This is a genomic window from Desulfurispora sp., from assembly GCF_052744395.1.
On the sequence record NZ_JBRAJI010000013.1, the window covers coordinates 1 to 57,671 of the forward strand.

Here is a 57,671-nt window from a genome sequence, read left to right on the forward strand (position 1 = left end):
AGTGCCATCTCTGGTTGTTAATGGGATATTCGGGGCTTAACCGAACACCAATGAATATGGATATGTCTTTTGCTTTATATCTTGTTGTGCATAATATGCCATGTAAGCAGCATTTTTTGCCATAATATCAGAAAACTCCTTGGTAACATCTTCTCTCCCTACCCCAGCTAGCAATTGCTGTTGCACCAACAAAGAAGTCAAAAAAGCAGTTAATGCAATCATTATAAATCTGATTTTACGGCAATTCACTTTAAAACCTCCAAATTCTTTTTGTATTCACAAATACTACTTATTAATTATATTTGATATATGCTCATTATAAGTCAATAGCCAAATATTGTAACATTATGTCGATAAATTTGCCGACCAGAGATAACTCAAATCCTTTCCCTCCCAAAATATAAAAACAGAGGGCACCTGTTTTAGCGTGTGCTTCCTCTGCTCCTGAAAAGTTACTGCATTTTTCTGGCCGGACGCGGCGCGCGGGGTCTTCTGCCATCCGCTGCTTTCCCCTCGGCCGGTTTGCTCCGGGGCGCTTCCTCGCCCGGTTCGGGCGGCACGGCCTCCTTGCGTGAGAGCTTGAGCCGGCCCTGGTTGTCGTAGCCGATGGCCTTGACCAGGATCTCGTCGCCTTCTTTCACCACATCCTCCACCTTGGCCACGCGGTGATGCGCCAGCTGGGAGATGTGTACCAGCCCCTCTTTGCCGGGCAGGCCCATTACCCCGGGGATGATCTCCACAAAACAGCCGAAGTCGGTCACCCGGGTCACTTTGCCGTTGTATATTTCACCGGTCACCACATCGCGGGTGATGCCCTCAATGATCCGGCGGGCCTTTTGACCGGCCTCGGGGTCCACAGCCGCAATGAAGATGCGCCCGTCATCCTCAATGTCGATTTCCACACCGGTTTCATCGATGATTTTCTTGATGGTCTTGCCGCCCGGGCCAATCACATCGCGGATTTTATCCGGATCAATGGTCATGTTGATCATGCGCGGGGCATACCGGGACAGGTCCTGGCGCGGCTCGGAAATGACCTCCAGCATCTTGCCCATGATATGCATTCGGGCATCGTGAGCCTGCTGCAGGGCTTTTTCCAGAATGGCCGGGGTGACACCCGCCACTTTGATGTCCATCTGCAGCGCCGTGATTCCCTGTTTGGTGCCGGCCACCTTGAAGTCCATGTCACCCAGGTGATCCTCAATGCCCTGGATGTCGGTCAATATGGCGAACTGGTCCCCTTCCTTGATCAGGCCCATGGCCGCCCCGGCCACCGGCGCCTTGATGGGCACTCCGGCATCCATCAGAGCCAGTGTGCTGCCGCAGACGCTGCCCATGGAGGTGGAACCGTTGGACTCCAGCGCTTCCGACACAATGCGGATGGTATAGGGGAATGATTCTTCCGGCGGAATTACCGGTTCCAGTGCCCTTTCAGCCAGCGCACCGTGCCCGATTTCCCGCCGGCCCGGCGAACGCATGGGACGGGTTTCGCCCGTACTGTAGGGAGGAAAGTTATAATGGTGCATGAAACGCTTGGATTCCTCAATGCCCAGCCCGTCCAGAATTTGCTCCTCGGAAACCGTGCCCAGTGTCACCACAGACAGGATCTGAGTCTGGCCGCGGGTGAAAAGGCCGCTGCCGTGCGTGCGGGGTAAAAAGCCCACCTCGATGCGAATGGGACGCACTTCGGTCAGACTGCGGCCGTCGATGCGGATGCCGTGTTTAAAGATAAACTCCCGCACAATTTTCTTCTCTGCTGTATCCACCGCGCTGCGGATATCGCCTTCCTGCTCGGGAAACTGCTCCAGAAACTGCTGCACCAGCTCCTCCTTGACACCGTCCAGATACAGTTCCCGGCTCTTTTTATCCAACCGCTGATCGATGCAATGCTGCACGGCTTCCCGCATTTTTTCCAGCGCCCCGGGCAGCACGGCTTCCTCGACCTCGGCCGAAGCCACCACCAGCACCGGCTCGATTTTGGGCCTGGCCAGGCCCTGTTCCAGCGCCTCCTGCCGGAACTGCTCAATGGCCTCGACAATCTCTCTGGCTTTGGCATGTCCAAAGGCAATGGCCCGCAGGACTTCCGCTTCGGGCACTTCCCTGGCCCCGGCCTCTACCATCATGACAGCATCGGCCGTACCCGCCACCACCAGGTGCAGGTCGCTTTTTTCGGCCTGGGCCACAGTGGGGTTATACACCAGCTCTCCATCCACCCGTCCCACAATCACGCCGCCAATGGGCCCCTGGAAAGGAATCTCGCTGATGTGCAGGGCGGCCGAGGCGCCGATCATAGCCGCAATTTCCGGTGCATTGTCCTGATCCACGGACAAAACCGTAGCAATCACCTGCACTTCGTTGCGCATCCCTTTGGGGAATAGCGGCCGGATGGGGCGGTCGATCAACCGGCCGGACAGCACGGCCTTTTCACTGGGTCGGCCTTCCCGCTTGATAAAGCCGCCGGGAATCTTGCCCACCGCATACAGCCTTTCTTCATAATCCACAGTCAAAGGGAAAAAGTCCAACCCTTCCCGGATTTTCGGGTTCATGGTGGCCGTCACCAGCACCACGGTATCGCCGTAGCGTACCAGCACACTGCCACCCGCCTGTCTGGCCACGCGACCGGTTTCCAGGGTCATGATCCGGCCGCCCACCTCGATATTTTTCTGCACTACGCGCATTTCGGTCATCAGCCCGCATATCCCTCCTGCTAACTACACATTTTTTCCAACCATTTTTTCTTCTACATATTTAAGAGTATTTCCTGCCATACAGACAAAAAATACTGGCGGCGTATCAGGTAATACCTGAAATATACCCTGTTGAACAAAAAAAGAGAAACGGCCCTGTGCTGCCGCCTCTCTTTTCGCCATCCGGCTTATTTGCGCAGACCCAAACGCTCCAGCAGGCTGCGGTAGCGGTCGAAGTCCCGGTCCCGCAGATAATTGAGCAGAGCCCTGCGCTGGCCGACCATCTTCAAAAGACCACGCCGCGAATGGTGATCTTTTCTGTGGATTTTCAGGTGTTCATTCAAGCTGTTAATACGGCTGGTCAAAATGGCAATTTGTACTTCGGGCGAGCCGGTATCGTTTTCGTGCAGCTTGAATTCGTCAATGATAACTTTTTTAGTTTCGCCAGTCAGTGCCACCTCGCGCTCACCTCCTCACCCCGGGTTAATCGCTGCCGGCCAAGCCAGAGCGCTGCTGAGCGTCTCCCCTAGCTGGCAGTTATTTTTATTTACCAATTATGGTAATTACCAAGCGACCGCCCGGTATGTCCTTGGCTACCAGATCAAACATGCGGCCCGAACGGGCAAAAAAGCCCCGGAACCTGGTGGCAGTGGGTATCTTGCCGGGAATGCCGCTGGCGGCGGTAATGATGTCCTGTACGGTGATTTTCTCCTGGCGCAAATCCTTCAGCCGTTTACGCGCATGCTCGGTAATAATCACCCGCATACACGCACCCGTACTCAGCCGGCACCCGACTGCCGCCTGCCTTCCTCGGCCTGGGCCAGAAATGCGTACAGGGCATCCTGAAAGGCAGCCACCCCGGCATCGGCCACACCGGCCTTCTGGTATATGGCCTCCAGTTCCCGGCGCAGGCTCTGGAAGTCCTCACTCAGGCAAATAACCGCAATCTGCCCCAGCCATTCCTTGATTTCCTCTTCCGAAGACGTCAGACGCGGCAAAGCCACTGCCGGCTCCCCCTCTCGCCCGGTGCCCGCCATGCAGTATTTTAACACAGGCCGCCCGGCAAGTAAACTTCAATATTCTTTATATTACCTCCCTTTGCGAATTATACCCGGAAAGCTCTCGGGTCATAGTGATGTCCCGGTGAATTTGTTCCACCAGCTGTTCCACCGAAGCAAACCGCTGTTCTCCGCGCAAACGGCGGCGGAAAAACACCCGTACCCGCTCACCGTAGATGTCACCGGTAAAGTCCAGTATATGCACTTCCAAAGTGCGCTCAAAACCCTGGGCGTGGAAAGTAGGCTTGATGCCGATATTGGCCACACCCGGGTAAATATCCTTACCCAGGCGAATCTTGACTGCATACACCCCGTTGGCCGGCACCAGCAAACCGGCGGGCAGCTCAATGTTGGCCGTGGGGAAACCCAGCAGTCTCCCGCGCTGCTCTCCGGTCACCACCCGCCCTTCCAGGAATGGACTGTAGCCCAGGTAGGCAGCGGCGGCCTCCACCTCACCATCGGCCAGCATCTGGCGAACCAGTGTGCTGCTGACAGGCACTTCATCGACCATCACGGGGGAAACAATGTGCACGCCAAAACCATACTGCCGGCCGGCCGCCTGCAGCAGCTGCGCGTCACCTCGCCCTCCCCGGCCAAAAGTATAATTGTAACCGGCAAAGACATGCGCCACGGCCAGTTCCTGCACCAGCACACCGGCCACAAACTCCTGCGGCCCAATTGCGGCAAACTGGCTGGTAAAGGGCACTTCCAGCAGAACCTGTACACCCAGTGCAGCCAGCATTTCCTGTTTGCTCTCCCTGGTCATCAACAGGGGAGGGGCCTGCTCGGGCTTCAAGACCACCAGAGGATGGGGAAAGAAGGTAAATACTGCTGCCGTCCCCCCTGTTTCCGCCGCCTTGTTTACCAGGCTGGCAATCAGCCGCCGGTGCCCCAGGTGCAGGCCGTCAAAATTACCCAGACCCACCACCAGGTTTTGATGCAATTGCCCCAGACCATGCCAGTCCTGATAAATTTTCACCTGCGTCACCACCCGCCGCGGGATTGTTAATTGATAATAACTGGCATTCGGTTTTGGTCAAGAAAAGACTCATGAACACAAAACATATTATAGCATATTTTATTCCACCGGCGCGAAAACTTTCTGCGCCACAAACATCAGGCCCCGCTCGTGCCCGGCGGCCCGGGCCACGGCCAGTAGCCACCCCCGCTCCACCAGCCTGACCAGGTCCCCTTCTTGCAGGCCCGGGGGCAGAACGCTGACTCCCGCCGGGTAGAGGGGGGCACCGGAAAGGACACTGTTGCGGGCAGCCGTTTTTACTTCCACGGCGGGTAAATGAGCCAGGGCTTCCCCCGGTCCCATCAACACGCGGGATAACTGCCCCGCTCCGGCCAGGCGGGCGATCTCCTCCAGGGTAAGGGCCCCGGACAGATGACAAAAACCAGCCGCCGTGCGCAGCAAAAAATTGAGCGCTGCACCACAGCCCAGATTTTCCCCCAGATCTTGACAGAGAGTGCGGATATATGTACCGGCCGAGCAGTGCACATCCAAAAGCGCCGCCGGATAACCGGCAACACTGTACCATTCGACCAGTTCCAGGCTGTAAATATGCACCAGCCGGGACGGTCGTTCCACTTCCAGCCCCCGGCGGGCCAGTTCGTACAGGCGTTGCCCCTGGTAGTGCACCGCCGAGGTCATGGGCGGCACCTGCTCCACCCGGCCGCAAAACCCGGGCAGCGCCTGTTCCACCTGCCGGCGGGTGATCCGGCAGTCCGTATCCCGGCGCACCGGACGGCCCAGCATGTCGCCGCTGTCGGTAGCAATACCGAAGACCACCTCCGCCCGGTATTTCTTATCTCCGGGCAGATACTCGATCAGGCGGGTGGCCTGTCCCAGACAAACCGGCAGAACACCGGCAGCCGCCGGATCCAGCGTGCCGGTGTGACCGGCTTTGGCCCCGGTCAACCGGCGCACCCGGGCCACCACATCATGGGAGGTCATACCCGGTGGCTTGAGCACATTGAGCAAACCATGCACGGTGCTAGTCACCCGCCCTCACTGCTTCTACTGCTGCTGCCACCACTTGCTCCATAATCTGCTGCATGTCGCCCGGCAGAGTGCAGCCGGCAGCCCGTACATGTCCCCCGCCCCCGAACCGTCCGGCCAGCCGGTTGACATCCACGCGGTTCTTGGAGCGCAGGCCTACCTTGGTGTGACCGCTGGCCAGCTGGTAGAAAAAGGCGGCCACTTCCACTCCTTTGATGGACCTCAGATGATTGATCAGACCCTCCATGCTCTCCTCGGTAACACCCTTTTCCTCCATGACCTCCCTGGTGATAAAGGCCCAGGCCACCCGGCCACCGGCCGTGAGCTGCAGGGTATTTAAAGCGGCCTGCAGTGCTACCAGACGCCCCAGCGGTAATTCAGCATATAACTGATTGCTGACTGCCGCCGCCTGAACGCCGTGTTCCAGCAGGCGGGCTGCCCGGCGCAGTGTACCCGGCGAAGTGCTGTCGTACTGAAAGGAGCCCGTATCGGTAACAATGGCCACATACAGACAGGTGGCCATATCCGGCGTAAGCCGTACCGGCAGCAAATCCAGCAAATCCAGGACAATTTCGCCGGTGGCCGCCGCCCGGGAATCGCAGTAGGCCTGGTGGGCGAAGTTGTTCCGGCCCACATGATGGTCCAGCACCAGCACCTTCAGGCCCGGTTGCTCCAAATACTGCCGGTAGATACCCAGCCGTTCGGGCACCGAACAATCCAGAGCGACCAGAGTATCAAAGGAACGGCCCAGACCCCGCTCCCCGCTCACCAACTGCTCCGCCCCGGGTAAAAAGCGATACAGCTCCGGTAAGGGATCGGGGCTGGCCATAACCACTTGCTTGCCCATTTGCTGGAGAGCCATGCCCAGAGCCAGCACACTGCCCAGGCTGTCCCCGTCGGGCATAACATGCCCGCACAAAAACAGTTTTTGCGCCTGCTGCAAACTGGCCGCCACCGCTTCAAGACTGGCCATCATCTTCGCTCCCATCCATCACCTTGTTCAGCAGTTGCAGCACCCGGCTGCCCTGAGCAATGGACTGGTCCAGCTTAAAAACGATCTCCGGTGTGTAGCGCAGTCTGATCCGCCGGCCCAGCTCGCTGCGGACAAAGCCGGCCGCCCGTTCCAGGGCTTTAATGGTAGAAACCTGCTCGGTCTCATCACCCAGCACACTGATAAATATTTTGGCGTGGCGCAGATCCGGGCTCACCTCCACCCGGGTGACCGTAGCAAAACCCAAACCCGGGTCCTTCAGTTCTTCCCGCAGCATCTGGGCCACTTCCTGCTTGATTGCTTCCGCCAACCTGCCCGGCCGGTGGGACATAAAAGCCACCTCCTATGCCAGTTCGCGTTTCACCGCTTCCATAGTATATGCTTCAATGATGTCGTTTTCCTGAATATCGTTCCAGTTATCCAGCATGATCCCGCATTCATAACCCTGCATGACTTCGCGCACATCATCCTTGAACCGCTTCAGCGAGGCCAGCTTGCCCTCGTAGATGACCACGCCGTCCCGGACCAGTCGCACGCTGGCATCCCGCACCACTTTGCCTTCCAGCACATAGCATCCGGCAATGGTACCGACCTTGGAAACCTTGTAGACCTTGCGCACCTCCACGCGGCCCAGCGCCACCTCGCGGTACTCGGGATCCAGCAGGCCGCTCATGGCCGCCTTGACATCCTCAATGGCATCATAGATGACCCGGTAGAGGCGAATGTCAATCTTTTCGGTTTCGGCCGCCCGGCGGGCATTAACATCGGGGCGCACATTGAAGCCCAGGATGATGGCGTTGGACGCCGAAGCCAGCATGATGTCGCTTTCATTGATGGCACCCACACCGCCGTGGATGATCTTGACCTTGACTTCTTCATTGGACAGGCGTTCCAGCGCCTGGCGCAGCGCCTCCACCGAGCCCTGCACATCGGCTTTGACAATCAGATTCAGCTCTTTGACCTGGCCTTCCTTGATGTGCTTGAATAGATCGTCCAGCGAAACGCGGGTGGTTTGTTTGAGCTCTTCCTGACGCCTGCGCAGCTGCCGTTTTTCGGCCACCTGGCGGGCCGTCTTTTCATCCGGAGTGACATAAAACGCGTCGCCGGCCTGGGGCACTTCATGGAAGCCCAGCACCTCTACCGGCATGGAGGGCGGCGCTTTTTTCACCCGGCGACCCTTGTCGTCCAGCATGGCCCGCACCTTACCGAAAGCCGAACCGGCGACAATATTATCCCCCACCTGCAGAGTTCCATTCTGCACCAGCACAGTGGCTACCGGACCGCGCCCCTTATCCAGCTTGGCCTCAATCACCGTACCGCGGGCCGGCCGGTCGGGGTTGGCTTTCAGCTCGCCCATTTCGGCCACCAACAGAATCATTTCCAGCAATTCATCAATGCCCTGCCGGGATTTGGCACTCACCGGCACGCAAATGGTATCGCCGCCCCACTCCTCGCTGACCAGGCCGTGCTCGGTAAGCTGCTGTTTGACCCGGTCGGGCTGGGCGTCAGGTTTATCCATTTTATTTATGGCTACAATAATGGGCACTTCCGCTGCCCGGGCGTGGTTGATCGCCTCCACGGTCTGGGGCATTACCCCGTCATCCGCCGCTACCACCAGGATGGCAATGTCGGTAACCCTGGCTCCCCGCGCCCGCATGGCGGTAAAGGCTTCATGGCCCGGTGTATCCAGAAAAGTGATTTTTTTGCCGTTGTGCTCCACCTGATAGGCCCCGATGTGCTGGGTAATGCCTCCGGCTTCGGTAGCGATCACGTTGGTCTCGCGGATGGCATCCAAAAGCGAGGTCTTGCCGTGATCCACGTGACCCATGACCGTCACCACGCAGGGGCGGGGCTTCAAGTCAGCGGGATCGTCCACCACTTCCTGCTCCAGCAGGGCCTCGGCATCCAGCTGCACTTTTACTTCCACTTCAAAGCCCATCTCATTGGCCAAAATGGTGGCGGTGTCGGCATCAATCTCCTGGTTGATGGTGGCCAGCACCCCCAGCATCATCAGGCGCTTGATCAGCTCGGCGGCGCTTTTCTTCATTTTCTCGGCCAGTTCCTGTACCGTAACCGTTTCACCGATCACCAGGGGCTTTTTCTCCACCACAGCCGGTCGGGCTTCATCCTGCCTTTGCTGTTTTTTCCGGCCGGCCGGCCTGGTGCGCAGTTTCTTTTCCAGTTCATTTTCTTCCGCATCCAGCAGGCGATCCCGCCCCTTGGCTGGCTGGGCCTTGGGCTGGTTCTGCTGGGCCCGGCCCCGGCTTTTCTCGGCTGCCTTGGCCTTATCCAGGGCTTTCACCTGCTCCGGCACTTTGGGCACTTTCAGCTCGGTACGGGCCGCCCGGTTGGCAGGCGCCGCTGCTGCCGCGGCCCCCTCTCCCGCCGCCTTCTCGGCCGGTCTTAGTCCCCTGTCCCGGTGCTGCTGGGGCGGCCGGCCGGACTTATCACCCTGGGGCGGACGCTGACCTTCCGGCCGGCGGGGCTTGCCCCCCGGACCCCGGTCGCGTCTCTGGCCCTGTCCGGCCGGTTGTCCCTGAGCGCCGCCCTGCCCCTGTATCGGCCGGCCGGGCTGGCCCTGACCACCGGCCTGACCCTGTGCTGACCGCCCGGGATGCCCCTGGGCCGGTCGGGCTGGCTGTCCCTGAACGGCCGGCCCAGCCGGTGCCGCTGGCCGGCCCATCTGAGCGGCCTGAGCCGGCTGACCGGACGCTTCCTTTTTCATTCCCGCCGGCTGCCTGTCGGCAGGCTGGGATGGCTTTCTGCTCTTTTCCCGCCCGTCAAAACGCCGGTCGGGCGGACGGGAAGGAACCTTATCCACCAGACCCGGTCCACGATCGTGCCGCCGGCCGCCCCCTCCGCCGCCGGCCGCTGGTCTTTCTACCGGTACAGCAGCGGGGGCCGCTTTTTTGACCGGTTCATTATGGTCCAGTGAGCGGGAGGCTTCTTTTTCCGCCGCCGTCTCGCTCTTTTCCAGCGTATTTTTCTGCCCGGCGCCGGCCGGGCGTGAACTGAACTCCTTCATCAAAAGTTCGACCTCGTTGTCTTCCAGAGTGCTCATATGCGACTTGACTTCCCGGCCCAGCTGCTTGAGTTTATTCATCACCGCTTTATTTTCCACATTCAATTCCCTGGCCAGTTCAAAAACCCTCTTTTTGACCATTCAATCACCTCCGAATATCAATCACCATCCGGCTGGTCGCTCTTTTCCGCCCTGTAGCATTCCAGTAACCGGCCAGCCAGGCTATCACTCTTGATGGCCACTACCGCCCGCGGCGTCATGCCCAGCAGTGCGCCCAGTTCCTCCCGCACGGCCAGTTCCAGCAGGGGAACCTGCGCCTTGCTCGCCAGCTGCCGGTATATTTTCTTGGTCCGGGGCGCCGCATCGGTTGCCAGAACCAGTAACCGGACCTGCTTTCTTTCCAGCGCCTGCCGCACACAGGCATCGCCGCTCACCAGCTGGCCCGCCCGCCGGGCCAGTCCCAAAAGACCATGCAGGTTACTGCTCATGGGCGCCAATCTCCTGTAACAGACGGGCTGTAATTTCAGGGTCGACCGCATGCCGGAGCGACTTTTCCAGACGACGGGCTTTAATCGCTTTCTGCAGGCAGGCGCTGTTGGGACAAACATAGGCCCCTCTGCCGGAACGCTTGCCGGTGGGATCTATTTCCACCCGGCCTTCCGGCGTGCGGACAACCCGGATGAGTTCTTTTTTGTTTTTCATTTCCTGACAGCCCACACACATCCGCTGCGGAACCTTCTTCACCCGGGGCATAGTTGCTTAAAGCCTCCTATTCGGCATAATCCTGCTCGTAATAGTCTCCGTATCCCTCTTCTTTGTATATTTGCTCCATCTGCGATTCGCTCTTGATGTCAATTTTCCAGCCAGTCAGTTTGGCTGCCAGACGGGCATTTTGCCCCTCTTTGCCGATGGCCAGGGAGAGCTGGTAATCGGGAACAATTACCCGGGCAATTTTTTCTTCCTCCCAGACCTCCACCGCCACCACTTTGGCCGGACTGAGGGCAGCGGCTATGAATCGGGATGAGTCGGGGTCCCACTTGATAATATCAATTTTTTCGCCGTTCAGTTCCTGCACTATATTTTGCACCCGCACGCCCCGGGGTCCCACACAGGCCCCCACCGGGTCAATATTGGGATCGCGGGAGTAGACGGCAATCTTGGAACGGTAACCGGCCTCCCGGGCTATGGATACCAGTTCCACTTCTCCGCTCTGCAATTCGGGCACTTCCATCTCCAGCAGGCGCTTGAGCAATCCGGGATGGGTGCGCGACACCAGAATCTGCGGCCCCTTGGTGGTTTTCTTAACCTCTACAATATAGGCCCTGATTTTGTTACCCGGTTTATAAACTTCTCCGGGCATTTGCTCGTTTTGAGACAGGATGGCCTCGGTCTTGCCCAGCTCGATAAAAACGTTCTTCTGCTCCACCCGCTGGATCATCCCGTAAATCAGCTCGCCTTCCCGGCTGGCATATTCCTCGTAGATGATGTTGCGCTCGGCTTCCCGAATGCGCTGCACCACCACCTGTTTGGCCGTCTGGGCGGCAATACGGCCGAAATCGCGCGGTGTAACCTCAAACTCCACCATATCACCCAGATCATAGCGCGGGTCAATGGCCCGGGCTTCCTCCAGGGAGATCTCCTGGCGGGGGTCGGTTACTTCTTCCACCACGGTGCGCACAGCATATACCTTGAACACACCCGTCAGGCGGTCAATGTGCACCCGGGCCTGCGCCGTACCGTAGTTGCGCTTGTAAGCTGAGAGCAGGGCCTGTTCTATGGCCTCCAGCAAGATATCCTTGGAAATACCTTTTTCTTTTTCCAGATCACTCAGGGCTTCCAAAAACTCACTATTCATTTGTTACTGTATCCTCCCCTGTCGGGTTAGAATTCCGGTACCAGCCGGGTGGAGGCAATCTGCTGCCAAGGTAGCCGGACTACCCCGCCTTCGGTTTCCAGCAGCACTTCCTGACCTTCCATCCCCAGCAGGCGGCCGGTGAATTTTTTGCTACCCGCCAGTTGTCCAAAGGTGCTGATTTTCACCAGCCGCCCGGCAAAGCGATGAAAATCGGCTTCTTTTTTCAAAGGCCGGTCCAGGCCGGGTGAGGAAACCTGCAGGTGGTAGGCATGGGGCACCGGATCGGCCTCATCCAGCATGGGGTCGATTAACCGGGAAAAAGCCTGGCAATCGTCCAGGGTCACCCCCCCCGGCTTGTCGATAAAAATGCGCAAAAACCAGTGCGCTCCTTCCTTGACATATTCGACATCCACCACCTCCAAACCCAGCTGCTCGGCCGGCCCCGCCACCAGTTCTCCGACCAGATCGGCGACCCTGTTCCTGGACATCCAACTTCCTCCTGACTGGCTGAAATTTTTATTTAGTATAAGACGAAAGAGTGGGGATTACCCACTCCTTTGCCGCAAGACCAAACTTCCGCCAGTTTGCACAAACCATGAGTAGTATAACATACCAGACCCCAAATAGCAAGGCCGGAGCTGGCCGGAGCCGTCTAATCATGCAGGTGTTCCACCCGGCACACACCTTCCAGAGCGGCCAGCCGGTTGAGCAATTCTATTCTATTGGCCGTGGCGGGCAGGCGCAGCGCCAGCACCAGCATCTGATGCTCCGAGCTGATCCGCTGGATTTCCAGGTGGCGCACGGTCACCCCCATGCTTTCCAGCAGCTCGCCCACTCTCTGTACCGCGGCCGGATCATTTTCCAGCATCACCCGCATCCTGCCCTGATGGCGTTTGCCCCGCACATAATCCTCAATAGTGCCCAGAATCACCAGAGCAAACAGCACCAGCAGCGTCCCCAAAGTGGCCGCCAGATAATAACCGCCTCCCACGGCCAGGCCGATGCTGGCGGCCACCCAGAGGCTGGCCGCTGTGGTCAGGCCGCGTACCACCAGGCCCTCCCGCAGGATGGCTCCCGCCCCCAGAAAACCGATCCCGCTGACCACCTGGGCGGCGATACGCGCCGCGTCACCGCGAAACTCATAGTGGATCTGCACCGATACCACCATGGCCAGAGCCGAACCCAGGCAAACCAGAATGTGGGTGCGAAAACCCGCCGAATAGGTGCGAAAACCCACATGCAGGCGCTCCCGCTCCAGGCCGATCATCCCGCCCAGGACAACCGCCAGCACCAGGCGGACTATGATATCCCACTGACTGAGCAAACGCCTTCCCTCCCGAGTAGCCGTAGCATCCGCACCCGCCCCTTTACCGGGCCACCGCCTGCCACGCGGCATATCCCTGCAGCAAACACTGCACGCTGTCATAGGCCGCCCGCGGTCGACCGTAACGCCTGGCGGCATCCGCCATGCGCGCAAGGCAGCCGGGCGACCGGAAAATATCCTGCAGCACGGGCAGGAGGTGGCTGAGCTTTTTTACATACACACCCGCACCTGCCGCCGCCAGAAACTGGGCATTGCGCTCCTCCTGCCCCGGCAGGGGGCTGACCACCACCATGGGCAGGCCGCTGGCCAGCGCCTCGGCACAGGTAAGACCTCCCGCCTTGCTGATCAGCAAATCGCTGGCGGCCATATAAAGAGGCACCTGTTCGGTATACCCAACCACATGCAAGGGCTGACGCAGTTCGGGCGCCATGCGCGAGAGCTTATCCTGCAGCACGGTATTGCGTCCCGCAATGCAGACAATCTGGCAGGACAAATCCGCATGGCCCAGCAGGGTGGCCACATCAAGCATGGCCCCCATCCCCAGTCCGCCTCCCATGAGCAGCAGCACTGGCAACTGCAGATCCAGCCCCAGCGCCGCTCGGGCTGCTGTTCGGTCCGGCTGAGAGGCAAAGGCCGGCAGCACGGGAATGCCCACCGGCCGCACCACCCGGCTGTCTATACCGAAGGCGGCAAATTCCCCCACCAGTTCGGGCGTCCCCACTATATATATGTCTACATGCTCAAACACCCAGTAAGCGTGCACCGTAAAATCGGTAATTACCCCGGCCAGCAGGCAGCCGGTCAGTAGCCCGGAAGAGCGCAGCGCATCCATCACCCCCAGGGGGAAAGGATGGGTGCAGAGAATAATTCCGGGTCGCAAACTCTCAATCAACCCGATCAATTTGCCGGCAGTGAACCTGTTCAGCAGGCGGTTGAATTCCTGCTTGGCTGTGCCGGCCAGCAACCGGCCGCGTTCGCTCTGCTGGTAAAGATAGCCGTAAAGCTGGGGACTTAATCGGAGCATTTCCATGTAGGTGCCCAGGATCAACTTCTCCAGCAGCGGAGTGGTGTATTTGAAGGTGTCCAGAGTTACCACCCGGGTGGCGGGCGACAGCTCCTGCATGGCCAGCTCAATCGCCCGCGCCGCCTGCATGTGACCGGTACCGGCGCTCACCGACAATATGACTGCCGTCTCCGGACCCCGGCTGGTTACAATCGCCTCAGCCACTCTATAACCCGCTCCGTTAAATCTGCCAGCGGCAGCAGGTGGTTTTCCCCGCTGCGCCGCACTTTCAGCTCGACCTGCCCGCTCTCCACTGCTCTGGCTCCTACCGTGATGCGCAGCGGGTATCCCACCAGATCGGCATCTTTAAACTTGACGCCGGGGCGCTCCGGACGGTCGTCCAACACCGCTTCCACCCCGGCCTGCAGGAGCTGCTGGTAGATAGCCTCGGCCAGGGACATCTGGGCAGTATCCTTGCTGTTCACCGGGATCACAATCACATGATAAGGGGCGATGGCCGCCGGCCAGATAATGCCATCGTGATCATGGTTCTGCTCTATCGCTGCAGCCATGGTGCGGGTGACTCCGATGCCATAACAACCCATGACAATTTCCCGGATTTGCCCATTTTCATCCAGATAGGTGGCACCCAGGGCCTTGCTGTACTTGGTACCCAGCTTAAAAATCTGGCCCACTTCAATCCCCCGGGCCTCCTCCAGCGGCCGGCCACAGCGGGGACAGGGATCGGCAGCCCGCACCAGACGCAGATCAGCAACCACTTGCGGTTTAAAGTCCCGCCCGGGGCAGACGTGCCAGTAATGCCTGTCCACCCGGTTGGCACCCGCCACGGCATCCCGTAGCTGCATAACCTCTTCATCGGCCACCAGCGTTACTCCGGACAGCTCCAGGGGTCCCACATAACCCGGCTGTACGCCGCAGGCGGCCTGCACTTCCTCCGCCCCGGCCAGTTCCAGATTGAGCACGTCCAGCACCTTTTGCAGCTTGATCTCATTGATGTCGCGGTCACCGCAGACCAGGGCGGCCACCAGACCGCGTTCGGTGCGGTAAAGCAGCGTTTTGATCACCCGCCAGGGCTCCACGCCCAGGAAGGCCGCCACATCGGCTGCACTCTTCCGGCCGGGCGTTTCCACCACTGCCAGTTCCCCGGCCTGTCCGGCAGCCAGCTTTCGGACAGGGCTCTCCGCCCTTTCCACATTGGCCGCATAACCGCAGCTGTCCTCCGGACAAAAAACAACGGTGGCCTCGCCCGCTTCGGCCAGCACCATAAATTCGTGCGTGTTGTTGCCACCTATGGCTCCCGCATCGGCCTCCACCGGCCGGAACTTGAGGCCACAGCGGGTAAAGGTATTGGTGTAGGCCTCGTACATCTTCTGGTAGCTCACGTCCAGCCCGGCTTCATCCCGGTCGAAAGAGTACAGATCCTTCATAATAAATTCCCGGCCGCGCAGCAGGCCGAAACGGGGCCGCCGCTCATCCCGGTACTTGTTCTGAATTTGGTAGAGAAGCAGCGGCAGCTGCTTGTAGGAACGCACCTCGCCGCGCACCAGGTCGGTGATAATTTCCTCGTGGGTGGGTCCCAGGCAAAAGTCCCGCCCGTGCCGGTCCTTCAGCCGAAAAAGTTCCGGGCCGTACACCTGCCAGCGCCCCGACTCCAGCCAGAGCTCGGCCGGTTGAATGATGGGCAGCATGATTTCCTGCCCGCCCTGGCGGTCCATTTCTTCCCGAATGATCTGCTCAATCTTTTTGATTACCCGCCAGGCCAGAGGTAAAAGGGTGTAAACACCCGAGGCCGACTTGCGGATAAAGCCGGCCCGCAGCATCAGTTTGTGGCTGACCACCTCGGCCTCGGCCGGCACTTCCCTTAATGTTGGTACAAGCATCTGGGAGACGCGCAATGTCCAAAACCTCCTGTTAACCATGTTCCTCTTCTTGCAAAATGGCTTCCACTTCTTGCAGCAGCTCGTCCAAAAGCCGTTCTTCCGGCACTTTGCGCAGCACCTGGCCGCGCCGAAAAATCAGCCCCTGGCCCCTGCCGCCGGCAATGCCCACGTCGGCCTGCCGGGCCTCGCCCGGCCCGTTGACCACGCATCCCATCACGGCCACTTTGATGGGCCGGGTGACATGCCGCAGCCTCTCCTCCACCTGCTCGGCCAGCCCAATGATGTCCACCTGGGTACGACCACAGGTTGGGCAACTGATTAATTCCACACCCCTGCGGCGCAGACCCAGTGCTCCCAGGATGTCATAGGCCGCTTTCACTTCATGCACCGGGTCACCGGTTAGCGAAACGCGCACAGTATCACCAATACCCTGGGCCAGCAGGGCACCGATGCCCACGGCGGATTTAACCAGACCGGATCTGACCGTTCCGGCCTCGGTCACCCCAACGTGCAGAGGGTAGTCCACCCTGGCCGCCAGCAAGCGGTAGGCCTCCAGCATCAGCGGCACGTCGGAAGCTTTCAGGGAAATCTTGATCTGGTCGTAACCCTGCTCCTCCAACACGGCCACGTGGCGCAGGGCGCTTTCCACCATGGCCTGCGGCACCGGCCCCCCGTAACGCTCCAATAATTCCTTTTCCAGAGAACCGGCGTTTACTCCAATGCGTACGGGCACCATTTTCTCCCGGGCCGCCGCCACCACCTCCCGTACCCGCAGGGCACCGCCAATATTGCCTGGATTGATGCGCAGGCCGTCCACACCGGCTTTAAGCGCCGCCACAGCCAGCCGGTAATCAAAATGAATATCGGCAATTACGGGCAGCGAACTGCCCTTAACGATTTGCCGGAGAGCCTCGGCCGCCTCACGGTCGGGTACTGCCACCCGGACAATCTCACAGCCCGCACCGGCCAGCCGGGCAATCTGGCCCAGAGTAGCCCGGATGTCCCGGGTATCGGTATTGGTCATGGACTGCACGGCCACAGGAGCACCGTCCCCGATGGGCACTTTCCCTACATATATGCGCCGCGTCTTTTTGCGGACGATCACTTAATGTTCCACTCCCCGCCGACAGGATAATCCGGCCCTACATCAGCTGCAGAATATCGTTATAAGTTATAACCACTATCAGAAGCAATAATAAACCGAAGCCAACCAGATGAATGAAATTCTCCTTGTGGGGATCCACCGGACGCCCCCGCAGCTTCTCCAGCAATAAAAACATAATGCGGCTGCCATCCAGGGCGGGAATGGGGAAGAGATTGAACAGGCCCAGGTTGATGGACAAAAAGGCCGCCAGCTGCACCAGGTGGCTTACACCCATGCGGGCCGCTTTACCAATCTCGGCCACCACGCGCACCGGCCCGCCCAGATCGGGAGGCGCCTGACCGGTGATCATATGGCCAATGAAGGTGATAATCAACCCGGTCACCTGCAGCGTATATTTAACGCCCATCCAGAGAGCGGCCGGCAGATGCATGCGCTGTTGTACCTGGCGGGGTGAGATGCCCACTTTACCATGACCCCGTTCATCGGCTTCGGGAGTAACCAGCAGGGTCAATTCCTTACCCTGACGTTCTACCAGCACCGCCAGCTGCTGGCCGGGCCGCTGGCTGATCAGCTCGGAAACCCCCTGCCAATCCCTGACCATCTGACCGTCCACCGCCACTATTCTGTCTCCGGCCAGAAAACCGGCCTTTTCCGCCGGCCGCCCGGGCCAGACTGTCTCCACCCGGGTGGTGGGCACAGGCACGCCCTGCACCATAAACAATACCGCTAAGAGCCCCACCGCCAGCAGGAAGTTCATCAGGGGACCGGCAAAAATAACCCCCGCGCGCTGTCCCACAGTCTTTTTGTTAAAGCCCCGCTCATCCTCGTCCTCTTCCGGATCCATGCCGGCCATGCGCACGAAACCGCCCAGCGGCAGCAGGCGCAGGTTATAAGCGGTTTCCCCCCACTTAAGGCCCAAAAGACGGGGGCCAAAACCCAGGCTGAATTCCTGTACCTTGATCCCCACCAGCTTGGCTATGGCGAAATGGCCCAGCTCATGGAAGAAAATCAGCAATCCGAAAACAATTACCGAGGCCCAGAAGGTTTGCATAGAATAACTCCTCTCAATGGATGATTGAGCTGATCAATTCTCCCGCTTTCGCTCTGGCCATCTTGTCGGCCAGCATGATATCCTCCAGCGAAGAAACCGGCCGGGACGGTACAAGTTCCATTACCTGGCTGCACAGGCGAAAGATATCCGCAAAACCGATCCGCCTGGTCAGGAAATATTCCACGCCTATTTCATTGGCCGCATTGAGCAAGGCGGGGGCGGTTCCCCCGCACCGCCCGGCCTGATAAGCCAGATCCAGCATGGGGAAGCGCTCCCGGTCCGGTGCTTCAAAGGTCAGACTGCCCAGGCGACAAAAATCGGGCGCCGGACTCACCCCCGGCAAACGGTCGGGATAACTCAAGGCGTAGGCGATGGGCACCTTCATATCGGGCAGGCCGAGCTGGGCCAGCACACTGCCGTCCACAAACCGCACCAGCGAATGGATAATGCTCTGGGGGTGGATGACCACCTCGATCTGCTGGTAATCCAGACCGAAAAGCCAGTGGGCCTCAATAACCTCCAGCCCCTTGTTGAAAAGGGTGGCCGAATCCACGGTCACTTTTTTGCCCATGCGCCAGTTGGGATGGCTTAAAGCCATTTCCGGAGTAACCCGGTGCAGGTCAATGCCGGCTTGCCTAAATGGCCCCCCTGACGCCGTAAGGATGATCCCGGCCACAGTAGCGGCCGGCTTCTGATCCAGACATTGCCAGATGGCTGAATGTTCGCTGTCCACCGGCAGGATGGCCACCTGCCGCCGCCGGGCCTGTTCCATCACCAGCTGACCGGCGGCCACCAGGGTCTCCTTGTTGGCCAGAGCAATATCCTTGCCCCGGTTGATGGCGGCCAACGTGGGGGAAAGCCCCAGAATACCCGGCACTGCGGTCAGGACGACCTGGGCCTCCGGACAGGTGGCACAGGCCAGCAAGCCCTCCTCACCCCAGTATATTTCGGTTTTGGTACCGGGCGGCAGGTTTTCGTCCAGCTGTCTGGCCGCCTCGGCCGTGGCCACCGCTACCAGCTGCGGGCGATGAACCACGATTTGCTCCAGCAATAGCCGCCAGTTCTGCCCGGCTGCCAGTGCCACCACCCGATACCGGTCCCGGTGGGCGGTCACTACTTCCAGAGCCTGCCGGCCAATGGAACCTGTGCTACCAATAATTGATACGTTTTTTATTGCCAGCCACTCCTTTTTGCAAAATCTAGATCTGGCGGTACTTAACCCAGGATCTGTATACCGCCTGCAGCGCAATAATGCTGATGGGTCCCAGAACCAGCCCAACCACGCCCAGCAGACGCAAACCGGCATACATGGCCAGCAAAACAGCCAGAGGGTGCAGACCCATGTTGCCGGCCACCACCCGGGCCTCCAGCAACTGGCGTACCAGCCAGAGCAGCAGATACAACCCAATCAGCTTGATGCCAAAGGCGATCTGTCCGGAAATAATGGACCATACTCCCCAGGGAATGAGCAGGGTAGCCGGCCCCAGCACCGGAATCAAATCCAGAAAGCCCAGCACCAGGCCAATGGTCAGGGCATATTTGGCTCCAATGATATACAGCCCTACAATGGCCTGCAGAGTGGTAAAAGAGATCAGCATCAGCTGTGCCCTGACGTAGGCCATGAATGCGCTGCTGACGTCCTGGACCACCTCCAGCACCCGCTTACCCCAGGGGGCCGGTACCGTGTTCAGCCAGAACAGCGTAATAACATGCCGGTCGCGCAGCAGGAAATACGTAGCAATCAGAGTTACAATAATGCCCAGTACCAGCGAAGGGAGAGTAGAAATCACCGACAACAGACCGTTGGCCGCGCCGGCAGCCAGCGCTGCCGCCTTGCCGGTAACAAACTGCATGCTGTCCTGCAGCGTATCGGTTACCGCAGCCGGTAGTTTGAAATAATAAAAACGCCCCTGCTCCAGTGTCTGCTGCAAAAATCGCTGCACCGGTTCCACATAGCGGGGCAGAGTAACCGAAAGATCAATCAGCTCCACCACCAGCCTGGTTACCAGCAAGGCCAATAATAACAGTGTAATACCCAGCACCAGGAGCATGGTCAAAATGGCCGCCCAGGCCCGCTTGAGGCGCAACCTTTCCACAAACAGCTTCACCAGTGGTTCCATAAAAACAGCCAGCACCAGAGCGGCAATGAAGGGCAGCAGCAGTCCGGTGAATATATGCGCCACCCGCAGCAGTTCGGGCAAAAAATATTTGCTGCTGAAGTAAAACAGGGCCAGGGCGGCCACCGCCGCCAGGGCAAACTTGACCAGGGACCGCAAAAGCTTCACCTCAGGTTATTATACTATGTGCTACCAGCAGGTATACCAGCGGTGCCGTATAGAGCAGACTGTCAAAGCGATCCAGCACACCACCGTGCCCCGGAATCAGGTCACCGGCATCTTTCTGGCCGGCCGCTCTCTTCAGACCGGACTCCACCAAATCGCCCAGCGGCGCCAGCAGGCCCGTGAGCAGTGCCACGCTCCACACCCCGGCGGCTGGCAGAGCGGGAACATAGTTTCCGTAAACAGCCGCCAGCACAGCACTGCCGGCCAGCCCGCCGATAAAACCGGCCCAGGTCTTGCCGGGACTCAAGTGTGGCGCCATTTTGCGCCGCCCCAGACTGCGGCCGGCAAAATAGGCCGCCGAATCCACCACCCAGATGGATAAAAAGAAAAGCAGCAACCAGTTCAGACCGCCGGGCAGCTGGCGCATCAGCCAGGCGAAAACAGGCATACCACAATAGTATACCGCCAGCAGATGCAAAGCCATATCCGCCGGTGCATAGCGGGGATAGCCCAGGACAAACACCGCCAGCATAATTACTGGCAGCAGGACATACCAGAGCGCCACCAGCTGCCACCCCCCGAAGTAAACCATCCCCAGCAGGGCCACCAGCGGGGACCAGATCAGTAAAAGGCTCAGGTTAGCGCCCCATCCCCGGCTCAGGGCGACAAACTCCCGGGCTGCCACCAGCATCAGCAGACCCAGCAGCAACAGCAGAACCATCCCTCCCTGCCAGACCGCCCACAGTAGAACCGGTATACCCGCCAGAGCACTCAAGACACGGTGTACCAGCAACTATTTACCTCCTTCTTTCAGGCCACCGAAACGTCGGTCACGCCGCTGATAGTCATAAATGGCCTGCAGGAGGTGGCGGCGCCGGAAATCCGGCCAGAAATCAGGGCAAAACCAGAATTCGCTGTAGGCCATCTGCCAGAGCAAAAAGTTGCTCACCCGGTAGTCTCCCGCCGGGCGAATCAATAAATCGGGATCGGGCTGCCCGGCGGTAAACAGGTTGTTTTCCACCAGGCACTCATCAATTTCCCCGGGCTGCACCCGGCCCCTGTGCACCTCCTCGGCAATCCGCCGCATCGCCCGCACCAGCTCGCTGCGCCCGCCGTAATTCAAGGCGATGTTCAAAACCATCCCCGTATTGGCCCGGCTGCGCTCAAAGGCATAGCTCAACGCTTTTTGGGCGGAGGCTGGCAGGCGGGAGATATCGCCTATGGCCCGCACCACCACATTGTTGGCGTACAATTCATCTATTTCTTTATGTATATACTCCACCAGCAGGCTCATCAGCATGTCCACTTCCTGCTGCGGCCTTTTCCAGTTCTCGGTAGAAAAGGCATACACGGTGAGCACCTGGATGCCCAGTTCCGCGCTGGTGCGCACCGCTTCCCGCAATGAGTCCATGCCGTGCCGGTGGCCGTATGTGCGGGGCATGCCGCGAGCCCTGGCCCACCGGCCGTTGCCATCCATAATTATTGCAATATGACGGGGTAGACCGGTCATATCAATGCGGGCCAAAAGCTCGCTTTCGGATAGTTCCCCGCTGCCTGCGTCCTTTTTGTTCTTTTCCCGGATTTTGAACACCCCGTTCACCTCAATAAAAGCAGAAAATGATCTCATCCCGGCCCTATTAAACAACCCCCTCTACTCAATATGACCGAGGGGGTTTGGCTCAGTTACTCTTCAATAATGGCGCCGGTGGGACAGGCATCTATGCAGGTACCGCAATTTTCGCATTTATCCGGGTCAATTTTGTAAATGTCACCTTCTATAATTGCCTCATTGGGACAGGACTCCATGCAGGTACCACAGGCCAAACATTCGTCGGTAATCCGGTAAGCCATTGTTACACCTCCTTTCCCGGCACCGCCGGGGCTGCCACCAGGGCCACCCGGCCGTTATTGAGCAAACGCACAGCCACCACTCTGGCCACACCCTGCGGTGGACGATGGGGTGGCGCTGTCAAGACAACTTCTACATCCCAGCCGTTTTGCCGGCACCTTTCCAGAGCCACCGGCAGCTCCAGGGCCAGCAAGAGTTTCTCCCGGTCCATGGATTATATGCTCATGATCTCCTGCTCTTTGTTCTGCAGCAGGCTGTCGATTTCCTTGATGTATTTGTCAGTGATCTTCTGCACTTCGTCCTGACTGCGCTTGAGGTCGTCCTCGGAAATTTCCCCCTTCTTTTCTCTGGCCTTCAGGGCATCATTGGCATCGCGCCGCACGTTACGAATGGCCACCCGGCCTTCTTCAGCCTTCTTTTTAATCACTTTGACCAGTTCAGCACGCCGCTCCTTGGTCAACTGCGGGATCTGCAAGCGTACCACGGTCCCGTCGCTGGAAGGCGTAATGCCCAGGTCGGACTTTAAAATAGCCTTTTCAATTTCAGGCAGCGCGCTTTTATCCCAGGGCTGAATGACCAGCAGGCGGGCTTCCGGAACCGAAATGTTGGCCAATTGATTGAGCGGGGTGGGTGTGCCGTAGTAATTCACGGTAATTTTGTCCAGCAGCGCCGGCGTGGCTCGCCCCGCCCGCAGTGACGCAAACTCCTTCTTGACCACTTCCACAGTCTTCTTCATATTGGCTTCCGCTTCGGCGATTAACTCCTTAGCCAATTGATTCACCCCCAACATATGTCCCCACGAACTCACCCATGATGGCGCGCTTGATATTACCTTCCTGGTTCAGGTTGAACACGATCAGCGGTATGCCGTTGTCCATACAAAGCGATGTCGCCGTGGCATCCATCACCGCCAGTCCCATATTCAACACTTCGATATAAGAAAGCCGGTCGAACTTCCGGGCAGCCGGGTTCTTGCGCGGGTCGGAATCGTACACCCCGTTCACCTGCTTGGCCATCAGAATCACCTCGGCCTCGATTTCGGCCGCCCGCAGCGCTGCCGTGGTGTCAGTGGAAAAATAGGGATTGCCCGTTCCCGCACCGAAAATCACCACCCGCCCCTTTTCCAGGTGCCGGATCGCCCGGCGTCTGATGTAGGGTTCGGCCACCTCCTTCATTTCAATGGCCGTCTGCACCCGGCTGTCCACACCCTGCTTGCTCAGTCCGTCTTGCAGGGCCAGAGCATTGATCACGGTGGCCAGCATGCCCATATAGTCGGCCGTGGCCCGATCCATGCCTTTGGCGCTGCCGGCCACACCGCGCCAGATGTTGCCGCCACCAACCACCACGGCCACCTGCACACCCAGCGCGACCACCTCATCAATCTGCCGGCAGATGGACATGACCACATCGGGATCAATGCCATATCCCTGCCCGCCGGCCAGCGCTTCCCCGCTCAGCTTCAAAATCACCCTCCGGTACACGGGTTCCTGCATCGGGGTACCTCCCCTGACACTTATTCTACACTGTGCAAAAAATTCCTCCGACCGGCTTTATTTTTTCACGGCTGCGGCCACTTCTTCCGCCAGATTGCCCTGTTTCTTCTCGATACCTTCACCCAACTCATAGCGGACGAAACGCCGCACGGAAATATTCTCGCCAATCTTGGCAATCTTCTCGGTAATCAACTGCTGCACCGTAATGTCGGGGTTCTTGATAAAGGGCTGCTCCAGCAGGCATACTTCCTTGTAAAACTTCTCCAGGCGTCCCTCCACCATGCGGGCGATGATGTTGGCCGGCTTGCCTTCATTGGCTGCCTGGGCCGCCAGGATTTCCTTCTCCCGGGCCACCACTTCTTCCGGCACTTCCTCCCGGCGCACATATTCGGGACGGGCCGCCGCAATCTGCATGGCGATATCGCGAGCCAGAGTCTTGAACTCATCGGTCTTGGCCACAAAGTCGGTCTCGCAGTTCACTTCCACCAGCACACCGATTTTGCCAGCGCCATGGATGTAGGACTCCACCAGGCCCTCGGCGGTGATCCGGCCGGCTTTTTTAGCCGCCGCAGCCAGACCTTTTTCCCGCAGGTAATCAATCGCCTTTTGCATATCCCCGCCGGTCTCGGCCAGGGCCTTTTTGCAGTCCATCATGCCTGCACCGGTTTTTTCCCGCAATTCTTTCACCATTGCCGCTGTTACTTCCGCCATCTGGTATCCTCCTCCAAAACATATCTTTAGTTATTATTTCCATAATACCGCTTGGACAAACCAGCACATATTAAAAAGGCAGGGATCTGCTCTGCACAGGCCCCCACCTTGACAGCGTATCAGTTATTCCGCTTCCACCGGACCTTCTTCCGGCACAACGTCAGCGGCTTGAGCGGAGCGGGCATCGCTGAGCTGCTCGCCCTGCTTGCCTTCCAGCACCGCATCGGCCATTTTGGAAGTCAGGAGGCGTACCGCCCGAATAGCATCATCGTTGCCCGGAATAACATAGTCAATCTCATCCGGGTCGCAGTTGGTATCCACAATGGCCACAATGGGAATACCCAGCTTGCGGGCTTCCGCCACAGCAATTTTCTCTTTGCGCGGATCAATCACAAACAGCGCATCGGGCAAACGGCGCATATCCTTGATACCGCCCAAAAACTTTTGCAGGCGCTCCTTCTCGTGCAGGAGCCGCGCCACTTCCTTTTTGGGCAGGAGAGCCATGCTGCCGTCCGCTTCCATGCGTTCCAGCTCATGCAGACGCTCAATACGCCGGCGGATGGTCTGGAAATTGGTCAGCATGCCACCCAGCCAGCGCTGATTGACATAAAACATGCCGCAACGCTCGGCTTCTTCCTTGACGGCATCTTGAGCTTGCTTTTTGGTACCCACAAAAAGGACGCTGCCGCCCTCCGCTGCCAGGTTGCGCACAAAATTATAGGCCTCCTCCACCTTGCGCACGGTCTTCTGCAGGTCAATAATGTAGATACCGTTGCGATCGGTAAAGATGTAGGGGGCCATTTTGGGGTTCCAGCGTCTGGTCTGGTGTCCGAAGTGCACCCCGGCCTCCAGAAGCTGCTTCATGGAAATAACCGCCATACCTTACACCTCCTTCCCCGGCCTGGTTTTTCCGCCGCCGGCCTCATCTGAAAACAAACTCCGCCCGTAAACGGGCGGCACCATTTGTCGTTATCCGCCGGCGTGTGTAGTAAAAGCACCAGGATGTATTTTAGCATAAACACCCAGCCCGCGCAAGCCATCCGGCAATAAAAAACCACAGCCGGATGGGACTGTGGTTTGGGCTCAGTGCTGTTTCATGCGTTCCAGTTCTTCCAGCAGACGGTCGTTTAAGACCCGGATGTAGGTGCCCTTCATGCCCAGCGACTTGGACTCAATGACACCGGCACTCTCAAACTTGCGCAGAGCATTCACAATCACAGAACGGGTAATCCCCACCCGATCGGCAATCTTGCTGGCCACCAGCAGCCCCTCGTCACCGTCCAGCTGGCGGAAAATGTGCTGCACCGCATCCAGTTCGGAATAGGAGAGGGTACCCAGCGCCACCTGCACGGCGGCCCGCTTTCTGGCCTCTTCTTCCATGCGGCCGGCCCGGGCCCGCAGGATTTCCATACCCACCACGGTCGCCCCGTACTCGGCCAGGATCAGGTCTCCATCGGTGAAGTGCTCGTCAAACTTGGCCAGCACCAGAGTTCCCAGACGGGAACCAGCCCCCACGATGGGCACCACTGTGGTCACCTTGTTGTTAAACTTGCAGCGTTTATCGTGAGCAAAGACACAGATATTCACTGTCTGACAAATATTGGCATGGGTCTCGGTAATTTTCAGCAGGTTTTCATTGTATTCTTCCGGAAAACCTTCCGGCGACTCCACAATGTCGCGCATAATTTCACACATAAAGCCCTTTAAATACTGGTACCCCAGCGTTTTACCCCGCCGGTCGATAATATATACACTGCAATTAATATTTTCACTCAATATGGCCGCAATTTCCTTGTAATCCACCGGATAACCGGCCGACTTCTGTAAAAGCTTGTTGATAGCTCTGGTTTTTTCCAGTAAACTACGCAATCTGGCTCCATCTCCTTTCCTATAGTATATAGCGACTCAAGTCCTCGTCTCTTGCTACATCGCTCAGCTTGCTGGCCACATATTCCCGGTCGATGACCACGGTTTGCCCCTGCATTTCCGGTGCGTGGAAGGAAAGCTCCTCCAGGAGCTTTTCCATGATGGTGTGCAGGCGCCTGGCACCAATGTTCTCTGTGCGTTCATTAACAGTATAAGCGATTCTGGCGATTTCGACAAGAGAATTTTGTGAAAATTTTACGATGAGCCCTTCCGTACGCAATAGCTCTGTATACTGTTTGATTAAAGAGTTTTGCGGCTCTGTCAGAATTTGTAGAAAATCTGCTTCGGTCAGGCTGTCCAGCTCCACCCGGATGGGGAAACGCCCCTGCAGTTCGGGAACCAGATCCGACGGCCTGGACATATGAAAGGCCCCGGCGGCGATAAACAGGATGTGGTCGGTTTTCACCGGGCCATATTTGGTGATTACTGTCGAACCCTCTACAATGGGCAGTATGTCCCGCTGCACTCCCCCCCGGGAGACATCGGGCCCGGCCCCGCCATCGCGCACGGCGATCTTATCAATTTCATCCAGGAAAATAATTCCGTGCTCCTCGGCCCGGCGCACCGCCCGGGCGGTCACCTCATCCATGTCAATCAGCTTCTGGGCTTCCTGCTGGGTGAGGATTTTCCTGGCTTCGGCCACAGTCACTTTGCGCCGCTTTTTTTTGCGGGGAAAAATGTTGCCCAGTACGTCCTGCAGATTAATTCCCATTTCCTCCACACCCTGACCGGTGAAAATCTCCAGCATGGGGGTGGACTGTTCCTCCACCTCTATTTCAATGTACTGGTTTTCCAGCTCACCTCGCTTCAGTTTATAGCGCAGTGTTTCGCGCTCGAACTCCACCCGCCGGGCCAGCTGCTCCTGCTCCCGGTCGGTGGTTTGCTCCCCCCGGCCGCCGGCGGCGGCCAAAAACAGCTCCAGGGGATTGCGCGGTGCGCTTGGCCGGGCTGGCAGAGGCGCCATGATTTCGACTATTCTCTCCTCGGCCAGCTGGCGAGCCTTTTCCTCCACTTCGGTCATTTGTTCCGCCTTGACCATTCTGATGGAAGTTTCCACCAGATCCCGCACCATGGACTCCACATCGCGTCCCACATAGCCTATTTCGGTAAACTTGGTAGCTTCCACCTTGACAAAAGGCGCCTTGACCAGGCGGGCCAGACGGCGGGCAATTTCGGTCTTGCCTACACCGGTAGGGCCAATCATCAAAATATTTTTGGGCATGACCTCGTCACGCAGTTCCGGAGGAAGCAGCGCCCGGCGGTAGCGGTTGCGCAGGGCGATGGCCACCGCCCGTTTGGCTTTTTGCTGTCCTACTATATATTTATCCAGTTCAGCCACAATTTGTTGCGGCGTGAGATTCTCCACTGCATCACCCCACCTTTCCGATTCCGGCCCGGCCTAAAGCTCCAGCGCAGTGATATGCTCGTTGGTGTAAACACATATTTCCGCCGCCAGCGCCAGCGCTGTCCGGGCCACTTCCGCAGGAGCCATTTCCGTATACCTGGACAGAGCCCGGGCTGCCGCCAGGGCGTAGGGACCGCCCGAACCTACGGCCACCACGCCGTCATCGGGCTCAATGACCTCGCCGCCGCCGGAAATGACCAGCAGGTGCTGCCGGTTGGCCACCACCAGCAGAGCTTCCAGGCGGCGCAAAATGCGGTCGGTGCGCCAGTCCTTGGCCAGCTCCACCGCCGCCCGCTGCAGGTTTCCGCGATAAGATTCCAGTTTGCCTTCGAATTTTTCAAAAAGAGTGAAGGCATCGGCTACCGATCCGGCAAATCCGGCCAGCACCTGCTGATTGTATAGCAAGCGCAGTTTATTGGCCCGGTGCTTTAAGATGGTATTCTGGCCCAGTGTCACCTGTCCGTCTCCGGCCAGGGCCACCCGGTCTCCTTTTTTTACTGCAACAATCGTCGTGCCGTGTAGCATGGCCTACATCTCCGACCCAATCTTAACCATTAATTATTTCGTTTTTGGGACCCTGTAAAACAAAAATATTATACCAATAAACATTATGCCCGGGGATGGGTGCGGGAATAAATTTCTTTTAATTTTTCTGTAGAAAGGTGGGTATAAATCTGCGTGGTGGACAGGCGCACATGCCCCAGCAGCTCCTGCACCACCCGCAGATCGGCGCCGTTATCCAGCAGATGGGTGGCAAAAGAATGGCGCAGGGTGTGCGGGCTGACCCGGCCGGGCAACTCTAGCCTAGATAAATATCCGCGGATGATTTTATGCACTCCCCGCCGGGTAATCCTCCCTCCGCGGGCATTAAGAAAAAGCGCCGACAAAGCGGTGGCGCGCACCAGAACCGGGCGAGACAGCTGCAGGTAAACCTGCAGGGCATCCGCCGCCATGTCCCCTACCGGCATGATCCTTTCCCGGCCCCCCTTACCCAACACCCGCAGCCGCCTGGCTGCCATTTCCAGGTCCTCTACATCCAATCCCACCAGTTCACTGACCCGCAGGCCGCAGCCGTAAAGTACTTCCAGCATGGCCCGGTCGCGCAGGCCGAGCACGCTGTCAGCCGGACTTTCCACTAGCTGGCTGCACTGCTCGGGGTGTAGGAAGGCCGGCAGTTTTTTCTCTCCCCGCGGCGGTTTGACACCAGCCAAAGAGTTATCCGGCAACACCCCCTCCCGGGCCAGGTAACGGAAGAAAGAGCGCCAGGCCGTGGTCTTGCGGGCCAGAGTGGTTTTTTGCCACCCGGCCAGGGCCAGCCGGGCCAGGTAGGCCCGGAAGAGCTTGTGATCAATATCGGCGGGCTGCACCGCATAATCCGGCTTGCCCAGCGCGGCAGCAAAGAAGTCCAGACCGGCGAACAGATCCTGGCGGTACCCGGCCAGGGTGTTCTCGGCCGCGTTTTTTTCCACCTGCAGGTAGAGCAAGAAGCTATCTATGTAATGATACAACCGACATCACCCTTCCCGGAGCGGCGCTAAAGCTACAGGGCGTTAGACAACAATTCCCCCAGCAGAGCCAGAGCCCGCTCGGCCATCATCCGGTGCCGCCGCTTCTTGTCTTTTACCGCTTCTTCAAGAGGAGGGAAAAGCCCGAAGGTCACATTCATGGGCTGGAAATACCGCGGATCGGCACTGGTGATATAATGAGCCAGCGCTCCGTGCGCCGTGGCCGGGGGAAAAACCAGCGGCGGCTGCCCGCGCTGCAGGCGTGCCGCATTGATACCGGCCACCAGGCCGGCACTGGCCGACTCCACATAGCCTTCCACGCCGGTAATTTGACCGGCCAGCAAGAGGCGGGGGTGTTCCCGGAGCTGGTATGTGGGCAGGAGCAAGGCAGGGGCGTTGACATAGGTATTGCGGTGCATCACCCCGTACCGCACAAATTCGGCCTTCTCCAGGCCGGGGATCAGCCGGAAAACCCGCTCCTGCTCCCCCCACTTGAGGTGGGTTTGAAATCCCACCATGTTGTACAGCGTACCGGCCGCATTATCCCGTCTCAGCTGCACCACTGCGTAGGGCCTTTTTCCGGTGCGGGGATCCACCAATCCCACCGGCTTGAGCGGCCCGTAACGCATGGTGTCCTCACCCCGGGCGGCCAGCACCTCAATAGGGAGACAGCCCTCAAAATTCACTTCGCGCTCCAACTCTTTGCGGGGTGCCCGCTCCGCCCGCACCAGCTCTTTCCGGAAGTGCCGGTACTCCTCCTGGTTCATGGGACAGTTGACATATTCACCTTGCCCTTTGTCATACCGGGAAGCCTTAAACACCCGCTGCCAGTCTATTGATTCGGCCGTAACAATCGGCGCCACGGCATCATAAAAGTAGAGGTAATCCCGCCCGCACAGCTGTTGCAGTGCGGCCGACAGCGCGGGGGAAGCCAGTGGGCCCGGAGCCAGGACGGCAATCCCCTCCCCGGGTATACCGGTGACCTCCTCCCGGCGCACCTCCACCAGCGGATGTTCTTCCAGCTGCCGGGTCACATAGCGGGCGAAGCCCTCCCGGTCCACGGCCAGCGCCCCGCCCGCCGGCACGGTGTGCCGGTCGGCCGCCTGCATGATCAGCGAATCCAGCCGGCGCATTTCTTCCTTGAGCAGCCCCACAGCGTTTTCCAGCGCGGCCGCCCGCAGCGAATTGCTGCAGACCAGTTCGGCAAACCAGCCCGTGTGGTGGGCCGGAGTGCATTTCTGGGGGCGCATTTCATAGAGCAGCACCTTGATGCCGCGCCTTGCAATCTGCCAGGCCGCTTCCGCTCCCGCCAGGCCTGCTCCTACCACGGTTATTGCTGTCAAAATCAAGCGGCCCATTGCCCGCCGTGCGGCAACAGGCCTGTTCCCTCCTTTGCTCACATTGCTGTTCCGGCTTTTTTTCGGCCGCCAGCCGGTTTGGCCCCGGCCGCCGCCTTGCCGGCCGCAGGCGCCTTTGCTGCGGCGGCTCCCGTCAAAGGCGTTTCCCGGCTGTGGGCGGTTTCATTAATGCAGCGCAGCTGCTCCTGACCGCGCACGCTTTTCAATACCATCATGCTGCCGCAAACCGGACATTTTTCCCTGGTCGGCCGGTCCCAGACCACAAACTCGCACTGCGGATAGCGGCTGCAGCCGTAAAAAACGCGGCCTTTTTTACTGCGCCGCTGCACCATCTCTCCCCCACAGTGCGGACAGGGTACCCCGGTAGGTTCCAGCAGCGGCTTGGTGAATCGACATTCCGGAAAACCCGGACAGGCCAGAAACTTCCCAAAACGCCCCATCTTATATACCAGGTTGCGCCCGCATTGCGGGCAGGTTTCTTCACTCACTTCCTCGGCCACTTCCAGGCGGCCGATTTCTTCTTCCGCCCGGTTCAAAGTCTCCTGGAAAGGCCCATAAAACTCTTCCAACAGCTTCACCCAATCCTGCTCGCCTTCTTCCACCTCGTCCAGCTTCTCTTCTACGCTGGCTGTAAATTCCACATCAATGATCCTGGGGAAGTAGTCCTTGAGCAGATGCACCACTAAAATGCCCAGCTCGGTGGGATAGAACAGTTTTTTCTCCCGCACTACATAGCCGCGCTTCAAGATGGTCTCCACAATGGGAGCATAGGTGCTGGGGCGTCCGATGCCCTTTTCTTCCAGGGCTTTGATCAGGGTGGCATCGGTATAGCGGGGCGGCGGCTGGGTAAAGTGCTGTTTAGGCTCCAGCCCCACCTGTTTTAACAACTCTTTTTCCACCAGTTCAGGCAGTTCGGCCAGTGTTTCCTTTTCTTCCTCATCAGTGCCCTCAATATAAACCTGCATAAAGCCGCTGAAACGCAGCACCGCACCGCTGGCCCGGAAGAGGTATTTGCCCGCGGCCACATCCACGGTGGTGGTATCATAAATCGCCGGACTCATCTGGCTGGCCACAAAGCGAGACCAGATCAAACGGTAGAGCTTGTATTGATCTGTAGTAAGATATTGTTTAATGGCATCGGGCTCCCGGTAAACCGCCGTGGGGCGGATGGCTTCGTGGGCATCCTGGATCCGCCCTCGGGCCGGTGCTTTACGCACTTTTTCCGGCACATAGCTGCTGCCGTAACGCTCACTGATATACTGGGCCGCCTCCTGACGGGCGGTTTCGGATACCCGGCTGGAGTCAGTGCGGATATAGGTCACCAGACCCACCGGCCCTTCACTGCCCAGCTCGATCCCTTCATAGAGCTGCTGGGCCAGCAGCATGGTCTTGCGGGCAGTGAAATTGAGCTTGCGGGAAGCCTCCTGCTGCAGGGTACTGGTAATAAAAGGCAAAGGGGCGTGGCGCAGCTTTTCTTTGCGCTGCACAGCGGCCACCCGGTAAGCGACGTTCTCCAGTTCCTGGATAATCTTTTGCATTGCGGCCGCGTCGCCCACCTGAGCCCGCTCATTAGCAATTTTATGCAGTTTGGCCGTAAAAGTCTGACCGTTCTCCTTTTGCAGGCTGGCCGTCAGAGTCCAGTACTCCTCCGGAACAAAGGCGCCAATCTCCTCTTCGCGGTCCACGATCAGGCGTACCGCCACTGATTGCACCCGGCCGGCGCTGAGGCCTTTTTTCACCTTGCGCCAGAGCAGTGGGCTTAAATTATACCCCACCAGGCGATCCAGAATACGCCGGGCCTGCTGGGCATTTACCCGGTTCATGTCTATAGGCCGGGGATTCTGCACCGCTTTTTGTACAGCCTGTTTGGTGATCTCGTTGAACTCAATGCGGCAGGGCTGGGCTGCATCCATCTCCAGCAGATTGAGCAAATGCCAGGCAATGGCCTCGCCCTCCCGGTCCGGGTCGGAGGCCAGCAGCACCCGGTCGGCCTTCTTCACCGCACTGCGCAGTTCCTTGATAATCTCCCCTTTACCGCGGATGGTAATATATTTGGGAGCAAAGCCGTTTTCTATATCCACTCCGAACTGGCTCTTGGGCAAGTCCCGCACATGACCCATGGAGGCACGCACAAAATATTTGCGGCCCAGAAATTTGCTGATACTTTTGGCCTTGGCGGGCGACTCCACAATAACCAGGGTCTTTTCCAATACCAACACCTCTATTCTTTCCACCGCTGGTGCAAAAAATCTTTCCCACCGGGCGGCTTTAAGGATAACCCGTTTTATTTCTTAAGTTTATATTAACCAGAAAAGCTTTATGCCTGTCCATGTCCGGCCCCGGCTCAAACCGCCGCACTTGCCCAGCGGCTTCAAATCTGGCGCAGGCAGAAACGATGACCGGGCAACTGGCGCACCAGCCCTTTCAGTTCCAGAAACGAAAGAATGGTCAGCACCTGATTTATAGGCAGGCCGCTTTTGACTGACAGCGTATCCACATCCACCGGTTCCCAGGATATCAGCGCCAGCAAGGCCTCTTCCGCGGGCTCCAGGCTAACACCGCCTGCTCCACCCGCACCGGTGAAAAGCCTGGTCAGCCCCAGTTCTTCCAGAATATCCCCGACATCTTCCACCAGCCGGGCCCCCTGACGTAAAAGCCGGTGCGGCCCCCGGCTCATTTTGCTGGTAGCCGGACCGGGCACGGCCATCACATCCCGCCCCTGCTCCAGAGCCAGATAGGCTGTAATCATGGCTCCGCTCTTCTCCCCGGCTTCCACCACCACTACCGCCCGGCAAAGTCCACTGATAATCCGGTTGCGCACCGGAAAATGCCAGGGTTGGGGTGGTGTGCCGGGCGGAAACTCGCTGACCAGGGCCCCGCACGCGGCGATATCGGCAAACAGTTTCTGGTTCTCCCGCGGGTAAACCACATCCAGGCCGCAGCCCAGTACGGCCACGGTTCTGCCCCCGCCGGCCAGGGCGCCCCGGTGGGCCGCCGTATCAATGCCCCGGGCCAGGCCGCTGACCACCGTAATACCCGCTCTGGCCAGCTCCCGGCCCAGTTTTTCTGCCATGTACAGCCCGTAGGCAGTGGCCCGGCGCGAACCCACCACGGCTACCGCCTGCTGCCCGAGCAGCTCAACATCTCCGGAATAAAACAGACCCAGCGGCGGGTCGGCAATATTGCGGAGCAGCTCGGGAAACTGCTGGTGGCTATAGTTAATGAAAAAAATCTTCTGCTGCTGCCACCGGCGAATTTTCTCTTCCAGCAGGCTGCCGCTCAATAAACCGGTCCAATCCCTGGCCTGCCGGGCCGACATCAGTTTTAAGGCCACCAGCTTTTCTTCCCTCGCCCGTAAGAGCTCCGGCCAATCACCGGCCAGAGGCACGCAGTCCCAAAAACGCCGGGCCTGTCCCGCCATGAGCAACTGCCAGGCCAGACACAGTCTGGACAATTCCAAAGAAACCCGCCACCTTCTCGGGCTCCGGTCATCCGGCCCGGTTATTAGTTCTCCATTGCTCATTCGGGGCAAAAATATTATTTCCTTCCTGACACCAGAAAAAAATACCATCAAACAAAAAACCACCGGTACACACCGGCGGTTGCCCGGCGGGAAATTACTTCCCACCGGCCTGCATTTGCTGTTGCAGGGCGTAAATCTCCTGCAAGCTGACGTTCAGCGCCCGAATACCGGCTTGAAAGCTGCTTAATGACACCGAGGTCTTTTCCAGCACCCCCATCAGCAACTTGAACTTCTGCTCAATCTGCGGATCGCTGGCCAAAAGCAGCAAGATCAGGATCAAAAAAAGAGCGTACGGGCTATTATCCTGCACAACCAACCCTCCTGTCCGGTAGCGCCACCTGTTTTTTAGCCATCTTTTTACAACATCATATGTCCGGCTGCCGGCTGGTGTGCCTGGCAGCAGGCATAAAATACCGCTCCTGGCCATATCCTTTACCAGCACCCGACCATGCGATGATATTTTACAGGAGGTTTTATGCACATACCACAGGCCGGTATCATCCTGCTCCTGCTGGTCGCCCTGCTCAGCCGCTCGCACCTGGTGGCCATCAGCTGTGCCATATTGGTGGCTTTGCCGGTCTTCGACCGGCAGGCCGTCCTGCTGGGCTGGCTGGAAGGCAGCGCTTTAAAAATCGGTCTGACCCTGCTCATGATCTACATTTTGCTGCCTGTAGCCCGGGGTACCATCGACGGGGTGGAAATCCGCCACACAGTCACCACCTTAAGCGGCTGGGTGGCCCTGGCCGGCGGAGCCATGGCCACCCATTTCAACGCCCGGGGCCTGGAACTTCTACAAAGCCGCCCGGAAATAGTCTTCAGCCTGACTGTAGGTACAATTGCCGGCACACTATTTTTCCGCGGCGCTCCCTGCGGTCCGGTGATGGCGGCCGCCATCACCGCCATCCTGCTGCAGGTGGGCAGCCTGATATAGCAGGGCCTCCTCTTCCGGCACAGGCCGGCCGAGCAGATAACCCTGCACATAATTGCATCCGCTGAGGCGCAGGTACTCCAGCTGGGCCGGATCTTCCACACCCTCGGCCACCACCGGCAGACCCAGAGCCTGCACCAGCTGAATTACCGCTGCCAGAAAATCCTTTTCCCTGCTGTGCTGGGCCCAGTTCACCCCGCGCAAAAAAGAGCGATCCAGCTTAACCACATCAACAGGCAACCGGCGCAAATAGCTCAATGAGGAATACCCGGTGCCGAAGTCATCTAAACTCACCACTATACCCATATCCCGCAGCCGGGACAATTTTTCACCATAAAAATCCAGAGATTCCATCAGGGCGGTTTCGGTGACTTCCAATCCCAGGGCAGCGGTTGTGGTTCCCGTACGCTGCAACACTTTTTGGACAAGCTCGACGAAATCTCCCCGTTGCAACTGACGCGGCGAAATGTTTACCGTAACCCGGATTTTCCCACCACCGGCCTGCCTTAAGCGATTGGCAAAAGCACAGGCCTTTTGCAAAACAACTTCCCCCAGCTGGACAATCAAGCCGCTCTCCTCGGCCAGCGGAATAAAACTGGCCGGCGAAACAAAACCGCGGGACGGACTTTGCCAGCGCACCAGCGCTTCATATCCGTAAACCTGTCCCGTAAACACATCCAACACCGGCTGGTAATGCAGGACAAACTCGTCTCGCTCCAGAGCCAGGCGCAGGTCCTTTTCCAGAGCCAATCGCTCCGCCAGCCGGTCACCCATGGCCTGCTGATAGTAGACAACCTGGTTTTTACCCCGTTCTTTGGCCCTGTACATAGCCGTGTCGGCCTTTTTCAGCAAATCCTCCGCACTGCAGCCATCCCGCGGGGATACAGCCACGCCCACACTGGCACTCAGATAAAAAGTATGGGCTGCTATGTCTATTGGGCCGCTGATTCCCTGGCACACTTTTTCCGCCTGGCCTTCCAGATCTACCTCACCGGTTAGCCCGGACAGCAGCACCACAAATTCGTCTCCCCCCAGCCGGGCCATGTAAGCATCCGGCAGGTTTAAAGCAAGCAGCCGCCGGGAAATCTCCACCAGAGCCTGGTCTCCGGCGCTGTGACCACAGGTATCGTTAATATTTTTAAAATTATCCACATCCAAAAATATTACCGCCAGCTGCTCACCCGGTGCTTGCTCGGCCAGACACCGCTGCAGGTACTCCTGCAGCGCTGCCCGGTTAGGTAAACCGGTCAACGGATCGCTGTAAGCCATTTGCTTGATGACCTGTTCCTGCAGCTTTTTCTCGGTTATATCGGTCAATGAGCCGGCCATGCGCACGAAGCGACCGGCCCCATCATACAGCGCCCTACCCCGGGCATAAAACCAGCGATACTGACCATCGCGCGTGCGTAAGCGGTACTCGGCGCTGTAAAAGGGCGTCTTTCCTTCTACATGTTCCTGATTAAGCCGCAAAGTACGCTCCCGATCTTCGGGATGCAGCAACTGCTGCCAGGTTTGCCGGGTGGAGGGCAGTTCAACCTGATCATAGCCCAGGATCTCTCTCAAGCGCTGGGAAAAATATATTTGATCGGTGCGTACATCCCAGTCCCAGATGACATCGCGAGACCCCTCAATAGCTAAACGGTAACGTTCCTCCATGGTTTCCAGCTCACCCTGCACCCTCCTAAGTTCATCTAGCTGATGGCGCAGTTCCTCTTCAGAGGCGGTCAGTTCCTCATACATGGCCGCCAGCTGGGCATGAGCCGCGGCCAGTTCCTGTTCATAGCGCACCCGGGGAGTGATGTCCACCAGGATCAGCTCGAAGCGAACAGCCCCCGGCTGCTGCAGCGGCCAGGCCTGCCCCCATAAAAACACGGTTTGCTCCAGGGGCAAGCGCACTTCCAGTTCCAGCTCGGAAACCAAATGCCCCTGGCGCAGCTGTTCTAGCGTTCCCAGCCACTTTTCCCGCTCCCCCGGCCCCAACAGAGCGGCCAACTCCAGCGGTGCACAATGGCTTCCCGGCAAAAAGCTCAACCGGCTGCAGGCCAACTCATTGGCCCGCACCACCCGGCCCTGCTCGTCCACCAGCAGGTGCCAGATGCCCGCCGTATTCATGGCCGCAGCCGTCAACCGCTGTTCCTCCTGCAGGCGGCGGCCCAGGCGCAACACGCGAAAATTGTACCACAACAGAACAACTGTGCCCAAAAGCAGAATAAGCAAAAAATAGTTGCGCACGCGATCAATGCGGGCAAATATTTGCTCCCGCGGCGCAGCAGTGGCAAAAGACCAGCTGGTACCCGGCACGGGAGCAAACCCCAGATACTTGCGCTCCCCGTGGTACACATACTCTCCGGCCCCGGTCTGACCGGCAGTCATGCGTTTGGCCAGCGCAGCCAGACTGGTTAAAGAAGGATCTTGAGCAGAATTTTTTATAATATCGTCAAATCTATATACCAGATCTCTCTGGTCATGAGCAATGGTCACCCCCTTATCGTCCAGGATAAAGGAATTGCCCCGCTGGCCCAGCTTAATCCGGTCGGTTATCCAGCAAAAAAAAGCCCCCTCCCGCAGGGCGGCCAGCATGCCGGTAATCTGGCCATCCTCCCACAGCGGCACCGCAAAGAGCACTACCAGGCGGTTGATCTCGGGCTGCCAGAATGGAGCGGAGACATAATTGCGCCCGGACTGGGTCTGAAGCAGAGCCTGCTCCCATATGCCCGAGCTATGCAGGATCTGGCTGTTTCCGTAAACATCCCGGGCCTGTCCCAGCCGGTCAACCAGGTACATATTCAAGTAACCAATCCGCTCACATTCCTTTCCCAGCCAGGTCAGGCGCAATCCGACGGGAATTTCTTTGCTGCTGAACATTTCATGACCGGCCAGAGTTTCCAGAATGACCAGTTCCGCATTAATGCCGGCCCGCACATTGTAAGCCCCCTGCCGGGCCAGATCCACCAGGGTGTCCTGTACATTGGCCACCAGAGTAACACTGGCCTGATAGTAAATCAACAAACCCGCACCCAGCACCAGCAATGGCCAGACCAGCACCCGGTAACCGGTACTCCTGCCCCAGTCCGACAATCGCAACTAAACCATCCCCTTAAGAAACGTATATAAACTATAAACGCCAACCGATCAGCCGGAGCTGTCTGCAAGGCTGTTACAGTTACGAACTAATTGCTGTTGTAGTCACGAACTAATTATACTATAAGTTGCGCTGCGGTAAAAAATATTTTGTCTAAACAGGTCGAATTTTCCAATACAGGGCGGGGTAAAACCACCCACTAGCGTTTAGAAAAAAACATTGACATCCCCCGGCCAGCATATTATATTTTTGCTAGCAGGCGATCGGGACTTCCCGGTTCGGAGATGAGCAGAGCCATAGCAGAGTGGAGACGAGATGAGCCTGAGGCGAGCGGCAAGAGTTACCAGCATGTAACAGCCAGGTTCATCCTGGCTGTTTTTATTTTTCCAAAATCAAACATATATTCTAAAGGAGGTTTTCCCATGTCCGAACACAGCGTATTACCGTCCCGGAACAGCCTGCAAGCAGGAGATATAGTGCTGGTAGCCGCCCTGCTGGCTGCCGGCGCGGTGCTGCGGCTGTTCGCGCCGCAAATTCTGGGCATCACCCCCAACTTTGTCATTGGCATGTACTGCCTGGCCATTTGCCTGCTGCGCCCCGGAATCAAGGAGACGCTGGGCATCGGCCTGGTGGCCGCCGCCGTCTGCCAGGTCACCACCAAGTCGCTCATCCCCTACCTCAATTTCCTCAGTGAACCGGTGGGCATACTGGTAGCCTATGCTGTGGTACGCGCTCCATTCGAGCCAGCCCTGAAAGGGTATACTTTCAAGCCGGCCCTGGCCACTCTGCTGGGCACCCTGGCCAGCGGCCTGACCTACATCAGCATTTTCAAGACGGCCATCCTGTTTGTGGAAGTCAAGAAAAACCCCACTTTTTCCTACCTGCTGCTGGTGGTACTGGTCACCGCCGCAGCCAACACTGTACTGGCCCAGGCCCTGTACCAGCCGCTGCTGACCGCTCTGGGCCGCGGCAGCCGGCCCGAACACCCGGCGGCATAAGCCTGCATCACTACAATACGCTGTGGCCGTCCCGGCCACAGGGAAGGAGAAACGGGTGTGAATCCACTGTTGAAAGTAGAGAAACTTTCCTTCAGCTACCCGGGGGCTTCCGCCCCTGCACTGCGCAGTATTGATCTGCAGGTAGAGGAAGGCGAACTGGTAGGCATTGCCGGCCCCTGCGGAGCGGGCAAAAGTACCCTGCTGCAGTGCCTGGCTGGCATCATACCACGGCACCGTTCGGGTATTTATAGCGGTACAGTGCGGGTAGCGGATCAAGGCGTGGCCGGTCTGGACCGCCGGACGGCCGCCCGCACCGTGGGCATTGTGCTGCAGGATCCGGAAGCCCAGCTGGTGGCTCCGGTAGTGGAGGAGGAAATCGCCTTTGGCCTGGAAAACCTGGGCCTGCCCGCTGCACAAGTCGACCGGCGCATTACCGAAGCACTGCAGGCCACGGGCATTGACCACCTGCGCCATTGCGCCACTTCTCGTCTGTCCGGCGGACAGAAGCAGCGGGTGATCATCGCCGCGGTGCTGGCCATGCGCCCCCGCCTGCTGCTGCTGGATGAACCCACCGCCGAGCTGGATCCCCGAGGCAGCCGCATGGTTTGGGAAACCCTGCACCACCTGGTTACTGCCCACAACATGACCGTCCTGGTGGTGGAGCAAAAAATCGGTCTGCTGGCCGAGTACTGTTCCCGGCTGGTACTGATGGAGCAGGGCCGAATAATTCTGGACGGCCGAACGCGTACTGTTCTGGCGCAGCAAGAGAGCATTAACCGTGCCGGTTGCGACTGCCCGCCGGTGAGCGAACTGGCCCGGCTGCTGCAGGAAAAAGGCCTGTACCGGGGGGATTTGCCCGTTACAGTAGAAGAAGCATACTCCATGGTCCAGCAGATAATTAAGGTAATTACAGAAAATTTCCCTCCCGGCCTGACGGCCCGGGTAGCTGCGGGGGGTGGCAGACCTTGATCTGGCTGGAAAAGGTTTGTTTTCAATATCCCGATGGCCCCCCTGTACTGCAAGACATCACCCTGCACATTGGATCAGGTGAATTTGTCGCCCTGCTGGGAGCCAACGGCAGCGGCAAAACCACCCTGCTCAAACTGCTCAACGGCCTGCTGCGGCCGGTTTCCGGGCGGGTGGTAATTGACGGTCTGGATACCGCTCAAAGCCGCACCAGCCAGCTGGCCCGCCGGGTGGGGTTTCTCTTTCAAAATCCCGATCACCAGATATTTTGCTCCACTGTATATGAAGAAATCGCTTTCGGGCTGAAAAATACCGGCCATCCCACACCGGCCATTCCGGCCCTGGTCCGGGAAGCGGCCCGCCAGGTGGGCCTGGAACACCTGCTATCCGCATCTCCCTGCACCCTGAGCAAAAGCCAGCGCCAGCAGGTAGCCCTGGCCAGTGTGCTGGCTCTGGGTACACCGATTCTGGTGCTGGATGAGCCCACCACGGGTCAGGCCCACCGCACCGGCCGGGCCATCCTGGAACTGATCCGGCAAATGCACCGGGCAGGCCGGACCATCATCATGGTTACCCATGATCTGGAACTGGCCCTTATGTATGCCCAGCGCTCCATTGTGCTGCAAAACGGCCGGGTTACCGCCGACGGACCGACCCGCGCCATTATGAGTCAGAGGGAGGTTTTACTGGCAGCCGGTCTAGAACAGCCCCAGATCTGTCAGCTGGCCAGCCTGCTGCAGAAGGACTTTCCCGCCTGGAGCGCCCTGCACCGGGCCGCCACGCCGTCCGAAATGCTCGGAGCCATACTGCACATCCGGGGAGGTGAGCGCAGTGGCCGCTCTGCTTGAATACACCCACCGGGACTCCTTCCTGCATCATTTGCACCCGGCCACCAAACTGCTCTGGAGCATAGCTGTGCTGGTGCTGAGTTTTCTAACCGACCGGCCGCTGTGGATCCTGGCCCTGCTGCTGGGCAATTTGCTGCTGGCGGCAGCCGGAGGGGTGCTCAAACGTATGCTGCCCGTCCTGCGCAGCCTGGCCATATTTGCCGCCATCCTGGTTTTAATGCAGGTCTTCCTGATCGATGAAGGGAAAACGCTTTTCTACCTTTTCCCGGCCTTTGGCGCAGGCCGGATTACCGACACCGGACTGCAGCTCAGCACCCTGGCCGCCCTGCGCATGCTGGCCACGGTCTCCACCATACCGTTACTGCTTTTGACCACCCGCATGACCGATCTGGCCGCTGTACTGGTGGAGAAATGTCGCATCCCCTATTCTTACGCCTTTATGTTTCTCACCGCCCTGCGCCTGATTCCCACCCTGCTGGACCGAATGGAACAGGTACTGCAGGCCCAGGCCGCCCGGGGCTACCGTACCGACACGAAAAATCTACTGCGCCGGATACTCCTGATCCTGCCCCTGGCCATCCCGCTGCTGGTATCCACCGTGCAGAAAATTGAACAGACCGCCCTTTCCATGGAAATGCGCGGCTTCGCCAGCGGCCCGCGCCGCAGTTACCGGGAAATAAAAATGCAGCCCGCTGACTTTATATGTGCAGGGCTGCTCATGCTAGCCGTGTCAATCAGTATAATTGTCCAATTAATTTAAGAAAGCGCGCTCTAAGGTTTAATATAGGCATAGCCTGCCGCCTGTTTTTGTACCAGTTCGGCAACACCGGCCGGTACCACCTGGACAAAAGGAGGCAGGGCACTGTTTTCCAGCGCGTGCTCTTTAAGGGCATTGCGACAGGCCTTAAATACCACCCCGCGCTCGGCCAGCTGAACCATTTGTCCCAACTCTTCACCGTCCATGAAATAGCCGGTCACTGCCGCCGCGTTGGCCACCACTTCCACCTGCGCGGCGGCATCTCCCACTTCCCGCAAAAAGTTAGTAATGTTTTTTAAAGCCCGGGGCCATAACTGGCCATCCGACACATGAAATACTACCCGCCATTTTTCCACCGGCATATCACCCCCTTCCAGAAATTCGGTCATTTTCCATCTAGAATATTGCGGGCCAATTGACGTAATTCCTGCAATTTTTCCCTGGCCAGCGGACTCACTCCCGGCAAAGCATACTCCCGGCCAATATAACCGTACTTGGGTTCACCTAACCGGTGGTAACCCAGCAACTCATACTCCACTCCGGGCAGCTGTTTGACCAGCCTGGCAATAGCTGTAATATCATCGGGCGTATCATTAAAGCCAGGAACCACCGGCGTGCGCACAGTAATGGGCAAAGCCGGAAACCTTTCCCGCAGGCCAAATAAATTGGCAATGATTCGTTCATTATCAACACCAGTATACTGTTTATGCTTTTCTTTATCCAAACATTTTATGTCATAAAAAATACTATCCAGGTAACCGGCCACAGCCAGCAAGTCATCCCCAACAGCATAGCCGCTGGTTTCCAAGGTGGTATTAATGCGCCGCCGGCGGGCCTCCCGCAACAGCTCTTCTAAAAAGCGAGGCTGCGCTAAAGGCTCTCCGCCGCTTACCGTCAGGCCACCTGCCGAACGAGAATAAAAAATACCATCTTTTTCTACAATATCCAAAACTTCCCCTGCACTCATCAGACGACCGAAAACGCTTAAAGCGCGGGACGGACAAACATCAATGCAGCGCAGACAAACCTGGCACTGGCCCCGATCAATGCTTATCTTACCTTCTGTACCGCTCTGCAAAGCCCCCGCAGGACATACCGCCAGACAGAGCCCACATTGCTCCAGGCCAATACACTTATTGCTATTATAAGCCAGCTCGGGCAGCGCAGACTGGGACTCGGGATTGCTGCACCACTGACAGCGCAAAGGACATCCCTTCAAAAAAACAATAGTGCGAATCCCGGGGCCATCATGCACTGAATAGTGCTGGATATTAAAAACATATCCCCGGTTTTTCTCCCCCCCGGAACTTTCCCACTGGCTTCTTTCATCCGGCATAACCATTCCCCCCAATATAATCAAGGGGGGTAAACTACGCCCCCAGGCGGAGTTTACCCCGAACACCAGGTTAGATGGTATCGTGATCGGTTCTGGCGATGATATCATCCTGCAGATCGGGGGAAAGATCGACAAAATAAGCACTGTATCCGGCCACCCGCACAATCAAGCCGCGGTATTTATCGGGATCCTTCTTGGCTGCCAGTAGCGTTTCTTTATTGATCACGTTAAACTGAATATGCCAGAGCCTTAAATCACACCAGGTTTTAATAAAGGACACCAGCTTGCGCGTCCCTTCCTCACCGGCCACACAGGAAGGAGTAAGCTTGATATTCAATAGGCGCGAAGCCCGCTCCCGATAACCATAGTTTTTGGAGTGTAAGTTGGACAGCAGCACCGCTGTAGGGCCATTGATATCAGCGCCATGGGAAGCCGAAGAACCGTCGGACAGGGGCGTCCAGGCCTTGCGACCGTTGGGAGTTGCGCTGACCACTTTACCGAAGGGCACGTGGGAGGTAAAGGGTACCAGACGCAAATCCAGGTGAACACCCAGTTCCTTAGAATATTTGCGGGTAAACTCCAGCGCTGCCCGATCCACTTCCCGGGCAATCTCATCGGGATAGGAATCATTATTGCCATATTTGGGAGCATTGAGCAACATTTGCCGGATGGCTTCCTTGCCCTCGAAGTTTGATTCTAAAGCGGCCAGCAGTTCGGCCATGGTCAACCGTTTTTCTTCAAAGACCAGTTTCTTAATGGCAGCCAGAGAATCCACCACGGTGGCATAACCAATCAGTTCAAAATAGCCCAGATCAATACCCTCTTCGATTACAGGCGTATGCAGATCCTTGCAATATTTCATGCACAGATCATGCATGGCCGACAGCAAAGGGGCTGCAAAGTGCTTATGCCGCAGATTGTTGATAATGTATTGCTGAATAAAGGCATGTTTTAAGAAGTTGGTTTGCTGAGCCAGGTAAGCCTGCCAGAATTCTTCCCAGGTTTGGAACTGGCAGGGATCTCCCGTAACTAAACCCAATTGCTCTTCACCATACTTCTTCATCCGGCCGTTGTACAGGGTCATCTCCACTGCTGCGGCAAAATTGATATAAGCGCAACCGCTGGTAAAAGTATCCCGGTTGGGCATCCGGCACTCCGAACAACCGGAAACCGCATAATCAAAAGCTTCTTCAAAACGAGCACCCTTGGCCAGCAACAGAGGAATAACCTCTTCATCATTGATCAGTTTGGGAAAACCGGAACCTTCCTTGATGGTTTCCGCCACTTCATACAGATACCTTTCTGGCGAACGGGCATTAATGCGGGCCGCCAGGTCGGGATAGTTGAGCGGAAACTGCTGCTTGGATTTTAAAAAGAGATAGGTCAGTTCGTTGGTGGCATCCCGACCATCGGGAGTCTGACCGCCAACAGTGACAGCTTCCCAGTGGGCATACCCTTCATTAAAGGCACCGCCGGTAGGCGAAATGTACAGGTCAATAAACTGGGCCATGGCCACCCACATGCATTCCAGCAATTCCATAGCCTTTTCTTCGGTTATCCGCCCGGCCGCCAGATCCTGCTTATAATAGGGATAGAAATACTGGTCCATCCGGCCGTTGGAGATAATTGTGCCGGTTTTTTGTTCCATGCGCGAGAACATCTGGGTAAACCACTGCGATTGTACCGCTTCGTGGAAGGTACGCGCCGGATTTTCCGGCACCCATGCGCATATGGCAGCAATTTGCTCCAGTTCCCGCCGGCGCACCGGATCGCTTTCCCGGGCCGCTTTTTCCGCCGCCAGGTGGGCATGCCTTTTGGCCCAGGTTACAATGGCCTCACAGACAATCACAATGGCTTCCAGGAAGGGTTTTTTCTCCATATTGTCCACCGGGCTTAAAGGATCCAGCTGCGCCAGCCTCTGCAGCGCTTCTTCCTTGATTCCTTTGAAGCCCCGCTTGAGCACTTTTTCAAAGTCGGGCACCCACTGGATGGAGGAGCGGAAAGAAGCGGTTTCATTGACTATAAAGCGCGACTTGAGCGGATCGGCCGGATCATAGGTCAATTTAAGCGTATCGGCAGGCAAGGAGATAGCCAGGTCTTCGTGGAAGGTTTTGCCTTTCCAGTACGGTGCTATCTCATTGATAATATAATCGGCGTCGGCCTGGGTAATGTTAAATGGCGATTCCACCCGGTTGGGCAGTTCCTTAACCGCCAGATCCAGAAAATCGCCATCCAGCTCGGGATATAAAATCCCGTACCGCCCCTGGGCACCGGCCCGCCCCACCAGCAGCTGGTGGTCATCGATATAGACCGTGATGTTTTCGGCAATGTGGCGCAAAGCTTTGGCCCAGCGCAAAATCAGGGGCTGACCTTCGGTCTGTTTGAAAGATTCGGTGAAATACTTGGCCCGCTCAATGTCAATGATCGGGCGCTGACCCTGAAAGCTTTCCAGAATCTTATAGATTCTCTCCCGACCCTTTTTAAAGTCATCTTTACCCAGCATTTCCTCATGAACCCTTTGCTCATGGGGAGAAAGTACAGTACAACAGCTGGTGCAGGTGCTCATAACCTTAGCGCCTCCTCAAAAATAATTTAGGATAAATTTGATTTAAATAACCCACATTGCTAATTAAAACTTGCTACTGCCTCACCGTAGAGGCAAAAGTTTATCAAAAAAGCGCCAGTGAAAATTTATTACTTAACCAGATTGGTCAGCCAGAGGGAGATGGCCGGCACATAAGTGACCAGGAGCAGCACCAGGATCATGGCCAGCAACTGGGGCAGGGCCACTTTGGACAGCTGTTCTATCTTCAGTTTGGCTACACCGCTGGCCACAAACAGGTTTACACCTACGGGCGGAGTGACAAAACCTATGGCCAGGTTGACCACCATAATCACCCCGAAATGCACCGGATCCACACCCACCTGGGTCACCACGGGCAGCAGGATGGGAGTTAAAATCACAATGGCCGCCAGCGCCTCCATAAATGTTCCCACCCAGAGCAACAACAGGTTGATCATGAGCAAGATCATGATTTTGCTGCTGGTGATGCCCAGGATCAATTCGGCAATCCGGTTGGGCACCTGCTCAATGGTCATGATATTGCCAAAGATGGTCGCCATGGCCATAAGCACAATTACCACGGCCGATGTGCTGCAGGCCTCCATAAAGCAGGCCGTGATGTTCTTCAAATTAATTTCTTTGTAAACAAACACTCCCACAATCAGGCCATAGAAAGCAGCCACCGCCGCTGCCTCGGTGGGCGTCATGAGCCCTCCGTAAATGCCGCCCAGAATAATCAACGGCACCAGCAAAGCCCATTTAGCCTCCCAGAAAGCCCGGCCAAAGGTGCGCCAGGTGCGCGGGCGCTCCTCCCCCCGCCAGCCCCGCCGGCGCGAAGTGTAATAACTTACCGCCATTAAGACCAGGCCGGTTAAAATCCCCGGCACCACGCCGCCCAAAAACAGCTTGCCTATCGACACTTGAGCGGAAACCCCGTAAACCACAAAGGGGTTGCTGGGGGGGATCATCACCCCGATGGCTCCGGCACAGGCCACCACCGCAGCCGCAAAATATTTGTCATAACCCCGCTCCACCATGGCCGGAATGGTCAGGGCACCAATGGCCGCCACCGTAGCCGGCCCGGAACCGCTGATGGCCGCAAAAAACATGCAGGTAGCAATTGTGGCCAGCGCCATGCCGCCGTAAAGCGAACCCAGCATTTCATCGGCCAGGGCAAAAAGCCGCCGGGACAGGCCGCCCGCCCCCATAAACACGCCGGCCGCCACAAAGAAAGGAATGGCCATAATGGGAAAACTGTCTATAGATGTAAAGCAAATCTGGGCCACATATTCCACCGGCAGAGTGCCCGTCCCCACAATGGTCACCAGGGCGGAAAGCCCCAGGGCGATAGCAATGGGCACTCCCAGCACCAAAAAGATGACAAAGTAACCAAATAGCCAGACCAGGGTATCCAGCTGCCAGGTAAACACCGGTACAGCCAGCACCAGGCAAGCCGCCAGACCAATCAGGGTATCCTTTACTCCACAGACCATAGCCTGGCGTACCAGATCCTGTCCTACCCGCAGGGCCATCAGACCAAAGCCCAGCGGCAAAATGAGATAAGGAATGAAGAAGGGGATTTGCAAGGCCGGTGTAGTCTGGGGCATGGCCAGTTGCATTTGCAGGTGGCCAATACCCATCACCAGTACCGCAGACGCCAGCACCAGAAAACACACATCCACAACGATCCAGGATATTTGCTGCCAGCGTGCCGGCAAACGGTCATAAACAATGTCCACCCGGATATTGCTGCGTTTCTTAATGGCTAGAGGAATAGCCAGGTAAGAAATCCAGACAAAGATGTACCGGGCCAGTTCCTCGGTCCAGGTGGCCCCACCACTGGCCCCCAGATAATGGGTGGCCAGATAACGATAAAAGGTTTGGAAGGTGATAATCAGAATGATGGCCAGAAGACCGATAAACAATATCGGCTTTTCCAGATGCTCATCCAACCAGGCCAGCGTCCTGCGCCAGTATGGTGGAGCCCCATCGGCCCCCGGACGCGCCATTACCGACTCGTTTGGCATGGGCATAACCCTCTCTAGCAAGTTAGTGTAGGAGGAGCGGGAGCACATCCCGCTCCTCGTTTTTAAAACAACCTACTCTTGTGCCTTCACAACCAGATCGATTAAATCCTGACCGATCTTGTCATTAAACTCATCCCAAACCGGTTTGGTCAGTTTTTTCATCTCCTCCAGTTCGGCCGATGTCATATCATGTACCTTGATGCCTGCATCAATGAATTTCTGTTTGGCCTTTTGTTCCAGATCAAATGAAATCTGTCTTTCATACTGCAGAGCTTCCTTGCCCGCTTCCAGCAAGATATCCTGTACATCCTTGGGCAGATTATCAAAGTATTGTTTGTTAATCATTAAAATATGCATACTGTAGTTGTGGGCGGAAGTCATGGCATACTTGAGCACCTCGTGGTGCTTGGCATCATAAAGCAGACCGAATGTATTGCCCTCAGCGTCCACAGTGCCCTGCTGCAGGGCGGTATATGTTTCTCCCCAGGCGATGGGCGCAGGGTTCATGCCCAGAGCCTTGGCCACCGCCACCTCCACCGGCGAGTTGGTGGTGCGCACCTTAAGGCCCTTTAAATCGGCCGCATTCTTGATTTCCTTTTTGGTGCTGACAAAATTGCGATAGCCATATTCACTAAACATGATGGGCTTTAAACCAATGGCTTCTGAATCTTTAATAAAATATTGGCCCAGTTCCCCCTCATCCAGCGCCTTGTACAATTTTTGCTGTTTATCCGGCGATATGATGTAAGGCAGGTCAAACACCATCCATTTGGGTGAAAAACTGGCCATATTGGGTGAAGAACTGGAAGCCATTTCTAAAGTGCCCTTTTGCACAGCCTCCATGGTCACCCGGTCACTGCCCAGCACAGTGTTGCCATAAAGCTGAATCTTCACTTTACCATTGGACTTTTGCTCCACCAGCTCTTTGAACTTTTCATAACCCAGGGTCACATTATTGCCCGGGGCCATGGGATGAGCCAAACGAATGGTGATGGCCTTGCCATCCCCCGCCGCCGGCTTGCTTTCTCCCTCCCCGTTTTTCGCTCCACCGCCACAGCCGGTCAACACCAGGGTAGACAGAGCCATTACCGCCAGCACACCTTTAAACCAGCGCTTTGCACCAAACATTTTCTCTACCTCCGATTCCTTTCTTAGTTTAAAATACCCAATGGAATTGCTGGCCGTATACCTGAATGCATCACCTTCTTTCAACATCAGATGTTTCCAAATCTCTACTCACCTTTTCGCAAAGGCTGTGCCAGCTCAATAAAAGGCTGATCTACTTCTCCTCTACCTATTCGCACCAAAATAAACCTGTGCACACTTGCACAAGTTCAGCCGGTCCTTGTCATCCAGACGACACTTTTGATGTGTTTAAAAACTTGTCCAGGACCACCGGCCATGTTATCATTGCATTACTGCAACACATGTGCAGAAATACAACTTCCCGCTCCCGAGGAAGACCTCCCACACCGGGACACGAATTTACACCCATTCTGTCGAAAATCATGCTAAAATTAAAATACTGAATATATCTTTTTAATGCCTGGGGGGCTGTTTGTGACACATACCACCGAGCAACAGCGTGCGCTGAGCTATTTTTATAAAATATTGGACCTTTTTTCCGACGGGGTATACATCACCAATTCCCAGGGCGAAACCGTCTGGGTTAACAGCGCCTACGAAAAAATGACCGGATTAAAAAGGGAGGAACTCATAGGGCGCCTGGTCACCGACTTAAAAAAAGAAGGGGTTTTTGATATTGCCCTCAACCCCATTATTGTAAAAACCGGCAAGCCCCATACGGCGGTGCAGCTTTTTAAGTCCAGCCGCAAGCTGGTGCTGAACGGCTACCCCATTTTCAATCCCGCCGGCCAGGTAACCTTTGTGGTCACCTATGTCCGGGACATCACCGTACTTTCTCAGTTAAAAGAGCAAATAGCCTCCCAGGCCGAACTGATTGAAAAGTATCACCTGGAAGCAAGTTTTTTACGCCACAAAACCCTGAATGGCGAAGAAGTCATTGTCAAAAGCCCGCGCATGCTCAAGCTCATAGAGCTGCTCCAACGCATCGCCTCCACCGACACCACGGTTTTACTGCTGGGCGAAACAGGCGTGGGCAAAGATATACTGGCCCGCAAAATCCATCTGCACAGCCAGCGCGGCGAAGGACCCTTTTTTAAAGTCAACTGCGCCGCCATCCCGGAAAATCTGCTGGAATCCGAGCTTTTCGGCTACGACCCGGGAGCTTTTTCCGGTGCCAGCCACAAAGGCAAGCCCGGCTATTTTGAAATGGCCGATGGCGGCACGCTGTTCTTGGACGAGATCGGCGAACTGCCTCTATCCATGCAGGCCAAACTGTTACGCGTTCTGCAGGACCAGGAAGTTATGCGCGTAGGATCCACCCGGGTACGCAAAGTAGATGTCCGCTTTATTGCCGCCACCAACCGAAATCTGGAACAGGCAGTAAAGGAAGGCACCTTCCGCAGCGACCTGTATTACCGGCTGCGGGTGGCCGTGCTGGAAATTCCTCCCCTGCGCGAACGCCGGGAAGAAATCCTGCCTTTAATTAACTACTTCCTCAGCAAATATAATACCAAATATAAAAAATGCCTGTATTTATCCCCGGAAGTGGAAAATATTTTACTCGAATATCGCTGGCCGGGTAATGTAAGGGAACTGGAAAACCTTATCCAGAGCCTGGTGGTAACCCAGGAAAAAGAAGAACTATCCCCTGCCGATTTGCCCGGCTACATTTTAAATACTGATGAATTACGAGAAAAACTGCTGGCTGCCACCGGCCACGAACAGGAAAACCGCTCCCTGCACCAAATAATGGATGTTTTTGAGAAAGCCCTGTTACAGAAGGCCCTGCAAACCCACGGCAGCCTAACAGCCATTGCCAAAAACCTCCAGGTAGACCGTTCCACTGTGTTCCGGAAATTAAAAAAACACGGCTTGCTATAAAACCCCTTTTGTTGCAAATTTACAAGGGCCGGGTGTGCAGTTTTGCAATATCCGGCCCGCCTGTTTTGGTCAACAACCGGACATTTTTGTTCCTGCTCGTATTGCAACATTTCAACAAGAGCCCTCTTCATCCCCCGGGCAAAAATTTCTCCCTACCTAATCCTTCCCCAGTGGTATCAAAATTGCGTAACACACCTGCCACAAAATTACCCCCAAATTTAAAAACCAATAACAACTTGGAGGAGGCGATAAAAGACGCAATCGGCCCGGTTTTTTACCTTTTCCCCCGCCCCTAAAATTATCAGCGGCCGGGATGCCCGCAAAGTGCTGGGACATGAATTTAAAAAGATGGGCTGCCGCGTTGTACTGGTATGCACGGAAAAGTGTATCCTGAACAACGGACTTTTACTGGATATTCTGGATGCCCTGAGCCGTGAAAACATGGCTTTTGATGTGTTTGAGGATATTGGTCCTGAGCCCGATATCCGGCTGGTGGAGGAAGGATTAAAGGTATTTCGCAACGACCAGTGCGATGCCCTGCTGGCCGTAGGCAGCAGCAATGTACTAAGCACGGCCAGAGCTATCAGTGCCATGCATGCCCGTTCTTTATTATTGGAATCCCTGCCAGAATGGAAAAAAAGCTATCACCAACCACCGGTGGTAGCGGTACCCACATACGCCGGTACCGGACTGGAACAAACCTTACCGGATCTTCTGGGCACTACTCCCCAGGAGCAAGCACCTTTAACGTCATCCCCATCCATTACCGTGCTGGATCCTGTAATGCTCCAAAATTTACCACAGGAGAGAGCGGCCTGGGGTGGACTGATAACTTTAACCCACGCCATCGAAGGTTACCTGTCCACCAACAGTTTTGAACTAAGCGATCTCTTTAATCTCGAGGCAATCCGCCAGATAGCCCGTTATCTGCGCCGCTTTGTGGCCAGCAGACAAAACCTGGCTGCTGCTGAAGCTATCCTGAATGCTTCACTCTATACTACTCTGGGTTCAACCAACTCCGGGCTGGGCGCTATCAGTGCCCTGGCCTGTACCCTGGCCACAGAACCAGGAATTAACTATGAACAGGCATGTCTGACACTGCTGCTACCTGTGCTGGAATTCAATGCAACGGCCTGTCCGGAAAAAATGGTGCATATTGCCAGCTGCTTCGGTCAGCCGGTGCACAAACTGCCCGAACACCGGGCAGCCCGTCTGGCCATCCTGGCCATTCGGGAGTTGATTAGAGATCTGCCACTGAACAGGCCTATATGTATCAGTCAGAGCTTTACCCGGGATGCCATCAGAAAGCTGGCTACTACCGCTATACAACACCGTAATATGCTCACCAACCCCCGGGAAGTTACCCTGGCCGATGCTATTAAACTTTACAATCAAGCATTAACCATCTAAAGGGGTGCTGTAATGAAAGTAATTGATTTCCGTTTCCGGCCCCACACCCCGGATGTCCTGGCCATTGCTCAGAGCAAAATGTTCAAAGCCCTGTGTGAATCCATCAATTTTTCCACAGAAACCCAGGATCTGGATGAAATTGTGGCTGATTTGGACAAGCACGGCGTAGAGAAAGCGGTCATTCTGGGCCGTGATGCTGAAACCACCTATCAGTGGAAGGGCAGCAACGATGGTGTGGCCAACTTTGTAAGGGCATATCCAGAAAAATTTATCGGTTTTGCCGGTCTTGACCCTCATAAAGGCATGGCCGCAGTGGAAGAGCTGAAAAGATCTTATTACGACCTAGGTCTTAAGGGGGCCTCCATCGACCCTTATCTGGCCCAGATTTATGTGCACGATGCCAAATACTACCCCATCTATGCCAAATGCTGTGAATTAAATATTCCCATTGTTATTACTACCGGGCCGGCTTCTTTTGTACCCAGTGCGGTGATCGACCATGTGGCCCCACGCTACATTGACTATGTAGCCCGGGATTTCCCCGAGCTAACCATTGTGGTCAGTCATGGTTGTTATCCCTGGGTTAATGAAATGATCATGGTGGCGCAACGCAACCCCAACGTTTACTTTGACATTTCTGAATACGAGTTTTTCCCTCAGTCCGAGGCCTATGTGCAAGCTGCCAATACCATTATCAGCGACAAACTCCTGTACGCCAGTGCCCACCCCTTTGTTAATTTCAAACAGGCACTGCAGAATTACGCCAAATTACCTTTTACCGACGAGGTGCGGCAAAAGGTGATGTACCAGAATGCCGCCCGCATCCTTAAACTGGACACGGAACAAAGCCCGGTCCGGACCAGCATAACCACTATCACCGAAACTGGAAACAACCTTTCCTCCCGGCAGAAGCAAAAAAGGCAACAAGAACAGGAGCAACAGCACCTGCGCCACATCCTGGCTTCTTTCTTGAGCAGCTAACAGGCTCCTTTAACGGTGCCTGAATAAATTATCAATCATTAAATCAGGAGGTAAGCAAAATGAGTATTTCCAACGCCCTGGGCATGATCGAAACCAAAGGTCTGGTAGCCGCCATTGAAGCAGCCGATGCCATGGTAAAAGCAGCCAATGTTACTCTAATTGGTAAAGAATACGCCGGCGGCGGTCTGGTGACCGTAATGGTGCGCGGCGACGTGGGCGCGGTCAAGGCGGCCACCGATGCCGGCGCGGCAGCGGCGCAGCGCATTGGCGATCTGGTTTCGGTACATGTCATTCCCCGGCCCCATGCTGATGTAGAAAACATCTTGCCCAAAATGGAAAAATAGCCCGGTGGACGAACCATGCTGCTGGGACGCGTAGTGGACAGCGTGTGGAGCACACGCAAAGACGAAACCCTGACGGGCATGAAATTTATGATTGTGCGGCTGATCGAGGACGCAGAAGAAAGCGGGGGCCGGCTGCTGGTGGCGGCCGACCCCATTGGAGCCGGCATAGGCGAGAAAGTGCTGGTGGTGCAGGGCAGCGCCGCCCGCCTATTGCCCGACCTGGTGAACAAGCCAGTGGATGCCGCCATAGCCGGAATAATCGACGAAGGAGAAAACCAATAGAGCCGGGAAGCCAGATAAAAGTAGGTGAAGAGATGGGCGAAGAACTAACCGGGGCCATCGCGCGGGCCGGCGTAGTGGGGGCCGGGGGAGCCGGCTTTCCCACCCACATCAAAATGGCCGCCCGGGCGGAAACAGTAATAGTCAACGGTGCCGAGTGCGAACCGCTCCTGCGCGTGGACCAGCAGATCATGAGCCAGCGCGCCCCGGACCTGTGGCGCACCTTAAAGACGCTGGTCAAAGCCACCGGTGCCGCCCGGGGCGTCATAGCCCTGAAAGCCAAATACACCAGTGCCGTAAATGAACTGCAAAAAGCCCTGGAAAGACAAAACAGGCAAAAAAACCTGGAACTGTTCATCCTGGAGGACTTTTATCCGGCCGGCGATGAGCATGTGCTGGTAAACTGTGTCACCGGTCGGGTCGTACCCGAAGCCGGTATCCCCATAAGCGTAGGCTGCATCGTCACCAACGTAGAAACCCTGCTCAACATTGCAGATGCGCTCAAAGGCCAGGCGGTAGTAGATACCTTTCTTACCATCACCGGCGCAGTAAAAAAACCACTCACCTGCCGGGTGCCTATCGGCACAGCCGTTCAGGACGTGCTGGCCCTGGCCGGCTGCCGGGACCTAGGCGGCAAAGCGGTCATTGAAGGCGGCCCCATGATGGGGCGGCTGTTGGGCAGCCTGCAGCAGCCGGTGACCAAGACCACCAAAGGACTGATCGTGCTGCCGGCCGATCACCCGCTGGTTGTACGCAAAACCCGCAGCATTGAAAAAGAAATTAAGCTGTCCCGGGTAGCCTGTGTGCAGTGCCAGCGCTGCAGCGATGTCTGCCCGCGGCGTCTTTTGGGCCACCGCTTAGAACCGCACAAGGTCATGCGTTCCCTGGCCTACCTTTTAAGCGATGCTGCGGCCGTCAAATCCAGTTTGCTCTGCTCTGAATGCGGTGCCTGCGAATATGCCTGTCCCATGGGCCTTTCGCCCCGGCGGGTGAACAGCCTGTTCAAACAGCAGCTTTTCGCCCAGGGCATCCGCTACAGCGGGGCGCTGCCGGAAAGCAAACCTATGCCCGAACAAGCCTACCGGCGCATACCGGTCAAAAGGCTGATCAGCTTTCTGGGACTGGAGCGGTATAACCTCGCCGCTCCCCTGGAGGAAGTGGAAATAAACCCCGCCCGGGTGGTCATACCGCTCAAACAGCACGCGGGAGTGCCCTGCCAGCCCCTGGTCAGTGCCGGCCAGGAAGTAAAGCGGGGACAGGCCATCGGCCAGGTGCCGGAAGGTGCCCTGGGAGCGGCTGTACATGCCAGCATCAGCGGGCGGGTAACCGAAATAACTGCCGCCCACATCACCATAGAAGCCTGGCCCGGGGGTGAAAACTAGTGAACGCCATCGGACTGGTAGAGTTTAACAGCATTGCCCGCGGCATTGCTGCGGCCGACATCATGGTCAAAACCGCGGCGGTAGAGCTCCTGGCCGCCAACCCCATCTGTCCGGGCAAATATATGGCCCTGGTAGGTGGTGATGTGGCCGCCGTCAGTGCCGCCGTAAAAGCCGGCGTGGCAGCGGGCGGTCAAGCCGTTGTAGACGATTTCGTCCTGCCCAATGTGCACCCGGCCGTTTTTCCGGCCATTACCGCCAGCAGCACTGTAGAGCAGCTGCAGGCGCTGGGGATCATCGAAACCTTTACTGTGGCCTCGCTGATCGTGGCCGCCGACCAGGCGGCCAAGGCCGCCGAAGTGGAGCTGATCGAGATCCGGCTGGCGGCGGGGCTGGGTGGCAAGTCCTACGTCACCCTGACCGGAGATGTAGCCGCCGTCAAAGCGGCCGTAGAAGCCGGCGCGGCCAAAGCTGCCGACCAGGGCCTCTTGATTGACCAGGTGGTCATTCCCTCGCCGGCCGGTATGCTCAAGAAAGCTGTCCTGTAGAGGATGTGTTGTCAATGAAAAAGCTGATCACCGCCGGCGATGTCCAGAAAGCGGCCGCCGCCGGGAAGAAAGAACTGGTCGTGGATAAAGACACCATCGTCACCCCGGCCGCCCGGGACAGCGCCCGGGAACTGGGCGTTGGCTTTGTAGAAAACCTCTCCGCCGCCTCCGGTGCTCCGCCGATGGCGCCATCTCCTGCACCGCCAGCTCCTGCCGCGGCTCTGCCGGCAGCCGGTGGGGCAGTGGCACTCGTGCCGGCTGCTGCTGCCGTTACTACTGCTGCAGGACAACCAGGCGGAGTGATTGAGCAGGTCTGCCGGCAGCTGGGGGGTGGCCTGGATGCCGCCCTGGTGGCCCGGGTGGTCCAGGAAGTGCTGGTGCAGCTGGGCCTGGGCGGAGCCAATAGCGGACCGCGCATTGAGCGCGACCCTTCCGGCATCCGGCTGGTGCACGGCCAGACTGTAGCGCTGGCCCCCTTTGACACCGGCAGGCCCGGGGACAAAGTGGCCCTGGCCGATTTGCTGCCAGTAAAAGAAAGTCCGCGCCTGGCCGCCGGATTCATGACCATGGAGAACACGGCCTTTGACTGGGAACTGAACTACGACGAGTACGACTACATCATTGAAGGTACCCTGCAAATCACCATCAACGGCCGGATCTACACCGGCCAGGCCGGCGACGTGTTCTACATCCCCCGTGGCAGTAAAATCACCTTTGGCTGCCCCGACCGGGTCAAATTCTTCTACGTCACCTACCCGGCCAACTGGCAGGAAATTTCTAGCTAGAAAACAGGAGGGCTGGGAATGCTGTTAGATTACGATCTTAGTTCCATCCAGGAAGCGCGGGACCTGGCCCGCAAAGCCCGGCAGGCCCAGAAAGCCTTTGCCGAATACAGCCAGGAAGAAGTGGATCGCATTGTCCAGGCCATGTCGGAAGCCGCGGTGCAAAACGCCGAGTGGCTGGCCCGCATGGCGGTGGATGAAACCAAATTCGGTGTCTTTGAAGACAAGGTTACCAAGAACCTTTTCGCCGCCCAGGGTGTGTATGAATACATCAAGGACATGAAAACCGCCGGGATCATCCGGGAGGACCGGGCCAGTAAAGTTGTAGAAATTGCCGCTCCGGTAGGCGTGATCATGGGCATAGTGCCCTCCACCAACCCCACCTCCACAGTGATCTACAAAAGCCTGATCAGCTTAAAAAGCCGCAATGCCATCGTTTTCTCCCCTCACCCCTCGGCGGCCCGCTGCACCTTTGCCGCCGCCCAGGTGCTGCATGAAGCAGCGGTAAAAGCCGGGGCGCCGGAAGGCATCATTGGTTGCCTGAGCAAGGTGACCATGCAAGCCACCAATGAATTGATGAAGAGCAATGACATCGACCTGATCCTGGCCACGGGCGGCTCGGCCATGGTCAAAGCGGCCTACAGCTCGGGCAAGCCGGCCTACGGTGTGGGGCCGGGCAACGTGCCCGCCTTTATTGAGGCCTCGGCCGACATTGCCTACGCGGTCAGCTGCATTATCGCCAGCAAGACCTTTGACAACGGTACCATCTGCGCCAGCGAGCAGGCCATAGTGGTAGAAGAAAGCATTAAAGAGCAAGTGGTCGCTGAATTTAAGCGTCAGGGCGGCTATTTTATGAATGCCGAAGAAACCGCCAGAGTATGCCGTATTCTCTTTACCCCCCGGGGCATGAATCCGGCCGTGGTGGGCAAAAGTGCCCGGGTGGTAGCCCAGATGGCCGGCATCACCATTCCCGAGGGCACCAAAGTGCTGATCGGCGAACAGGCCGGGGTGGGCAAAGAGTACCCCCTTTCGCATGAAAAGTTGACTTGTGTGCTGGGCTTTTATGTGGAAAAGGACTGGCACGCCGCCTGTGAGCGCTGCCTGGCCCTTTTGGAAGAAGAAGGCATCGGTCACACTCTGGTGATCCACTCCCGCAATGAAGCAGTGATCAGCGAATTCGCCCTGAAAAAGCCGGTTTTCCGCATCCTGGTCAACACCCCTTCCGCACTGGGCGGTGTGGGCTATACCACCGGTTTGGCCCCTTCCTTTACCCTGGGCTGCGGGACCTGGGGTGGCAGCAGCACCTCGGATAACGTTACGCCTTTGCACCTGCTCAACATCAAGCGCCTGGCCTACGGGATCAAGGAATATACCCCGTCCTGGAGCAAGGGCGGGCCAGCTGCCGCCTGCGCTACTGCCGCC

57 protein-coding genes (1 of these 57 running past the window's edge) are annotated in these 57,671 nt (G+C 57.1%); 14 read left to right on the plus strand and 43 right to left on the minus strand.

Annotated elements, in window-relative coordinates; translation table 11 throughout:
• Nucleotides 1-36: 36 nt before the first annotated feature.
• From ACUVTU_RS05135 to ACUVTU_RS05315, 37 genes are all read right to left on the minus strand, one after another.
• Nucleotides 37-249: a hypothetical protein gene (locus tag ACUVTU_RS05135; RefSeq protein WP_445888885.1), complete on the minus strand. Its 213-nt coding sequence runs from the start codon at nt 247-249 to the stop codon at nt 37-39.
• Between the two features lie 203 nt (nt 250-452).
• Nucleotides 453-2,687, minus strand: coding sequence for a polyribonucleotide nucleotidyltransferase (locus tag ACUVTU_RS05140; RefSeq protein ID WP_445888886.1), 2,235 nt, complete (start codon nt 2,685-2,687; stop codon nt 453-455).
• Between the two features lie 188 nt (nt 2,688-2,875).
• Nucleotides 2,876-3,145: a 30S ribosomal protein S15 gene (gene rpsO / locus ACUVTU_RS05145; protein ID WP_445888887.1), complete on the minus strand. Its 270-nt coding sequence runs from the start codon at nt 3,143-3,145 to the stop codon at nt 2,876-2,878.
• Nucleotides 3,146-3,230: 85 nt separating this feature from the next.
• Nucleotides 3,231-3,452 (minus strand): hypothetical protein, encoded by a 222-nt coding sequence (locus ACUVTU_RS05150; RefSeq protein ID WP_018084391.1) that lies wholly within the window; start codon nt 3,450-3,452, stop codon nt 3,231-3,233.
• 14 nt (nt 3,453-3,466) lie between these two features.
• Complete coding sequence (locus ACUVTU_RS05155) at nt 3,467-3,691, minus strand: hypothetical protein (protein WP_445888888.1); 225 nt, start codon at nt 3,689-3,691, stop codon at nt 3,467-3,469.
• 79 nt (nt 3,692-3,770) lie between these two features.
• Entirely contained in the window at nt 3,771-4,724 is a 954-nt protein-coding gene (locus tag ACUVTU_RS05160; protein WP_445888889.1) for a bifunctional riboflavin kinase/FAD synthetase, read from the minus strand.
• Nucleotides 4,725-4,823: 99 nt separating this feature from the next.
• Nucleotides 4,824-5,753 (minus strand): tRNA pseudouridine(55) synthase TruB, encoded by a 930-nt coding sequence (gene truB / locus ACUVTU_RS05165; RefSeq protein ID WP_445888890.1) that lies wholly within the window; start codon nt 5,751-5,753, stop codon nt 4,824-4,826.
• On the minus strand, nt 5,746-6,723 hold the full coding sequence (locus ACUVTU_RS05170) for a DHH family phosphoesterase (protein WP_445888891.1): 978 nt from the start codon (nt 6,721-6,723) through the stop codon (nt 5,746-5,748). Before ACUVTU_RS05170 ends, truB begins: the two co-directional genes overlap by 8 nt.
• On the minus strand, nt 6,710-7,072 hold the full coding sequence (gene rbfA, locus ACUVTU_RS05175; protein WP_445888892.1) for a 30S ribosome-binding factor RbfA: 363 nt from the start codon (nt 7,070-7,072) through the stop codon (nt 6,710-6,712). The genes ACUVTU_RS05170 and rbfA overlap by 14 nt, the downstream gene beginning before the upstream one ends.
• 12 nt (nt 7,073-7,084) lie before the next feature.
• The gene (gene infB / locus ACUVTU_RS05180; protein WP_445888893.1) at nt 7,085-9,904 is read right to left on the minus strand and encodes a translation initiation factor IF-2; all 2,820 of its coding nucleotides are present in this window, start codon (nt 9,902-9,904) and stop codon (nt 7,085-7,087) included.
• 17 nt (nt 9,905-9,921) lie between these two features.
• Nucleotides 9,922-10,251, minus strand: a complete 330-nt coding sequence (locus tag ACUVTU_RS05185) for a L7Ae/L30e/S12e/Gadd45 family ribosomal protein (protein ID WP_445888894.1) — start codon at nt 10,249-10,251, stop codon at nt 9,922-9,924.
• Nucleotides 10,241-10,516, minus strand: a complete 276-nt coding sequence (rnpM, locus tag ACUVTU_RS05190; protein ID WP_445888895.1) for an RNase P modulator RnpM — start codon at nt 10,514-10,516, stop codon at nt 10,241-10,243. Before rnpM ends, ACUVTU_RS05185 begins: the two co-directional genes overlap by 11 nt.
• A 16-nt stretch (nt 10,517-10,532) precedes the next feature.
• Nucleotides 10,533-11,618 (minus strand): transcription termination factor NusA, encoded by a 1,086-nt coding sequence (gene nusA, locus ACUVTU_RS05195; protein WP_445888896.1) that lies wholly within the window; start codon nt 11,616-11,618, stop codon nt 10,533-10,535.
• Nucleotides 11,619-11,644: 26 nt separating this feature from the next.
• On the minus strand, nt 11,645-12,106 hold the full coding sequence (gene rimP, locus ACUVTU_RS05200) for a ribosome maturation factor RimP (RefSeq protein ID WP_445888897.1): 462 nt from the start codon (nt 12,104-12,106) through the stop codon (nt 11,645-11,647).
• Nucleotides 12,107-12,270: 164 nt separating this feature from the next.
• On the minus strand, nt 12,271-12,942 hold the full coding sequence (locus ACUVTU_RS05205) for an MgtC/SapB family protein (RefSeq protein ID WP_445888898.1): 672 nt from the start codon (nt 12,940-12,942) through the stop codon (nt 12,271-12,273).
• 43 nt (nt 12,943-12,985) lie between these two features.
• A complete protein-coding gene (locus ACUVTU_RS05210; protein WP_445888899.1) occupies nt 12,986-14,170 on the minus strand; it encodes an MGDG synthase family glycosyltransferase in 1,185 nt (394 codons plus the stop codon).
• The gene (locus ACUVTU_RS05215) at nt 14,152-15,861 is read right to left on the minus strand and encodes a proline--tRNA ligase (RefSeq protein ID WP_445888900.1); all 1,710 of its coding nucleotides are present in this window, start codon (nt 15,859-15,861) and stop codon (nt 14,152-14,154) included. The genes ACUVTU_RS05210 and ACUVTU_RS05215 overlap by 19 nt, the downstream gene beginning before the upstream one ends.
• 16 nt (nt 15,862-15,877) lie before the next feature.
• Complete coding sequence (gene ispG, locus ACUVTU_RS05220; protein ID WP_445888901.1) at nt 15,878-16,951, minus strand: flavodoxin-dependent (E)-4-hydroxy-3-methylbut-2-enyl-diphosphate synthase; 1,074 nt, start codon at nt 16,949-16,951, stop codon at nt 15,878-15,880.
• A gap of 37 nt (nt 16,952-16,988) precedes the next feature.
• Nucleotides 16,989-18,002 carry an RIP metalloprotease RseP gene (gene rseP, locus ACUVTU_RS05225; RefSeq protein ID WP_445888902.1) on the minus strand — a complete coding sequence of 338 codons (1,014 nt, stop codon included), beginning with the start codon at nt 18,000-18,002 and terminating at the stop codon, nt 16,989-16,991.
• A gap of 13 nt (nt 18,003-18,015) precedes the next feature.
• Nucleotides 18,016-19,176: a 1-deoxy-D-xylulose-5-phosphate reductoisomerase gene (locus ACUVTU_RS05230; RefSeq protein ID WP_445888939.1), complete on the minus strand. Its 1,161-nt coding sequence runs from the start codon at nt 19,174-19,176 to the stop codon at nt 18,016-18,018.
• A gap of 25 nt (nt 19,177-19,201) precedes the next feature.
• Nucleotides 19,202-20,278 (minus strand): sporulation integral membrane protein YtvI, encoded by a 1,077-nt coding sequence (gene ytvI, locus ACUVTU_RS05235; RefSeq protein ID WP_445888903.1) that lies wholly within the window; start codon nt 20,276-20,278, stop codon nt 19,202-19,204.
• Between the two features lie 10 nt (nt 20,279-20,288).
• Complete coding sequence (locus ACUVTU_RS05240; RefSeq protein ID WP_445888904.1) at nt 20,289-21,077, minus strand: phosphatidate cytidylyltransferase; 789 nt, start codon at nt 21,075-21,077, stop codon at nt 20,289-20,291.
• Complete coding sequence (locus ACUVTU_RS05245; protein ID WP_445888905.1) at nt 21,078-21,911, minus strand: isoprenyl transferase; 834 nt, start codon at nt 21,909-21,911, stop codon at nt 21,078-21,080.
• 56 nt (nt 21,912-21,967) lie between these two features.
• Complete coding sequence (locus ACUVTU_RS05250) at nt 21,968-22,135, minus strand: DUF362 domain-containing protein (RefSeq protein WP_445888906.1); 168 nt, start codon at nt 22,133-22,135, stop codon at nt 21,968-21,970.
• 2 nt (nt 22,136-22,137) lie between these two features.
• A complete protein-coding gene (locus tag ACUVTU_RS05255; protein ID WP_445888907.1) occupies nt 22,138-22,344 on the minus strand; it encodes a hypothetical protein in 207 nt (68 codons plus the stop codon).
• A gap of 3 nt (nt 22,345-22,347) precedes the next feature.
• Nucleotides 22,348-22,905, minus strand: a complete 558-nt coding sequence (frr, locus tag ACUVTU_RS05260) for a ribosome recycling factor (protein WP_445888908.1) — start codon at nt 22,903-22,905, stop codon at nt 22,348-22,350.
• Nucleotides 22,898-23,626, minus strand: coding sequence for a UMP kinase (pyrH, locus tag ACUVTU_RS05265; protein ID WP_445888909.1), 729 nt, complete (start codon nt 23,624-23,626; stop codon nt 22,898-22,900). Before pyrH ends, frr begins: the two co-directional genes overlap by 8 nt.
• A gap of 57 nt (nt 23,627-23,683) precedes the next feature.
• Complete coding sequence (gene tsf / locus ACUVTU_RS05270) at nt 23,684-24,337, minus strand: translation elongation factor Ts (RefSeq protein WP_445888910.1); 654 nt, start codon at nt 24,335-24,337, stop codon at nt 23,684-23,686.
• A 123-nt stretch (nt 24,338-24,460) separates the two neighbouring features.
• A complete protein-coding gene (rpsB, locus tag ACUVTU_RS05275) occupies nt 24,461-25,216 on the minus strand; it encodes a 30S ribosomal protein S2 (RefSeq protein WP_445888911.1) in 756 nt (251 codons plus the stop codon).
• A 204-nt stretch (nt 25,217-25,420) separates the two neighbouring features.
• Nucleotides 25,421-26,206: a GTP-sensing pleiotropic transcriptional regulator CodY gene (codY, locus tag ACUVTU_RS05280; protein ID WP_445888912.1), complete on the minus strand. Its 786-nt coding sequence runs from the start codon at nt 26,204-26,206 to the stop codon at nt 25,421-25,423.
• A 19-nt stretch (nt 26,207-26,225) separates the two neighbouring features.
• On the minus strand, nt 26,226-27,629 hold the full coding sequence (gene hslU, locus ACUVTU_RS05285) for an ATP-dependent protease ATPase subunit HslU (RefSeq protein WP_445888913.1): 1,404 nt from the start codon (nt 27,627-27,629) through the stop codon (nt 26,226-26,228).
• 33 nt (nt 27,630-27,662) lie between these two features.
• Nucleotides 27,663-28,193, minus strand: coding sequence for an ATP-dependent protease subunit HslV (hslV, locus tag ACUVTU_RS05290; protein ID WP_445888914.1), 531 nt, complete (start codon nt 28,191-28,193; stop codon nt 27,663-27,665).
• Nucleotides 28,194-28,276: 83 nt separating this feature from the next.
• The gene (locus tag ACUVTU_RS05295) at nt 28,277-29,176 is read right to left on the minus strand and encodes a tyrosine recombinase XerC (protein WP_445888915.1); all 900 of its coding nucleotides are present in this window, start codon (nt 29,174-29,176) and stop codon (nt 28,277-28,279) included.
• A gap of 32 nt (nt 29,177-29,208) precedes the next feature.
• On the minus strand, nt 29,209-30,531 hold the full coding sequence (trmFO, locus tag ACUVTU_RS05300; protein WP_445888916.1) for an FADH(2)-oxidizing methylenetetrahydrofolate--tRNA-(uracil(54)-C(5))-methyltransferase TrmFO: 1,323 nt from the start codon (nt 30,529-30,531) through the stop codon (nt 29,209-29,211).
• 38 nt (nt 30,532-30,569) lie between these two features.
• Nucleotides 30,570-32,741 carry a type I DNA topoisomerase gene (gene topA, locus ACUVTU_RS05305; RefSeq protein WP_445888940.1) on the minus strand — a complete coding sequence of 724 codons (2,172 nt, stop codon included), beginning with the start codon at nt 32,739-32,741 and terminating at the stop codon, nt 30,570-30,572.
• 161 nt (nt 32,742-32,902) lie between these two features.
• Nucleotides 32,903-33,991 (minus strand): DNA-processing protein DprA, encoded by a 1,089-nt coding sequence (gene dprA, locus ACUVTU_RS05310; protein WP_445888917.1) that lies wholly within the window; start codon nt 33,989-33,991, stop codon nt 32,903-32,905.
• Between the two features lie 157 nt (nt 33,992-34,148).
• Entirely contained in the window at nt 34,149-34,364 is a 216-nt protein-coding gene (locus ACUVTU_RS05315) for a hypothetical protein (protein ID WP_445888918.1), read from the minus strand.
• A gap of 165 nt (nt 34,365-34,529) precedes the next feature.
• On the opposite strand from ACUVTU_RS05315, the gene ACUVTU_RS05320 reads away from it, so the two are divergent.
• A complete protein-coding gene (locus tag ACUVTU_RS05320; RefSeq protein WP_445888919.1) occupies nt 34,530-34,985 on the plus strand; it encodes a DUF441 domain-containing protein in 456 nt (151 codons plus the stop codon).
• Here ACUVTU_RS05320 and ACUVTU_RS05325 read toward each other — a convergent pair.
• Nucleotides 34,902-38,066 (minus strand): EAL domain-containing protein, encoded by a 3,165-nt coding sequence (locus tag ACUVTU_RS05325; RefSeq protein WP_445888920.1) that lies wholly within the window; start codon nt 38,064-38,066, stop codon nt 34,902-34,904. The genes ACUVTU_RS05320 and ACUVTU_RS05325 overlap by 84 nt on opposite strands.
• A gap of 420 nt (nt 38,067-38,486) precedes the next feature.
• On the opposite strand from ACUVTU_RS05325, the gene ACUVTU_RS05330 reads away from it, so the two are divergent.
• The 4 genes from ACUVTU_RS05330 to ACUVTU_RS05345 are packed head-to-tail and all read left to right on the plus strand — an operon-like array spanning nt 38,487 to nt 41,636.
• Nucleotides 38,487-39,062 carry a tryptophan transporter gene (locus ACUVTU_RS05330; RefSeq protein ID WP_445888921.1) on the plus strand — a complete coding sequence of 192 codons (576 nt, stop codon included), beginning with the start codon at nt 38,487-38,489 and terminating at the stop codon, nt 39,060-39,062.
• A gap of 57 nt (nt 39,063-39,119) precedes the next feature.
• Nucleotides 39,120-40,031, plus strand: a complete 912-nt coding sequence (locus ACUVTU_RS05335; RefSeq protein ID WP_445888922.1) for an energy-coupling factor ABC transporter ATP-binding protein — start codon at nt 39,120-39,122, stop codon at nt 40,029-40,031.
• Nucleotides 40,028-40,876 (plus strand): energy-coupling factor ABC transporter ATP-binding protein, encoded by an 849-nt coding sequence (locus ACUVTU_RS05340; RefSeq protein ID WP_445888923.1) that lies wholly within the window; start codon nt 40,028-40,030, stop codon nt 40,874-40,876. The genes ACUVTU_RS05335 and ACUVTU_RS05340 overlap by 4 nt, the downstream gene beginning before the upstream one ends.
• Entirely contained in the window at nt 40,860-41,636 is a 777-nt protein-coding gene (locus ACUVTU_RS05345; protein ID WP_445888924.1) for an energy-coupling factor transporter transmembrane component T family protein, read from the plus strand. The genes ACUVTU_RS05340 and ACUVTU_RS05345 overlap by 17 nt, the downstream gene beginning before the upstream one ends.
• Nucleotides 41,637-41,647: 11 nt before the next feature.
• Here ACUVTU_RS05345 and ACUVTU_RS05350 read toward each other — a convergent pair whose 3' ends face one another.
• From ACUVTU_RS05350 to ACUVTU_RS05370, 5 genes are all read right to left on the minus strand, one after another.
• The gene (locus ACUVTU_RS05350) at nt 41,648-42,022 is read right to left on the minus strand and encodes a DsrE family protein (protein WP_445888925.1); all 375 of its coding nucleotides are present in this window, start codon (nt 42,020-42,022) and stop codon (nt 41,648-41,650) included.
• Nucleotides 42,019-42,969, minus strand: a complete 951-nt coding sequence (hpsH, locus tag ACUVTU_RS05355; protein ID WP_445888926.1) for a (2S)-3-sulfopropanediol dehydratase activating enzyme — start codon at nt 42,967-42,969, stop codon at nt 42,019-42,021. The genes ACUVTU_RS05350 and hpsH overlap by 4 nt, the downstream gene beginning before the upstream one ends.
• 70 nt (nt 42,970-43,039) lie before the next feature.
• Nucleotides 43,040-45,535 carry a (2S)-3-sulfopropanediol dehydratase gene (gene hpsG, locus ACUVTU_RS05360; RefSeq protein WP_445888927.1) on the minus strand — a complete coding sequence of 832 codons (2,496 nt, stop codon included), beginning with the start codon at nt 45,533-45,535 and terminating at the stop codon, nt 43,040-43,042.
• A gap of 128 nt (nt 45,536-45,663) precedes the next feature.
• A complete protein-coding gene (locus ACUVTU_RS05365; RefSeq protein WP_445888928.1) occupies nt 45,664-47,559 on the minus strand; it encodes a TRAP transporter large permease in 1,896 nt (631 codons plus the stop codon).
• Nucleotides 47,560-47,631: 72 nt separating this feature from the next.
• On the minus strand, nt 47,632-48,687 hold the full coding sequence (locus ACUVTU_RS05370) for a DctP family TRAP transporter solute-binding subunit (protein ID WP_445888929.1): 1,056 nt from the start codon (nt 48,685-48,687) through the stop codon (nt 47,632-47,634).
• Between the two features lie 432 nt (nt 48,688-49,119).
• Between ACUVTU_RS05370 and ACUVTU_RS05375 the strand changes: the two genes are divergently transcribed.
• From ACUVTU_RS05375 to ACUVTU_RS05415, 9 genes are all read left to right on the plus strand, one after another.
• Complete coding sequence (locus tag ACUVTU_RS05375) at nt 49,120-50,526, plus strand: sigma-54 interaction domain-containing protein (protein WP_445888930.1); 1,407 nt, start codon at nt 49,120-49,122, stop codon at nt 50,524-50,526.
• A gap of 300 nt (nt 50,527-50,826) precedes the next feature.
• Entirely contained in the window at nt 50,827-51,936 is a 1,110-nt protein-coding gene (locus ACUVTU_RS05380; RefSeq protein WP_445888941.1) for an iron-containing alcohol dehydrogenase, read from the plus strand.
• A 12-nt stretch (nt 51,937-51,948) separates the two neighbouring features.
• Nucleotides 51,949-52,917 (plus strand): amidohydrolase family protein, encoded by a 969-nt coding sequence (locus ACUVTU_RS05385; RefSeq protein ID WP_445888931.1) that lies wholly within the window; start codon nt 51,949-51,951, stop codon nt 52,915-52,917.
• Between the two features lie 59 nt (nt 52,918-52,976).
• Nucleotides 52,977-53,261: an ethanolamine utilization microcompartment protein EutM gene (eutM, locus tag ACUVTU_RS05390; RefSeq protein ID WP_445888932.1), complete on the plus strand. Its 285-nt coding sequence runs from the start codon at nt 52,977-52,979 to the stop codon at nt 53,259-53,261.
• Between the two features lie 15 nt (nt 53,262-53,276).
• Nucleotides 53,277-53,543 carry a EutN/CcmL family microcompartment protein gene (locus tag ACUVTU_RS05395; RefSeq protein ID WP_445888933.1) on the plus strand — a complete coding sequence of 89 codons (267 nt, stop codon included), beginning with the start codon at nt 53,277-53,279 and terminating at the stop codon, nt 53,541-53,543.
• Nucleotides 53,544-53,575: 32 nt separating this feature from the next.
• Nucleotides 53,576-54,922, plus strand: a complete 1,347-nt coding sequence (locus tag ACUVTU_RS05400) for a 4Fe-4S dicluster domain-containing protein (protein ID WP_445888934.1) — start codon at nt 53,576-53,578, stop codon at nt 54,920-54,922.
• On the plus strand, nt 54,922-55,467 hold the full coding sequence (locus ACUVTU_RS05405) for a BMC domain-containing protein (protein WP_445888935.1): 546 nt from the start codon (nt 54,922-54,924) through the stop codon (nt 55,465-55,467). Before ACUVTU_RS05400 ends, ACUVTU_RS05405 begins: the two co-directional genes overlap by 1 nt.
• Before the next feature lie 14 nt (nt 55,468-55,481).
• On the plus strand, nt 55,482-56,252 hold the full coding sequence (locus ACUVTU_RS05410) for a cupin domain-containing protein (protein ID WP_445888936.1): 771 nt from the start codon (nt 55,482-55,484) through the stop codon (nt 56,250-56,252).
• Between the two features lie 18 nt (nt 56,253-56,270).
• Nucleotides 56,271-57,671 carry the 5' portion of an acetaldehyde dehydrogenase (acetylating) gene (locus tag ACUVTU_RS05415; protein WP_445888937.1) on the plus strand. The gene runs 120 nt beyond the window's last position, so only the first 1,401 of its 1,521 coding nucleotides appear in the window; its start codon is at nt 56,271-56,273; the stop codon falls past the right edge of the window.

Coding starts and splice junctions, on each gene's coding strand:
- ACUVTU_RS05140 (WP_445888886.1), bottom strand. CDS start 2,687: ATGACCGAAATGCGCGTAGTGCAGAAAAATATCGAGGTGGGCGGCCGG.
- ACUVTU_RS05150 (WP_018084391.1), bottom strand. CDS start 3,452: ATGCGGGTGATTATTACCGAGCATGCGCGTAAACGGCTGAAGGATTTG.
- ACUVTU_RS05170 (WP_445888891.1), bottom strand. CDS start 6,723: ATGGCCAGTCTTGAAGCGGTGGCGGCCAGTTTGCAGCAGGCGCAAAAA.
- rbfA (WP_445888892.1), bottom strand. CDS start 7,072: ATGTCCCACCGGCCGGGCAGGTTGGCGGAAGCAATCAAGCAGGAAGTG.
- infB (WP_445888893.1), bottom strand. CDS start 9,904: ATGGTCAAAAAGAGGGTTTTTGAACTGGCCAGGGAATTGAATGTGGAA.
- ACUVTU_RS05185 (WP_445888894.1), bottom strand. CDS start 10,251: ATGAGCAGTAACCTGCATGGTCTTTTGGGACTGGCCCGGCGGGCGGGC.
- rnpM (WP_445888895.1), bottom strand. CDS start 10,516: ATGCCCCGGGTGAAGAAGGTTCCGCAGCGGATGTGTGTGGGCTGTCAG.
- nusA (WP_445888896.1), bottom strand. CDS start 11,618: ATGAATAGTGAGTTTTTGGAAGCCCTGAGTGATCTGGAAAAAGAAAAA.
- rimP (WP_445888897.1), bottom strand. CDS start 12,106: ATGTCCAGGAACAGGGTCGCCGATCTGGTCGGAGAACTGGTGGCGGGG.
- rseP (WP_445888902.1), bottom strand. CDS start 18,002: ATGCAAACCTTCTGGGCCTCGGTAATTGTTTTCGGATTGCTGATTTTC.
- ACUVTU_RS05245 (WP_445888905.1), bottom strand. CDS start 21,911: ATGAGATCATTTTCTGCTTTTATTGAGGTGAACGGGGTGTTCAAAATC.
- ACUVTU_RS05250 (WP_445888906.1), bottom strand. CDS start 22,135: ATGGCTTACCGGATTACCGACGAATGTTTGGCCTGTGGTACCTGCATG.
- ACUVTU_RS05255 (WP_445888907.1), bottom strand. CDS start 22,344: ATGGACCGGGAGAAACTCTTGCTGGCCCTGGAGCTGCCGGTGGCTCTG.
- pyrH (WP_445888909.1), bottom strand. CDS start 23,626: ATGCAGGAACCCGTGTACCGGAGGGTGATTTTGAAGCTGAGCGGGGAA.
- tsf (WP_445888910.1), bottom strand. CDS start 24,337: ATGGCGGAAGTAACAGCGGCAATGGTGAAAGAATTGCGGGAAAAAACC.
- rpsB (WP_445888911.1), bottom strand. CDS start 25,216: ATGGCGGTTATTTCCATGAAGCAGCTTCTGGAGGCCGGGGTGCACTTC.
- hslV (WP_445888914.1), bottom strand. CDS start 28,193: ATGCTACACGGCACGACGATTGTTGCAGTAAAAAAAGGAGACCGGGTG.
- trmFO (WP_445888916.1), bottom strand. CDS start 30,531: ATGGGCCGCTTGATTTTGACAGCAATAACCGTGGTAGGAGCAGGCCTG.
- ACUVTU_RS05320 (WP_445888919.1), top strand. CDS start 34,530: ATGCACATACCACAGGCCGGTATCATCCTGCTCCTGCTGGTCGCCCTG.
- ACUVTU_RS05330 (WP_445888921.1), top strand. CDS start 38,487: ATGTCCGAACACAGCGTATTACCGTCCCGGAACAGCCTGCAAGCAGGA.
- ACUVTU_RS05350 (WP_445888925.1), bottom strand. CDS start 42,022: ATGACCGAATTTCTGGAAGGGGGTGATATGCCGGTGGAAAAATGGCGG.
- hpsH (WP_445888926.1), bottom strand. CDS start 42,969: ATGCCGGATGAAAGAAGCCAGTGGGAAAGTTCCGGGGGGGAGAAAAAC.
- hpsG (WP_445888927.1), bottom strand. CDS start 45,535: ATGAGCACCTGCACCAGCTGTTGTACTGTACTTTCTCCCCATGAGCAA.
- ACUVTU_RS05365 (WP_445888928.1), bottom strand. CDS start 47,559: ATGCCAAACGAGTCGGTAATGGCGCGTCCGGGGGCCGATGGGGCTCCA.
- ACUVTU_RS05370 (WP_445888929.1), bottom strand. CDS start 48,687: ATGTTTGGTGCAAAGCGCTGGTTTAAAGGTGTGCTGGCGGTAATGGCT.
- ACUVTU_RS05385 (WP_445888931.1), top strand. CDS start 51,949: ATGAAAGTAATTGATTTCCGTTTCCGGCCCCACACCCCGGATGTCCTG.
- eutM (WP_445888932.1), top strand. CDS start 52,977: ATGAGTATTTCCAACGCCCTGGGCATGATCGAAACCAAAGGTCTGGTA.
- ACUVTU_RS05395 (WP_445888933.1), top strand. CDS start 53,277: ATGCTGCTGGGACGCGTAGTGGACAGCGTGTGGAGCACACGCAAAGAC.
- ACUVTU_RS05400 (WP_445888934.1), top strand. CDS start 53,576: ATGGGCGAAGAACTAACCGGGGCCATCGCGCGGGCCGGCGTAGTGGGG.
- ACUVTU_RS05410 (WP_445888936.1), top strand. CDS start 55,482: ATGAAAAAGCTGATCACCGCCGGCGATGTCCAGAAAGCGGCCGCCGCC.